At 61.4% G+C, this 46,746-nt stretch carries 35 protein-coding genes; 24 read left to right on the plus strand and 11 right to left on the minus strand.

All coding sequences use genetic code 11. The annotated features are described in order from the left end of the window. Positions 1 to 288, minus strand: a 288-nt coding sequence (locus QZ281_RS00935) for a hypothetical protein (RefSeq protein WP_292223568.1), incomplete at its 3' end; no start/stop codon positions are given. A gap of 48 nt (positions 289 to 336) precedes the next feature. On the opposite strand from QZ281_RS00935, the gene QZ281_RS00940 reads away from it, so the two are divergent. From QZ281_RS00940 to QZ281_RS00955, 3 genes are all read left to right on the plus strand, one after another. Continuing rightward, complete coding sequence (locus QZ281_RS00940) at positions 337 to 726, plus strand: hypothetical protein (RefSeq protein ID WP_292223571.1); 390 nt, start codon at positions 337 to 339, stop codon at positions 724 to 726. Positions 727 to 887: 161 nt separating this feature from the next. Next, positions 888 to 2,009: a mandelate racemase/muconate lactonizing enzyme family protein gene (locus QZ281_RS18180; RefSeq protein WP_363297150.1), complete on the plus strand. Its 1,122-nt coding sequence runs from the start codon at positions 888 to 890 to the stop codon at positions 2,007 to 2,009. Continuing rightward, the gene (locus QZ281_RS00955) at positions 2,006 to 3,325 is read left to right on the plus strand and encodes an MFS transporter (RefSeq protein WP_292223574.1); all 1,320 of its coding nucleotides are present in this window, start codon (positions 2,006 to 2,008) and stop codon (positions 3,323 to 3,325) included. Before QZ281_RS18180 ends, QZ281_RS00955 begins: the two co-directional genes overlap by 4 nt. Before the next feature lie 191 nt (positions 3,326 to 3,516). On the opposite strand, the gene QZ281_RS00960 is transcribed toward QZ281_RS00955, so the two are convergent. Continuing rightward, on the minus strand, positions 3,517 to 5,283 hold the full coding sequence (locus QZ281_RS00960) for a hypothetical protein (protein ID WP_292223577.1): 1,767 nt from the start codon (positions 5,281 to 5,283) through the stop codon (positions 3,517 to 3,519). A 449-nt stretch (positions 5,284 to 5,732) separates the two neighbouring features. On the opposite strand from QZ281_RS00960, the gene QZ281_RS00965 reads away from it, so the two are divergent. Both QZ281_RS00965 and QZ281_RS00970 read left to right on the plus strand, forming a co-directional pair. Next, a complete protein-coding gene (locus tag QZ281_RS00965; protein ID WP_292223579.1) occupies positions 5,733 to 8,741 on the plus strand; it encodes a TonB-dependent receptor in 3,009 nt (1,002 codons plus the stop codon). Positions 8,742 to 9,171: 430 nt separating this feature from the next. Then, complete coding sequence (locus QZ281_RS00970) at positions 9,172 to 11,805, plus strand: TonB-dependent receptor (protein ID WP_292223581.1); 2,634 nt, start codon at positions 9,172 to 9,174, stop codon at positions 11,803 to 11,805. Between the two features lie 1,132 nt (positions 11,806 to 12,937). Here QZ281_RS00970 and QZ281_RS00975 read toward each other — a convergent pair. After that, on the minus strand, positions 12,938 to 15,913 hold the full coding sequence (locus tag QZ281_RS00975; RefSeq protein WP_292223583.1) for a TonB-dependent receptor: 2,976 nt from the start codon (positions 15,911 to 15,913) through the stop codon (positions 12,938 to 12,940). Positions 15,914 to 16,010: 97 nt separating this feature from the next. Between QZ281_RS00975 and QZ281_RS00980 the strand changes: the two genes are divergently transcribed. From QZ281_RS00980 to QZ281_RS01030, 11 genes are all read left to right on the plus strand, one after another. Then, entirely contained in the window at positions 16,011 to 16,226 is a 216-nt protein-coding gene (locus tag QZ281_RS00980; protein WP_292223586.1) for a hypothetical protein, read from the plus strand. A 20-nt stretch (positions 16,227 to 16,246) separates the two neighbouring features. Continuing rightward, positions 16,247 to 16,927: a response regulator transcription factor gene (locus tag QZ281_RS00985; RefSeq protein ID WP_292223589.1), complete on the plus strand. Its 681-nt coding sequence runs from the start codon at positions 16,247 to 16,249 to the stop codon at positions 16,925 to 16,927. Beyond that, positions 16,908 to 18,314, plus strand: coding sequence for a sensor histidine kinase (locus tag QZ281_RS00990; protein ID WP_292223591.1), 1,407 nt, complete (start codon positions 16,908 to 16,910; stop codon positions 18,312 to 18,314). Before QZ281_RS00985 ends, QZ281_RS00990 begins: the two co-directional genes overlap by 20 nt. Further along, complete coding sequence (locus tag QZ281_RS00995) at positions 18,311 to 19,417, plus strand: ABC transporter substrate-binding protein (RefSeq protein ID WP_292223593.1); 1,107 nt, start codon at positions 18,311 to 18,313, stop codon at positions 19,415 to 19,417. The genes QZ281_RS00990 and QZ281_RS00995 overlap by 4 nt, the downstream gene beginning before the upstream one ends. Before the next feature lie 125 nt (positions 19,418 to 19,542). Then, entirely contained in the window at positions 19,543 to 20,919 is a 1,377-nt protein-coding gene (locus QZ281_RS01000) for a CitMHS family transporter (protein ID WP_292223596.1), read from the plus strand. Between the two features lie 64 nt (positions 20,920 to 20,983). Further along, positions 20,984 to 22,201 carry a serine hydrolase domain-containing protein gene (locus tag QZ281_RS01005; RefSeq protein ID WP_292223599.1) on the plus strand — a complete coding sequence of 406 codons (1,218 nt, stop codon included), beginning with the start codon at positions 20,984 to 20,986 and terminating at the stop codon, positions 22,199 to 22,201. A gap of 417 nt (positions 22,202 to 22,618) precedes the next feature. Then, on the plus strand, positions 22,619 to 25,009 hold the full coding sequence (locus QZ281_RS01010) for a TonB-dependent receptor (protein WP_292223601.1): 2,391 nt from the start codon (positions 22,619 to 22,621) through the stop codon (positions 25,007 to 25,009). Between the two features lie 10 nt (positions 25,010 to 25,019). Continuing rightward, positions 25,020 to 26,297 (plus strand): TlpA disulfide reductase family protein, encoded by a 1,278-nt coding sequence (locus QZ281_RS01015; RefSeq protein WP_292223603.1) that lies wholly within the window; start codon positions 25,020 to 25,022, stop codon positions 26,295 to 26,297. Between the two features lie 3 nt (positions 26,298 to 26,300). Continuing rightward, a complete protein-coding gene (locus tag QZ281_RS01020) occupies positions 26,301 to 27,305 on the plus strand; it encodes a cytochrome c peroxidase (RefSeq protein WP_292223607.1) in 1,005 nt (334 codons plus the stop codon). After that, positions 27,302 to 28,471: a hypothetical protein gene (locus QZ281_RS01025; protein ID WP_292223610.1), complete on the plus strand. Its 1,170-nt coding sequence runs from the start codon at positions 27,302 to 27,304 to the stop codon at positions 28,469 to 28,471. Before QZ281_RS01020 ends, QZ281_RS01025 begins: the two co-directional genes overlap by 4 nt. Before the next feature lie 23 nt (positions 28,472 to 28,494). Further along, positions 28,495 to 29,733, plus strand: a complete 1,239-nt coding sequence (locus QZ281_RS01030) for a M20/M25/M40 family metallo-hydrolase (protein WP_292223613.1) — start codon at positions 28,495 to 28,497, stop codon at positions 29,731 to 29,733. 644 nt (positions 29,734 to 30,377) lie between these two features. Here the strand turns inward: QZ281_RS01030 and QZ281_RS01035 are convergent. After that, a complete protein-coding gene (locus QZ281_RS01035; RefSeq protein ID WP_292223616.1) occupies positions 30,378 to 30,986 on the minus strand; it encodes a class GN sortase in 609 nt (202 codons plus the stop codon). Next, positions 30,983 to 33,142 (minus strand): marine proteobacterial sortase target protein, encoded by a 2,160-nt coding sequence (locus tag QZ281_RS01040; protein WP_292223619.1) that lies wholly within the window; start codon positions 33,140 to 33,142, stop codon positions 30,983 to 30,985. Before QZ281_RS01040 ends, QZ281_RS01035 begins: the two co-directional genes overlap by 4 nt. Before the next feature lie 170 nt (positions 33,143 to 33,312). Between QZ281_RS01040 and QZ281_RS01045 the strand changes: the two genes are divergently transcribed. Continuing rightward, entirely contained in the window at positions 33,313 to 34,044 is a 732-nt protein-coding gene (locus QZ281_RS01045; RefSeq protein WP_292223623.1) for a helix-turn-helix transcriptional regulator, read from the plus strand. Positions 34,045 to 34,063: 19 nt separating this feature from the next. Here QZ281_RS01045 and QZ281_RS01050 read toward each other — a convergent pair whose 3' ends face one another. Genes QZ281_RS01050 through QZ281_RS01065 form a run of 4 tightly spaced genes read right to left on the minus strand, consistent with a single transcriptional unit; the run spans position 34,064 to position 38,406 of the window. Further along, positions 34,064 to 35,521, minus strand: coding sequence for an indolepyruvate oxidoreductase subunit beta family protein (locus tag QZ281_RS01050; protein ID WP_292223626.1), 1,458 nt, complete (start codon positions 35,519 to 35,521; stop codon positions 34,064 to 34,066). After that, positions 35,521 to 36,231 (minus strand): thiamine pyrophosphate-dependent enzyme, encoded by a 711-nt coding sequence (locus QZ281_RS01055; RefSeq protein ID WP_292223630.1) that lies wholly within the window; start codon positions 36,229 to 36,231, stop codon positions 35,521 to 35,523. The genes QZ281_RS01050 and QZ281_RS01055 overlap by 1 nt, the downstream gene beginning before the upstream one ends. Then, positions 36,198 to 37,613, minus strand: coding sequence for a hypothetical protein (locus QZ281_RS01060; RefSeq protein WP_292223633.1), 1,416 nt, complete (start codon positions 37,611 to 37,613; stop codon positions 36,198 to 36,200). Before QZ281_RS01060 ends, QZ281_RS01055 begins: the two co-directional genes overlap by 34 nt. Before the next feature lie 4 nt (positions 37,614 to 37,617). Beyond that, positions 37,618 to 38,406, minus strand: a complete 789-nt coding sequence (locus QZ281_RS01065; RefSeq protein WP_292223636.1) for a cyclase family protein — start codon at positions 38,404 to 38,406, stop codon at positions 37,618 to 37,620. A gap of 97 nt (positions 38,407 to 38,503) precedes the next feature. Between QZ281_RS01065 and QZ281_RS01070 the strand changes: the two genes are divergently transcribed. The 4 genes from QZ281_RS01070 to QZ281_RS01085 all read left to right on the plus strand — a co-directional run bounded on the left by QZ281_RS01070 (position 38,504) and on the right by QZ281_RS01085 (position 42,242). Beyond that, positions 38,504 to 38,968, plus strand: coding sequence for a MarR family winged helix-turn-helix transcriptional regulator (locus QZ281_RS01070; protein ID WP_201101182.1), 465 nt, complete (start codon positions 38,504 to 38,506; stop codon positions 38,966 to 38,968). 66 nt (positions 38,969 to 39,034) lie between these two features. Beyond that, positions 39,035 to 41,335 carry a bifunctional salicylyl-CoA 5-hydroxylase/oxidoreductase gene (locus tag QZ281_RS01075; RefSeq protein ID WP_292223643.1) on the plus strand — a complete coding sequence of 767 codons (2,301 nt, stop codon included), beginning with the start codon at positions 39,035 to 39,037 and terminating at the stop codon, positions 41,333 to 41,335. Then, positions 41,335 to 41,838 carry a MarR family transcriptional regulator gene (locus QZ281_RS01080; protein ID WP_292223646.1) on the plus strand — a complete coding sequence of 168 codons (504 nt, stop codon included), beginning with the start codon at positions 41,335 to 41,337 and terminating at the stop codon, positions 41,836 to 41,838. The genes QZ281_RS01075 and QZ281_RS01080 overlap by 1 nt, the downstream gene beginning before the upstream one ends. Then, positions 41,835 to 42,242, plus strand: coding sequence for a thioesterase family protein (locus QZ281_RS01085; RefSeq protein ID WP_292223649.1), 408 nt, complete (start codon positions 41,835 to 41,837; stop codon positions 42,240 to 42,242). The genes QZ281_RS01080 and QZ281_RS01085 overlap by 4 nt, the downstream gene beginning before the upstream one ends. A gap of 60 nt (positions 42,243 to 42,302) precedes the next feature. Here QZ281_RS01085 and QZ281_RS01090 read toward each other — a convergent pair whose 3' ends face one another. Together QZ281_RS01090 and QZ281_RS01095 are read right to left on the minus strand one after the other, a co-directional pair. After that, positions 42,303 to 43,214 carry a fumarylacetoacetate hydrolase family protein gene (locus tag QZ281_RS01090; protein WP_292223651.1) on the minus strand — a complete coding sequence of 304 codons (912 nt, stop codon included), beginning with the start codon at positions 43,212 to 43,214 and terminating at the stop codon, positions 42,303 to 42,305. Between the two features lie 22 nt (positions 43,215 to 43,236). Beyond that, positions 43,237 to 44,367: a cupin domain-containing protein gene (locus tag QZ281_RS01095; RefSeq protein ID WP_292223654.1), complete on the minus strand. Its 1,131-nt coding sequence runs from the start codon at positions 44,365 to 44,367 to the stop codon at positions 43,237 to 43,239. Between the two features lie 104 nt (positions 44,368 to 44,471). Here QZ281_RS01095 and QZ281_RS01100 point away from each other — a divergent pair, with 104 nt between their 5' ends. The 3 genes from QZ281_RS01100 to QZ281_RS01110 form a co-directional block, all read left to right on the plus strand. Beyond that, the gene (locus QZ281_RS01100) at positions 44,472 to 45,413 is read left to right on the plus strand and encodes a carbon-nitrogen hydrolase family protein (protein WP_292223658.1); all 942 of its coding nucleotides are present in this window, start codon (positions 44,472 to 44,474) and stop codon (positions 45,411 to 45,413) included. Beyond that, positions 45,413 to 46,045, plus strand: coding sequence for a flavin reductase family protein (locus QZ281_RS01105; RefSeq protein ID WP_292223662.1), 633 nt, complete (start codon positions 45,413 to 45,415; stop codon positions 46,043 to 46,045). The genes QZ281_RS01100 and QZ281_RS01105 overlap by 1 nt, the downstream gene beginning before the upstream one ends. 157 nt (positions 46,046 to 46,202) lie before the next feature. After that, a partial coding sequence (locus QZ281_RS01110; RefSeq protein WP_292223665.1) for an amidohydrolase family protein occupies positions 46,203 to 46,746 on the plus strand: 544 nt, incomplete at its 3' end.

Raw genomic sequence — 46,746 nt, forward strand, 5'->3', positions numbered from 1 at the left:
GGCCAAAGGTAACACCGTTCGGCCGTCCGAGCTCGCGCGCGCGAGAAAGAAAGGCGCATCCGTCGTGTCAGTTGCTTCACCGCCGATGCGGGCGCTTTCGGCGGTGGAGAGTACCTCAATCTGCTGTTCCTCGGCGACAAGGCGCCTGAAGACCGTCGACGGATCGCTGCCGCGAAGCTTGAGGAATTCACCGGCATTAGCCGAGACTATTACCTGTCTCATGATCTGAAGATCACTAAACAGGAATACCGTTTCGCCCTCTTCCCCGGCCAGGTTCTGGGTGAGCACGACGCACGCTATGTCGGTCCTGTGGCCGGGGGCGATCCATTCAGGGTCGTGACCAGCGGTTATGCGCGGACCTTTAAGGAATACCTGGACAAGGATCTCCATGCCGCCCAGGTCGGTTCCTACATCAACATGGACCCGATCGGCTTCAACGACTGGGATTGGGGACCTAATCGCTCTCCCTTCGGCAACTGGGATTTCACCAAACTGATCACCGGCGTGTTCGAGGCCAATCCGCGTTTCCACCTCATGGTTGCGAACGGATATTATGATACGCAAACGACGGTCGGGGCCATGGACTATCTGGTCAATCAATCGCCGTGGCCAAGCGACCGGGTGACATCAGCCTCATATCAGGGCGGCCATATGGCCTACACTGTTGAAGGCTCTCTGGAACGTCTCAACAACGATATTCGTCGCTTGATCGAGAGAAGTCGCTGAGCGTTGTTGTCTGGCTTCAGTATTGGCGGACACGCTCTGCACGGAATCGGCCGGTTTCCGATGTTCTCGTCTTATTAGTCCGGGTTGACGGAATGCGCATTAAGAGTGTGGACGCCTTTGCCATCGATGGCGGGGTGAACAGCTATCACCTGCTGCGGATTATGACCGACGACGGATGTGCGGGCTGGTCCGAGTTCGGCGACGGGCGGCCGCTTCCGGGTGTCCTGTCGCCGCTGATCGGCATGATGTGTCAACGCATCATCGGCTCTGATCCCCGCAACTGGCGGAGAATGGTGTCTGATCTGTTCGCTGAAACCCGCTTTGCTCAGCCCGGCCTGATAGCGCAGGCCATCGGCGCGTTGGAGAACGCCTGCCTGGACGTGTGTGCGCGACAGGCAGGCGTCCCCGTGCACGGTCTGTTCGGGGGCGCTCTCCGCAATCAGATTCCCGTCTATTGGTCGCAGTGCGGGATGCGCCGGGTCGGGCGGCCTGACCTTGTCGCCCGCCTGGGTGTGGAGCCCTTGAGGTCGCTGAAAGATGTTGAAGCCCTGGGGGCTGAGGTTCGGGCGCAGGGTTTTTCGGCGTTGAAGACCAAGATCATAAGCTTCGACGGACGCGGGGGCGGCGTGGTGCATATGCCGGGATTCGCGCCCGTGGGCGGCGGCCCAGCGCTGAACCTGACGCCAGCCCTGACGCGAAATCTTACAGATCTTGTCGCTGCATTTCAGAGCGGCGCGGGACCTGACGTCGAGATCATGCTCGACGTGAATTTCAACTTCCGGCCAGACGGCGTGTTAGCGCTGGCGAGGGGGCTTGAACCGCTGGGGTTGCGATGGATTGAGGCGGATATAAGCGATCCCGTGGCCTTGGCCGCTGTCAGGCAGGGAACGCGGACGCCGATTGCGTCTCTGGAATCTGTTTTGGGGCGGCGCGCGCTGTTGCCGTTTCTTGAGCGGCGAGCGGTGGACGTTGCGATTATCGACGTGATGTGGAACGGCCTGGCGGAAAGCCTGATGATGGCGTCGCTCGCTGATGCTGCGGACGTTTCGGTGGCGTGTCACAACTACACGGGGCCGCTCGCAGCGTTGATGAGCGCGCATTTCGCGTCTCTGCTGCCGAACTTGACGATCATGGAATATGAGGTCGAAGGCGCGCCCTGGAGAGACGAAATTCTGACCTCGCCCGTGGTGGTCACGAACGGATTGCTGCAACTGCCCGACGGTCCGGGCTGGGGCGCTGAACCGGACATGTCCGCGCTGGCCCGCTTCAAGATTGCGGCATGAGAAAGATCATGAAGAAGAATGCTCTCCATTCCGTCGCTTACGGTCGCTACGCGATATTCATCCTCTTTCTCGTGAGCGTGATGAACTTCGTTGACCGCCAGATCATGACCATTCTGGCGCAACCGATCAAAGCGGACCTGGGCCTGTCAGATTCTCAACTGGGGGTGTTGACCGGGTTTGCATTCGGCCTTGTGTACTGCTCACTGGGTATTCCCGTGGCCCGCCTGGCGGACCGGACCAACAGGGTCTGGGTGGTCGGCGCCTCGCTGGCGGTCTGGAGCGCTTTTACAGTGCTTTGCGGACGAGCGATGAGCTACCCGGCTCTGGTTCTTGCGCGCATGGGCGTCGGTGTGGGGGAGGCGGGCTGCATGCCGCCCGGCATGGCCCTGGTCACGGACTACGCGGAGAAGGGTAAACGTGCGTCCGCTCTGGCGTTCTTCGCTATGGGGACGCCCATCGGTACGCTTTTGGGCCTCGCTCTGGGGGGGATCGTCGCCGATATCTATGGATGGCGTACCGCGTTCCTGATCGCAGGATTGCCTGGGCTTCTGCTGGCTATTCTGGTGTTCGCAACGCTGCGTGATCCCAAGGGCGCGCTTCAGGCCAAAGAAAAACCTGCACCACAGCCGCGACTGAAGGACGTGTTCTCGCATTTGCGGAGCAAACGCGCTTTTTGGCTGTTGGCTTTTGCCGCCGCAGCCAAGGCTTTTGTGGCCTTTGGCCAGCAGCCCTTTATTGCGGCCTTCTTCTTGCGGGTTCACGGCGATGAGGTCGCCCATTGGGGGCAGATGATCGGGTTGAAGCCGATTGGCACCGTGGGCCTGGCTCTGGGACTGTTGGCAGGTGTCTTTGGCGCCGCGTCGAACTGGATCGGAGGACGGCTAGCGGACCGGTACGGCGCTCAGGATATAGGCTTCTACGCTATCCTGCCGGCGATTGCGGCCTTGGCGGCGATACCGTTCTTTTGCATCGCGATGTTGGTTCCTTCCGCTGTGACGGCCTACCTGTTCCTGATTCCCGGGAGCCTCTTGGGCGGCCTATGGTTTGGTCCAGTGTTGGCTGCAGTTCAGGGGCTGTCCCCCCGTGAAATGCGATCAACCACCACGTCTCTTTTCCTGTTTATTCTCAACATGGTGGGGATGGGGTTAGGGGCGGTCGCCGTCGGCTGCCTGTCCGACATCTTCAATCATGGGTTCCACCTGGGCGATGCAGATGGCCTGCGTTGGGCGCTTGTCGTGTCATCCCTGTTCGCTGTCTCCGCTGCGGTGCTGTTCTGGATGGCGCAAAAGCCTCTGCGTGTCGAAGTCATCGACTAGCTGGTGAAACGTCCGACTGTTGCTCGTCGTGTGGCTAGTGTTTTTGGATGTCTTCCTGCTGGATGTAAGACCGAAGTGAGCCCGTTGCTTCTGTTTAGCGCGAGGACGTCGAGGTTCAGCTATAAATAAAAATGGCCCGCGCGGATGCGCGGGCCATGGTGCGTTGAAAGATGTTCTGTCGCTGCGGTTCTTTAGAAGGCGCAATCTGCGTCGCTTTTCCCAGGCGCGCGCTCCCACATGTAGCCGGATAGGATCTCCCCGCGTGGTTTGTAGACAATCTCCTGGGCTTCGCCGCCGTCCCTTGTGAAGCGCACGGTCATGGATCTGCTCTGGTCTTCTTGCAGGTCGGCGTAACTGGTCGCGGACAGAATGACGTCGCCGTTTCTCAGACCTGCGATCTCAGCGACGCCGCCGGGTTCGACTGAACGAGCGATCTTGTCGCCAGCCAACGCCCTGTAGTCGAACCCTGGATCGAAGATGCGATAATCGTGCGGCTTGATCTGCAGGCAGGATCCAAAAGCGCTCTCGGGCAGCATGATGTTTTCACCGGCCGCCATCGTGGCATAGCTGCTGCGGGCCTCCGGACCGATTTCGGCTTCAACGAGCTCCAGAAACTGGTCGATGCCAGCAGGTTGGTCTGCGCGGTTTTTCTCGAGCATCGCCAGAACAATGTCGTCCAGACTGCGTCGTCCGTGGGTTCGGGCGCGGATTTCCGCGTCAACCTGAACCAGATAGATGAAGCCTCGTCCGTAGGGCAGTGTCTGGGCTCGCGGATCCGTCCAGAAGCGCTCCCCGGCTTCTGTATTGCTGAGGTGGCGAAGGGTGTTTGTATAGTAGGCGGATGCGCGCGCGTTTATTTCCTTCAAGAACTGCTCTGGGTCGATGAGCCCGGCGCGGTACGACAGGACAATCGAGTAGAAATCGGCTGCGCCCTCGCTGTACCAAGCGGTCTCGCCATGCTCCCCGCTCATGCGCGGCCAGTTGTGCACCATCTCGTGCGCCAGAAGACCCGTTAGAGCCTTCAACGATGTTGGGGCGAAATCATTGTAGCCAAACATGAAGGACCGGTTTTGCGCGGTCCCTCCGCCGCTGCGGTAGGGGTTTTTGCGAATGAAAACGCGGTAAGAGCCCATGTCGTCGCGGAAGAAATGCGACATGTATGCGTAAAGCGTCTCAATGGTCTGGCCCACAGCATCTGTGTCGAAGTTGGGCGTGCTCAGCCAATACATGGCGAAATCGCTAGGCTGCTGCTCCGGGTATCGTTTGAGGGGGCCTGCAGCATAGTAGGTGCCAGACAGAACAGACGCGGGCCCGTGGGCTTTCACCGCGCCATCTCCCAGCGACCAGGCGGCGCTAGAACCAGGCACCATGGCGCTCAAATCCCATGTCAGGCTGATGTCGTAAACGGTCGTGGTGTCGGGCAAGGCAAGGAACGTCAGGCCCGACCCATTGATCCCGCCAGCTTCGCGCCGCAGGTCGAAGAGAGGGCCCGGGCGCGTATTGGGACCAACTTCTCTCGGCTTGGCCTGATAGACGAGGATGACATCTCCCTGGGTCGCACGTGTCGCTTTCCAGTTTCGATAAACGCCTGACGGGGTCGGATCTTCGTCATGGAGCGTCAGCGGCAGCGCGCCAGCGGCGTCGAAGGCTTGTAAGGCGTCGCCGTCATAACGCGCCGTGGGAATGGAGGCGACAATGAGCGGCAGACGCGCCACGACGCCGCCCGCGTCGATGTTCGGACTCGAGATGCGAAGACGGACATCGACATGATCGACTTGTCCGCTCTCAGCGACTGGTTTGAGCTGAAGATCAAGCGTGGGGGTGGCTTGTGAACCCGCTGCAACCGCCCACAAGGGTGTGCCGGCTCCCACGACAAGCGCGGCGACTGCCCCGGCGAATTTAAGCTTCGACATGTTTTCTGAATCCTCCCGTTCTTTATTGGAGCGGGCGTTCGGCAAGCCGCAGCCTTAGCGGCAAGGCGGACGATCGTCGGGCGCCAGCCCTGAAGCGACAGTAACGCATGCGGGATTCTCCATTTATGCGTTTCAGGGCGGAACCTGGGCGCATCCGACATGAGCAATGCAGATGAGGCGCCAAACGCGACTAGGCGCGCTGTCGCGACTGCAGCTCCGATATCTCAGTTCGGGAGCTCGTCTAAAGCTCGACGGATTAGATCGTACGCGCTGGGAGCAGAATATCGTCCGCATATATATCCCGAAATGATCCTGCCATCGGACTTGATGATGTCGGGCGGGGCGAAGACAGGGGAGAGAACGCAAGGATAAAGCGCGCAGCTCGTGCCTATCATTTCACCCAATCAAGCCTGCCTTGGAGCGGGTCTGCTGACGGCTTCGGAGCAAGTCGGTGGGCCGTCCGGGGACAGAATAAAAGCTAGTGAGGGGAAAGAATGATGGTTCAATCGAAACGTGCACGCCTGTTGTCGACCACGATGGTGGCGGGACTGACGATCGCTATCGGGGCGGGGGCATGGTCAGAGGCTGCAGCGCAGTCGACCGCAGATGCCAGCCCCCAGGCCGATGGCGCAGAATCTGGAACCACAATCGACGACGTGGTTGTGACCGGCTCCCGGATCAGGCGATCCGACGCTGCTTCAGCCGCACCTGTGACCTTCATCAATCCGGAGGTTTTTGAAGAGCGAGGGCTGGTTCAGGCCGGGGACGCCTTAAATCAAGTTACATCAGCTGTTCCGAGCTTTGGCCAGGCTGACGGCATCGGCCGACCGGCGGGATCGGGCCAACAGTTCCCAAACCTGTTCAATCTGGGCGCTGGACGCACCCTGACCCTGATCAATGGGCGTCGGACGGTGACGACATCCACGGGGTTGGGCGATCGCATCGTGGACACCAATATCGTGCCTGTGGGCCTCATCTCCCGCGTTGATATTATTCAGGCGGGTGGGGCGGCGGTCTATGGTTCGGACGCTATAGCGGGCGTTGTGAACTACGTCCTGAAGACGGATTACGAGGGGCTGGAGCTGGATGCCCAATATGGCGTCTCCTCGCGAGGGGATAATGAAAAGCCCAGCCTGCGCCTGACCTACGGCAAGAATTTTGCGGACGGACGCGGCAATATCGCACTCAACGGCGAATGGTCGCGCACCCATGCCCTTTTTGATCAGGATCGACCTCTGACGAACCTGGCCCGCATCACCTATACAAATCCAGCTGACGGTGGGCCCAACGACGGCGTGGCTGCGCTGATCTCTGGGAATAACGCTACGCTTTTTCCGTTCTCGCCCAACGGACTGATCTTCACTACGCCTGCACCTGTGCCGCAGTTCATCCTGTCGAAAAACGGGGTCTATCAGCAGTTCGACGCCCGCGGCGAGTTGACGAGCTTTGACACTGGCAAGGTCGTCAGCGTGCCATTCGCACTTGGCGGTGACGGTCTCTCATACCGGGAGTTGGCTGCACTACGGACCGGCGTTGAGCGGCGGAACTTTAATGCGATCGGTCGTTATGAGCTGACTGAACGCGTCAAAGCATCGGTCGAGCTGCTTTACTCCAACACCGTCGCCAGAGACCCGTATGGTGCAAACGGTCCGCAGGTCTCGAACACCATTCTCAACTCAGCCGATAGCGGCATCGGCCCAATTGTCTTCTTTGCCAACAATCCATTTCTCTCTGAAACGGCGCGTGCGGGCATCATTGCAGCGCGACCGGCGTTCGGCGCCGGCTCTCCGCTTTTCCTGTCCAAGTTCTGGCGTGACCTTCTGCCGACACGGGAAGTCAAATACACAACTGACACCTGGCGCGCTTTGGCAGCCATTGAAGGCGACTTCGACTATGGCGGGCGACAGTTCTACTGGAGCTTGTCGGCGTCTCGAGGGGAAACATCGGCCAAGAAAGCCGGGTGGGGCGTGGTCACGGACAATTTCAATCGCGCTGTGAACGCTGTCGCGGGACCAGGCGGAACGCCTGTCTGCGCCGTCAATGTCGACGCCGTGACCTCGAACGACGAGCCTGCATGCGTCGCGCTGAACATCTTCGGTCAAGGAAATGTCAGCGCGGAGGCCCGAGACTACGTAACAACCGCCAGCGGTCAGAATTATCATAACTCACAGGACGGCATTCTGGCGACGCTGGGGGGCGATCTCTTCGCTTTGCCGGCAGGCGCCGCCAAGTTCAGCCTAGCCTATGAGTACAGGAAGGAAACAGCGAGGTTTGATCCGTTCGCCGCCGACCAGGCGGGCATCCTCGGGTCCAAGGTTGCTGTCGTGGCCACGTCCGGCCGGTTCGAGACGAATGAGGTCTCAGCTGAAATCGCGCTGCCGCTGCTTGGCGGCGACTTTAGTCTGCCCGGTATCAAGCGGCTTGATTTCGACGGCTCCTACAGGATCGTCGATCATTCAATCACAGGCGTCGAAAGTGTCTGGGGCGCTGGCTTGCAATGGGAAATCGGGGCGGGGCTCGTAATCCGCGGCTCCAAGAGCCGGAACTTCAGATCGCCTACGCTGGACCAGCTTTTTGCACCGTCACGAACGGCGCTGGCCGCTATACTTGTTGATCCTTGCGATGCTGACCGCATCAATGCTGGTCCTTCGCCGTCCACGCGTCTGGCTAACTGTAAAGCGCTGTTTGACGCCAATCCCGGATATGGTCCGCTTGAGACGTTCCAAGACCCGTCCGAGAATTTCAACAATGCCATGGTGACGAGCCGGGGAAATCCGGATTTAAAGAACGAAGTCTCGAACACCACGACGTTCGGATTGGTCTATCAGCCGACCTTTGTTTCTGGCTTGAGCCTGATCGTTGACCACATCTCTATTGATCTGGAAAACGGCCTGTCCGCCTTTCAGCCCCTTGATTTCATGGCGACTTGCTATGATTCAGCGACAACGGCGGCGTCGGTGTGCGAGACCTTCACGAGAGACGATAAAGGTTACATCGAGACGGCTCTGTCGACTACCTATAATGCTGGCCAAGTGGCCTACCAAGGCGAGGTCTACAACCTCAATTATCGCTTCAGGCTCGACGACGTGCTGGATGGCGTGAATCTTGGACGGTTCGATCTTAGCATCGAGGCGACGCATAACCGTAAGTTCGAGACTTCTGTTACTGGATTCGACCACAATCGTCTCGACGGTAGTGAAGCCATGCCGAAATGGGTTGGACGATTTGACGCTCGTTGGTCGCGCGACAAGCTAAAGCTATTCTATTCTGTAAACTATATGCCCAGAACGAACGTAACGGGTTATTCAACTATCGAAAACTCGGCCGATCCTGTGCTCCGGGCCAATGTTCGTCATAGCATATCCGGAGCTTATGATTTTGGAGATGTCACCGTTCGTGCGGGCGTATCTGATCTTACCGATGAGATGACGTCATATCCCAGTCGTTCGTTTGGAGATATTGCGGGTAGACAGTACTTTATAGGTCTGAATGCAAAATTCTGATCTGTTGTGGTGCTAACAATGATTAGAGCCGGATTGACTTGTTGTCGTTAAATCGGTCGTCGGTGATATCGTAGTAGTGAGTTTTTAATGGAAGATCGCGGAGTGCGCCGACAAAACGTCGCTCTGCGGTCTCGCATGGACGTGTTTGTTCGTGCGCCAGATAACCATCAATATTGGGTCTGATGATTTTTCCAAATATGTCGATTTACATCGACATATTTGATGACTGTATTTGTACATTTGCGATGCTTTCTAATATTTGTTCGTAAATTTGAAATAAATAATAATCGCTCTGTGGGAGGTCTTGGTGAGGCGTATGAGTGTTGGTGGTAAGTTCTCGGCCGTTCTTTGGGCCGGAGTGTGTGTATCTGCGTTGTATGGTCCGAGCGCGAGTGCCCAAGAAGCGCACGCGTCCGATGAGGCCAGTACAGTGGACGAAATCGTCGTCACAGGGTCGCTTTTGGGGCGGACGGACGCGAGTGCTTCTCAACCTGTTTCGGTGGTGGGCGCGAAAGAACTTATGCAATCCGGCAAATTATCCGTGTTGGAGGTCTTGAGAACCGTGCCGGCGGTGGGGACGGCAAGCTCTGGCCAAACATTCGGCATCGGCGGCGCCGGGGTGCAGTCAGTCAACCTGCGCAACGCGGGAAGTCGGCGAACCTTGGTGTTGGTGAACGGGCGCCGGTTCCCGCTTTACTCCGACATCAATGGCCTCTCTTCGCAGGACGTCAGCGGCATCCCTACGGCGATGGTGGGGCGGATTGAGATCTTGAGAGATGGTGCGGCGAGCACCTATGGCGCGGATGCAGTCGCCGGTGTTGTAAACTTCCTGACCCGTGATCGGTTCGAGGGTCTGGAGGTCAGCGGATATGGCGGTCTGTCTTCTCGTGGTGACGGTCAGTCATATCGGTTTTCCGCGATCCTGGGCCATCAGTTCGATCGAGGTTCAATCGTTGTATCGGCTCAGCAGCAGAGGCAGGACGACATCGCTCAGATCGAGCGCCGTTGGGCACGCGACGTCTATTCTTCTCTCGGGGGAGCATCTGGGATCACGCGTTCTGACAGTACGCCGGGCGGGGCGGTGCGCGGTACGGATGGAGCGCTGGTTGCTTGCTATCCGATAACAGGCGGCCAAAACATCGCGCCTTCGTGTGAGCGGTATGATACGGGCGGTGAAACATCACTCGTGGCCGGCTTCACCATCCGCAGTTTCGGCGGTGCTGCGCGGTACGATATTAGCGACAATGTTCGGTTGAAGGCTGATGTTTTGCTGTCGCACCGCGATGGCTTCCAGAGCCTCTCCGGCTTTCAACTTAACACTGCCGGTTTTGTCGGTCCGTTCAAGAATCTGGTCGTGCCTTCTACCAGCCCGAATAATCCGTACGGGCGGGATGTCTCGCTGAACTGGCGCATGAGCGATTACGGCTCGCGGCCAACACGAACGAGTGTCGACATGACGTTTGTGAGCGCAGGTTTGGAAGGCCGACTGCTTGATCGGTTCAAGTGGGATGTTTCTCACAGCGTGGGCAGGAACAGCACGCTTAGCGTGACCGACAATGGCGTGAACGCAGTTGCGCTGCGTGGCCTTCTCAACCCGGACATTTGCGCAAATGACCAGCGTTGCGCCGGGATCGGGGCAATTTCGAATCTCGATGATCTGCTGTCGAAAAAAACACGGCTGACTGAGGCTCAGAAGAATTATCTATTCTACGACCAGACGGCCAAGCTCGAGTTCACCAGCGCGCAGTCTTTGGCGACGATCAGCGGTCCAGTATTCACGCTGCCGTCCGGTCCAGTCATGGTGGCTATCGGCCTAGAGCACAGGAAGGAAACCGGCGAAGTCATGCCGGACGCCTTTACACAGTCCGGTGATGCTGCGTCGAACACGATTTTGCCGACGGACGGACATTTCTCGACGAGGGAGCTATTTACCGAGGCGACAATCCCGTTGTTGTCAGAAGTGCAATTCGCCCAGAATCTTGATCTCAATCTTCAAGGTCGGCATTCGCGCTTCTCTAACTTTGGATCGGCCAACATATACAAGGTCGGTTTGAACTGGTCCGTCAGCGACGAACTGCGTATCCGAACCTCATACGGAACCTCCTTCAGGGCTCCTGACGTCATCGAAGTCTATGGAGGCGGTGTCGCTGATTACGGCGGATATAACGATCCTTGCCGTTCAGATACTTTCCGTCAGAGTAATCCTGCCGTTGACGCAAACTGCGTTGCTCTGGGCGTTCCAAGCACCTTTAATCCTGGGAACACGATCCCCCGCTTGACGGGAGGGAGTCCTTCTCTTCAGCCTGAGCGTGGAAAGTCTTTCAATCTGGGTCTGGTTTATAAGCCAGGCTTCTTCGCCGGTTTTACGGCCGTTGTGGACTACTACGATCTGAGGGTGACGGATGCGATAGGGTCGATTGTACAAGACAATCTGAATAGCTGCTATCTCGATCCAAACCTGCGCACTCGTGCGCAGGACCCAAATGATATTTGTTTCACGTTTGCTTCGCGCAACTCCGATGGCACTCTTGCACGTATCCAGGCGCGGCAAACAAATATCGGGACATTTTCAACGTCTGGCGTGGATTATACCTTCCAATATAAGGTCGCTGGTGTCTTGGGGGGCGACGTCGATGTCAGTCTTTCGGGCGCCTATCTGATCAATGCGGATTTCGGGCGCGGCAATCTTGCCGGTCGTTATAACGAAAGTCTCGCTGGTTCTGTCAGTAATCCTCGCGTGCGGGGAAGTTTGACAGTCAACTATGACGCTGATCGTTGGGGGGCTCAAACCAGGGTGAACTATGTCAGCGCCATGAAGGACGCCAATGTAGGTATTTCCATACCGGTTGACAACTTCAAGAACTACTCTGGAACGCCATTCTATACGAGTATGGATGTCTTGGTTCGCTACGATGTTTCGGATTCTGCTCAGCTGACAGTAGGTGTGAACAACCTCTTCGACAAGGATCCGCCTTACGCGTTTAACTTCTTGAAAAACGCCCTGATATCGACGTTCGATGTCATTGGCCGGTTCGGGTACGTCAGTTTTACTCAAAAATTCTGACAAATCATGTGCGGCTCTAGGTGGGGCGATCTATAGTTGTTTCCGCCCGAATCTGGCCGTCTGAGTGACGGCCGTCCGCACTCGTTGATCGGCTGTCTCACCTCTGCGGCCTAGCCGCGAGGCTGACTGCAACAGGCCGTCCCGCTGCGCGACTTGAAACTTGCGCGGGACGGCCTGTTGCTCACACTGCGCTGAGAAACGTGGCCAGTCTAAGGGCTGGTCGCCGCAATCACACTGAAACATTTATGTTTGAGTTGTACTATTTCGACCATCGCGCTCCCGCACCCAAAATATCCCCCCCGTGCACAAAAAGCCGGGGGCGTTCTGCTGTGTGGTAATGATGATTTGGCGGCCGTAGAAGAGGTTTCTGTGTTCATTCTCCCTAAGCTGTAGAATGGACGATTTTATTAACGGGCAGGCTTGAGCGCAGCAGCGTCGGCCGCCTGATACGTCTCCATTGACGCGCGTGAGTAATCACCGTTGGTTTCTCGCCCTGTCTGCTCCCTATAGGCGGTTCATGTAGCCTGTTTTGTTGTCCTGAATGCAGGATCTTGATGCTTGACCAGTTCCTGATCATGCGGGCGTCGCAATCCTTCCGCAAATAGCCGCGCAGGAAGGGGCCCCCTTCATGACGAGAGCAGACATCACCGACGATCTGCGGCACGAAGCGTAAAGGGCTGGATATGCTGGCCAATCTGTCCCAGCGCGCGTCCAGCTTCGTTGCGTTATTTTCAGCATCTACGTCTGTTTCCGGCTGATACGGTACGCATTGTCCCTGCGACAGTTGCGGTGTCCTGCAGAGGTCAATGGCGCGCGGTTTCTATGGTCTAAAGTCGACCTAGTTTTCAGGCGAACGCGTTGGGTAGGATTTATTTTTGCTGGCAGGTATGCTGTCACTGAAATCAACTGCGAATGTTTACAAGTGGCGGTTAAAGAGTAGTCTATACGTGGGCCCCCAGATCATTTATATATGGTCGTTCGCTTGCTCTGAAACAGCCGGATTAGTGATCGCGTTGGCTGAAATATTGTATTGAACCTGCCTTCTCGGCGTCGATCCTAAAAGGAACGTTCGCATTTGCGAATGGGCTTGAAGCGAAGGCAGGTCCAATAATTATTTGTTTTACCGAGTAGATCAGAATCGCATTCGGACGCCCGTTTTGAACATCCGGCCCACCACGTCGTACATGGGGGATGCGGTCAGGCCATAGTTGAAGGCGAAACCATAGGGCGGCGTCACATCGAACAGATTGTTGACGTTGAAGAATACCTCAGCGTCTGCGCCGTAGCTGTTGAACTTGTACCTCAGGTTCAGGTGCGTATAGAGGCGGGCGTCAACATGGTTGTTCTCGATGGCGTTCGGCACATAGCTGGGGTGACCCGGTTCGAACGCATTGTTGTAACGCCCTGACCCGACATATCGGTTGGTGATCGTCATCTGGTATGGGCCGGTTGAGGCGAACCACATGACCTGTCCGGTCCATTGGGGCTGCTGATCCACCATGCTGCCGGTCGTGTCATATTCGACGCCGATGCCGTCAATCGTGGCGAATTGATCGACGTAGTTCAGGAACAGACGCGCCCCGACCGTCATCGGACCGTTCTTGAAGGGACTGGCGATTTCGCGGACGTAGTTGGCCTCGATGTCAAAGCCGGAAGTCTTCAACGCCGCGACGTTCAGATTGTTGACGTAGATGGAAATGATGCTGCCAGCAGAGTCCCGCACGATCTGGGAACAGAGGGCGCTGTTGCCCTGATGGCAGCGATCCACCGTGTTCTGGGCGCTGATGGTGCTGATCGCGTCGGCGATCTCGATGTCATAATAGTCGATCGAGCCGGACAGGCCGGGGATCAGCGAAGACTTGTACACCAGGCCCAGGGCGACGGTGTCGGCGATCTCCGGCGTCAGCTTGGCGTTTCCGCCTGTGTAGGTCTGGATGTTCACCGTCGCATTGCCGGAGGCGAACGGGTCGATCACGGAGCCTCGGCTCTGGCTGAAGCCGGTGAACAGCTCCGACAGACTGGGCGCTCTGATGTCTCTGGAACTGGTCGCGCGCAGCTTGAGGTCTGACAGGACGCCTGGCAGCCGGTAGTTCAGGCCCGCCTTCCACGTCTCAACTTGACCGCTGGTGTCGTAGTCGGTGATCCGCCCGGCCAGATCCAGGTTCAAGTCTTCCAGAAGGGGAATGCTGATTTCGCCAAAGGTTTCGATCACGCGTTGCTCGCCCTGATAGGGTTTGCTGTTGGCGATGCCGAAGTTGCCCGCGAATGAGTTGGCGTCGACCTTGGCCTCAACCTCTTCAGAGCGATAGGACACGCCTGCCGCCACGCCGACGGGGCCTGCCCATGTCGAGAAGGGCTTGCCCTGAATGCTGGCCTCCGCATAGCGCTGCTCATAGGTGGTCGCCAGGAAGTGCTCGCCCATGATGTAGGCGATGGCTTCAGCCGAGGCGTTTCCTACGCCAAAGATGTTCAGCGGCTTGCAGCCATTGCCGGGGTCCGTCAGCGTCGACCGGCAGACGATGGTTCCGGCAGCGATGCCTGCCGCATTGCCCGCGGGTGCAGCCACGACATCGGCCGCCAGATTGACCCGTCCCAGAGACGTGACGCCATTGGACGAGGTCAGCAGATTGTTGGTTCCGGTGCCGAGGTAGTCGTTTTTGCCCCAAGCGTAATAGGCATCATAGGTCCAGCCACGTCCGATGTCGCCGCGCAGGCCGATGGTGAAGCGCGTTGTCTCGTTGGTATTGACCGGAACGGTCACGCCGCCCCAGTCATAGTTGAAACGCCCGACATTCAGATAGTGGGGACCAGCCGCGTTCCCGCCGCCCGGCCCGGACATCTGGGTCTTGATGGTCGGGTCCAGATAGGGGTTGTCTGCGGTTACGGACAGCCAGGTCGTTGAACTGGTGCCGAAACGATAGGGCGGCACATTGCCCGTCGGCCCGATCTGGGCCTTGGCCTGTATGATGTCGGCGAAGACAGTCAGCTTGTCGCTCACGTCGTATTCAGCGCGTCCATAGAAGGAGAGGCGTTCGGACGGGTGCGTGGCCATGACCCCGTCGTAGATGGCGGCATAATCAGGATTGGTGGAGCCGATCGGCACGACCATGTTGCCGGTCGGATTGACATAGTCGCCGTAAACAAAGGCATGAGGCTTGCCGTCAGGGCCGAACGCCGTGCCGCGCAGGGCGCAGTTCGCGATATTGGCGCCGCTGGCCGTGCGGCATCCGTTCACCAGTCCGCCCGTCGACATATAGGCGGCGACGATATTACCGTCCGTCGCGATGTTACGGTACTGGCCGTTGGCCTGGGTGTAGGCGGGGTTGTTGATGATGCCCCCGCGCGCCTTCAGAAAGTCGCGGCTCAACATCTTCATGCCGTCTGACCAGTAGTATTCCGCAGATCCCACGACGCGCAGGCGATCATTCAGGAAGGCTCGACCAAAGGCGAAGTTGGCGGAAATCTCCTCGTTGTCGCCGTGTTGCGAGGCGCCGGTCACGATATCCAGCTTGGCGCCCTTGAACTTGGTGTCGACGATGAAGTTCACCACCCCTGAAATCGCGTCGGAGCCATAGGCGGCCGAGGCGCCTCCCGTGACCACGTCCACACGTGAGATCAGACTGCTGGGCAGGATGTTGGTGTCGACGATGCCGTTTCCGGTGGAGGGAATTATGCGCTGTCCGTTCAGCAGAATCAGGTTGCGGTTGGCGCCCAGGCTACGCAGGTCAAGCGACCCTTGGCCGCCGTTCTGACTGTTGTTCGCTCCGGCTTGGGCACCTCTCTGGTTGCGGAACTGCGGCAGTGCGCGTGAAATATCGACGATGCTGGTGATGGCCTGGGCGTTCAGTTCCTCAGTGCCGATGATCGTCGAGGGCGTCGGCGCCTGTTCGCCATTGCGGACGATGCGGGAGCCGGTGACGACGATGGAATCCACCTCGGCGGCTTCCTCCTGAAGCGTCTCGTCACCAAGCGTGTGCGATTGGGCGATGGCTCCTCCTGCCGACAGAAGTGAGAGGGCGGAAGCACTTGCGCAAAGTCCTTGAACCAGCCGTCGCCGCCTGATGGCTGAAGAGCCGACGGTCATGATTTCTGTAGTCTGATTTCCCATTGATCCGATCATTGGGTTCCCTCCTCTTCCCTCGGGTTCAGGCGGGTTGTTCCCGCCTTGTGCTCTCTTGGAGGGAAGAGTAGCGATCAGGCCTGTCATGTTCCTGTCAAGCGAGCATTGGTCTGGCGATGAAGAGAAAATCGTCCAAAAACAAATAAATAAATCCTACCGTGGCTCGGCCAAGGTGCTGTTCCGCCTCACGAACGCTCCTGATGTGTCAAAAACAACGGTGGTTGACAGGCGGGTGGTCGCCGATCTTACCATGAGCGCAGAGGCTCACTGCGGCGCAGATCGCGGGGCCTTCAGTTCTTGATCGGTGGGGGAGGATCGCCGATGAGATTCCTGGTCGTCGAAGACGATCCTGACCTAGCTGACGCCATCCAGCGTCACCTGCAACGTGACGGGCACGCCGCCGATGTCGCGCCCGATGGCGACTACGCTTATGACTTGCTGCAGTATCAGGCCTATGAGTTAATCATTCTGGACATCGGTCTGCCGGGCAGGGATGGTTTTTCTGTTCTAAAAAGCCTGAGAGGGCAGGGAAATCGCACGCCGGTTCTGGTCCTGACCGCGCGCTCGGCGATTGAGGACAAGGTCGGTGCGCTGGACGTGGGCGCCGATGATTACCTGTCCAAGCCGTTCGATTTTCGTGAGCTTGACGCCCGTTGCCGCAGTCTGATGCGCCGCAACCATGGCGTCGCCAGCAGCGAAAGCCGGATCGGCGGCCTGACGTTTGATCGTTCCGCCAAGACCGTACGTCTGCATGGCGATCTGCTGCCCCTGCCGAATCGAGAATACCGGCTTCTGGAGATATTCCTGGGCAATCTCGGGCGGGTGCTCAGCAAGGAAAGGATCGCTTCGCAACTGTTCGATTTCAGTGACGAGGTCGGGGACAATGCGGTCGAGCTATATGTGGGACGGCTGCGCCGAAAACTGGGCGACGAGCATGTCCGCATCTCCACCCAGCGCGGTTTCGGATATGTCGCGGAGGCCAATGTTCACCTGGCCAGTTAGTCCGCTTTCATTGAAAATCCGGCTGTCGGCCATCATGGGGGCGGTCTTTCTGGTCGGCATGTTGGCGTTGTATGTGGCGGCGCGCACATCCGCTGAAGCTGCTGCGAACCGTTCCTTTGACCGGCTTCTGCTGGGATCGGCGCTGTCGATCACGGAAACGATCGCCGTGTCCGGCGGGCGTGTCCGTGTGGACCTGCCCTATGCCTCGCTCGACATGTTGTCTGCCGCGCCGGAAGATCGCGTCTTCTACAGCGTTACGGGGCCGAACGGTCAGTTGGTCACGGGTGCGGGCGACCTGCCTGCACCGCCGGTCGTGCATGATCTGGCGATTTCGGCGGTTCGGGTCGAGGCCAACGCGCCGATCTTTTTTGACGCCGTTTATAGTGGAGAGACGGTTCGTTTTGCCGTTCTGGGCCGTCAGGTCGCAGAGCCGGGCGCCACAGGCTGGCTGTTGGTGCAGGTCGGCCAGACCCGGCGGGCGCGTGATCAACTGAAGAACGAGTTGATCCTGAATGCTCTGGCGCCGATTACGGCCATGGGCGGTTTGGCGTTCGCAGTAGTCTGGCTGGGCATTGGCGGCGCCCTGATGCCACTGACCCGGATAGGGCGGGAATTGAAGGCACGCGATCCGTCAGATCTGCATCCCATTACGGCGCCTGTGCCGAAAGAGGTCGCACCGCTTGTGGAGTCTCTCAATGACTTCATGCGTCGGCTCGACGCCAATATTCAGGCCATGAAGGCCTTTATCGCCGAGGCGGCGCATCAGATGCGTACGCCTCTCGCCGTCATCCATGCTCAGGCTCAGGTCGCCTCGGGCGGTGATGATGAAGATCGGAGGCGCGGCTTGCTGGCCATTGAGCGCAGCAGCGCCAAGCTTTCGCGCCTGCTGCAGCAATTGCTTAGTGACGCCACGGTGGCGCATCGGGCCGATGTCCGCGCCTTTGAGGATTTCGATCTTCTGCGCGTGGTGCGGGCCGCCGTAAGGGACAGCACCCCCATGGCCCTGAACCGTGAGGCGAAGGTGCAGACCTCGCTCAAGTCTGCGCCCTTCCATGGCGATGCGCTTTTGTTGGGGGAGGCCGTGAAGAATCTGATCGACAATGCCTTCACTCATGGTCGGGGGGGAGAGAAAGGGGTCGAGGTTCAGGTCGAGGCCGAAGGCGGCGACTATGTCATCACGGTGTCTGATCGTGGCGACGGAGTCGATGCCGCGCTGGCGGGGCGGATTTTTGAGCGGTTCTCTGCGGGCGGCGCGCGGACGTCTGGCGCGGGGTTGGGCATGGCGATCGTGCGCAGGGCCATGGACACCCACGGCGGCGAGGTCACGCTGAACAATCGCGAGGGCGGTGGGTTGCAGGTGCGTCTGCATGCGCCGAGGCGGGTATGAAACGTGTCGTTGTCATGGCCTTCGCGGCGGCCTTGGTCGGCCTGGCGCTTTTGTTGTCGTGGAGTGTGAAACCGCCGCCAGTTGTTGAATCCAGACAGGCCCGCTCACGTGAACTGGTCATCGTCAGTACAACGGATACAGCTGTTTTTGCCCCGGTTATCGAGGATTTTCGGCGTTTGCACCCCGATATCCAGGTCCGGTACCGGCTGATGGACGCCGAGCCGCTGCATGCTCATTTTCTATCGCAGGCGCGCATCGGCAAAAGCGCAGGCGACCTGTTGCTCAGCACCTCGATGGACCTGCAGGTCAAGCTGGTGAACGACGGCTATGCAGCGCCGCACTTCTCTGAAAACGCCGCCGCGTCTCCGCAATGGGCGCAGTGGCGCAATGAAGCTTTCGGAATCACCTTTGAGCCGGTGGTGATGGTCTTCAATAGCGATCTCATGCGCGGGCGGCCCATTCCGGCGTCCCGTTCGGAACTGCTCGCCGACCTGCGGCGCGATCCGGGCTTCTGGCGAAAGAGGGTCGGCACCTATGATATTGCGCGCAGCGGTGTGGGCTATCTGGTGGCCTCCCAGGATGCGCGGCTGAACAGTGACGCCGCCGTGCTGGTGGATGCATTTGGCGATATCGGCGTGGTCGCCAATGAAAACACTTGGCCCTTGTTGGACATGATCGAGCAGGGAAAGCTGGTCATGGGCTATAATCTGTTGGGGTCGTATGCGCGAAAACGCGTTGAGGACGGCGCCCGACTGACCATCGTCTATCCGCAGGAATACACGCTGGCGATTTCACGCACCGCCATCATACCTCGCAGTGCCGCCAATCCCGTGGAGGCCCATCTTTTCATGGAATATCTGCTGTCCCTGCGGGGGCAGAAGGTTTTGACGGATCGAGGGCAACTGAATGCTGTCCGTACTGAGCTGGATGGCCCGTATCTCGATATGGGCGCGCGTGCGGCCCAGATCGGCCTGCTCAAACCTATAGCACTGGGGCCGGGACTTCTGGTTTATCAGGATCAGCGCAAACGTACGGAACTGCTTGAAAGCTGGAACACCTCGATAGGCCGGACAACCGCGAATTCGGTTGTCTCCGTTCAATGACAGGGTGCTGACAGCCTAGGCTGTCATTTTCCTCCCAACGAATGAGGCGCGGTTGTCTGCGCCCGAGAACGAAACAGGGGAGGGGTCGCACGGATCGCTTTTCTGGAAACGGGGAGGCGACGTGAGTGACCGATAGTAGTGTGATCCTGACCTTGCTGGGTTTCGGCATGGTGGCCACATTTATGGCCCTGATCATGATGCGACGTCTATCGCCTCTGGTCGCCTTGACGCTTGTTCCCATTGTCTTTGCGCTTCTGGCCGGTTTTGGCGGGCAAGAATTGGGCAAGATGATGCTGGAGGGGATCATCAAGCTGGCACCGACCGGGGTCATGCTGATGTTCGCGATTCTCTACTTCGGCTTGATGATCGATGCCGGTCTGTTTGATCCGGTCGTGCGTCAGATTCTGAAGCTTGTGGGAAATGATCCTCTGAAGATCGTTTTAGGGTCGGCCATTCTGGCCGCCTTCGTTTCGCTCGATGGTGATGGATCGACGACCTACATGATCTGTATCGCCTCCATGCTGCCGCTCTACAAACGGCTTGGCATGAATCCGCTCAAGTTGACCTGCGTGACTATACTGGCCAGCGGCGTCATGAACCTGACGCCGTGGGGAGGGCCTCTGGCGCGGGCGGCGAGCGCGCTTCACATCGACCCCGCTGAGGTTTTCGTCCCCATGATCCCGGCCATGACGATTGGGGTTTTGGGTGTTTTCGCCATTGCTCTCTGGCTGGGGCGGGCGGAGCGCCGCAGGCTGGGATATGTCCGACTGGCGCCTGCTCCACTCGGTTTCGATGCCCAGTTTCTGACGGGTGATAGTGCGGAAACGGTCGCTGCGGGCGGTGGTCTTGCGGCAGGCGCTGTGCAGACGTCCAATCTGCGCCGCCCGCGCCTGCTGTGGGTGAATGCTCTTCTGACGACAGTGCTGATGGTCTGTCTGATCCTGGGCGTCATGCCTTTGCCGGTGCTGTTCATGGCCGCCTTCTCCATCGCTCTACTCATCAACTATCCAAAGCTTGAGGAGCAACGGCAGCGCATTTCGGAGCACGCCAGGAATGTCATCGCCGTCGTTTCCCTGATTTTTGCGGCTGGCGTTTTCACAGGCATTCTTTCGGGAACCGGCATGGTGACCGCCATGTCCCAGAGCCTGATCGCCGTGATTCCGGCGCAGGCGGGGCCTTATCTTGCGCCCATCACAGCTCTGGTGAGCATGCCCTTCACCTTCTTCATGTCGAACGACGCCTTCTACTTTGGGGTGCTGCCGGTCGTATCGGAGGCGGCGGGCGCCTATGGCGTCACGCCCGTCGAAATGGCGCGCGCTTCGTTGATCGGGCAGCCTGTGCATCTGCTCAGCCCGCTCGTTCCTTCGACCTATCTTCTGGTGGGGCTCGCGGGCGTGGAGTTCGGAGAGCATCAGAAGTTCACCATGCTGTGGGCGGTGTTGATCTGCCTGCTGCTGATGACCGCCGCCCTGATGTTGGGCCTGTTCCCCTTCGCCGCCTGATCACCGCATAGTCGTAACCAGAGCCGCTAGCCTGAAACGGCGGCCAGCATAGAGAGAGAACGTCATGCCCGCCCTATATGCCCGTCGTAACCCAGCCGCATGGTTTGCTGCAGCCGCCCTGATCGGTCTGCCGGCTATCGCCACAGCTCAGGCCACCCAACCTCTGCCTCTCGCCCATGCAGGGCCTTATGGCACACATGTCGAGGCCACGGTTCCGGCCTATGGAGATGCGATCGTTGAAGGGCGGCGTCTTGTCGCCGAGTTCATGACCAAGCGTGGGGTTCCAGGCGCTTCTGTCTCCATGTCCGTCAATGGTCGTCTGATATGGTCTGAAGGGTTTGGCCTCGCTGATGTCGAGCAGGGCGTGGCGGTCACGCCGTCGACCCGTTTCCGTTCGGGCAGCACCGCCAAACCGATGAGCATGGCAGCCGCAGCTGTCCTGCATGATCAGGGCAAACTGAATTTCGATGCTGTTGTTCAGGATCTGGTGCCTGACTTCCCCGTTCACAGCCGCCCCATCACCTTCCGCATGTTGGCCGGCATGTTGGGTGGTTTGCGTCACTATCGCATCGGTACGGATGATTTCTTCAATCCGACCCAGTACGACAATGTTCTGCAGTATGTGGAGACGTTCAAGAACGATCCTCTCATCGCTGAGCCGGGCGCGACTTATTCCTACTCCAGCCCGGGCACCAACCTGCAGGGCGCCATGACACAGGCTGCGGGCGGTAAGCCTTTTCCGGTTTTGATGCAGGAATTGGTCTTTGGCCCGCTGGGGATGGTCTCGACCACTCCTGACTGGAATGACGCCATCATTCCTAACCGTACGCGCTATTATGAGCGGACCTCGGGACGTCCCACCTATCGTATCCGCGAAACCTCCTGGGGGCAGGGCGAGGGGGGGCGTGGCGTCCTTTTGAATGCTCCCTATGCGGACAACACCAACAAGTTCCCGTCGGGCGGTTATCTGACGACGCCAAACGATATGGTGACGTTCGGAAATGCAATGCTGGCGCCTGGCTTCTATTCGGCGGCGACCCTGAATGAGCTTGTGACCGAGCAGCATACGTCGGACGGAAAACCGACCGGCTACGGCATGAACTGGTCAGTCGGCGTAAAGAACGGTGAACGTACTTATTCCCATGGAGGTTCGTCCGTCGGCGGGAACTCCATGCTGATTGTCTATCCTGATCGTAAGGCGGTTTTCGCGATGCAGACCAATCTGACCGATTCCGACCTGGGTGAGCTCCCCGACCAACTGGCGCGTTTGTTCTTTAAGTAACTGCCATTTGTCGCTGGCGACCGTCCTGCCCGCCCCTGCGGGCGGGTCGGTTTTTTTGATAACGTGCAATGTTCAAATTTTTGGAATTATTTTATAATAAGGAAATTTCCATTATCAATTAATGTTGAAAATTTAACATTAAAGTTCAAAGTATAGAGTAATAATTTATTTGATATGTTGACTCCATCATCATGGATGCGTGAATGTTGTAGTTTGTTTATTTTGGTTTTGTGGTTCGTAGTTGAATGTTCAAGTCCCGTCAATTTGACCTCCCTTGAGGGGCTGGCGTTGGTGTATTTTGCGATTTTTCCTAAACAACAACGCTATCGAACTGCATGGATTGAGGGGCGGCTGACGCTCTACCCAAGATGAAGACGGCGCGACGGAACTGGGGCGCGCCGGTTTCCTGGGGGATCCATGAGCATTCATTTCAGCCGAACCTGGCGCATCGCCTGGTTGGCGGGCGTTGGCGCAGCCGCATTTTCTATAACCACGGGCGCACAGGCGCAGGAACAGAAGCCGACGACGCAGGGCGAAGTCGCCGGATTGGCGGACATCGTCGTCACCGCGCGCCGTCAGGAGGAGAGTCTGCTGCAGGTGCCGCTGGCCGTCACCGCCTTCAGTCAGCAGGAGATCAAGGGCTTCGGCATCACCTCGCTGGACGCCATCGCCCAGCAGACGCCAGGGCTGACCTTCGCCAACTACTCCGGCGGCTTTCTGCCCACGCCGGTGGTGCGGGGCATATCTCAGGTTAATCTGACCGACAGCGAACCTAATACGGCGATCTTTGTGGATGGCGTTCTGGTGCCCGCCCGCCGCGCACTGGGCTTTAATCAACTGGATGTCGAACGTATCGAGGTTGTGAAGGGGCCGCAGAGCGCCCTCTACGGCGGCAACAGCTTCAGCGGTGCGATCAACATCGTCACCATCAAGCCTACGGATGATTTCCGCGCCAATGCCGAGGTGACCGTCGGCGACAACAATCGTTTCGCCTCCACTCTGGCCGTATCAGGTCCGCTGGTCCCGAACCTTCTGTCAGGACGGCTGGCCGTCAATCAGAGCGACTGGGACGGTTCGTACCGGAATGTGAACCCCAGCGGCGGCGGCGATGTCGGCGGCCATAACTACAAGAGCGTGTCTGGCGCGCTTCGTCTGCGGCCGTCAGACAATCTGGATGTCATCGCCTCGGCCGATTATTCGCGCGATGCGCTGGACGAGAGGCCGCAACAGGCGATCCTGGCCGACACCGAGTTTGACGCCAACGGCAAGCCGCTGAACTGGCGCGGAGAACTGCCCTCGCTGAGCGGGCGTGACCGACGTGTGCTGTCCGGCGCCATAGGCGACCGCCGCGAACTGAAGCGCGCGCAACTGAATGTCACATGGGATACGGATTACGGGACGCTGACAGCCCTGACCGGCTATTCGTGGGTCAGCCACTATGCGGTGCAGGATCTTGCGCGCAACGGCGGGGACGCTTCGACGCCCTTCGTCTATCAGACGGCGTCTGGTCCGGCGACCTTCTACACCGGCCTGCTGCAGCCCAATGCGCCCAAGGAGACGGAGGACTTCAGCCAAGAGTTCCGCTTCACCACCCCCGTTGATCGTCCCTTGCGGGGTTCGGTCGGCCTTTATTACGGCCGTGCGCATCAGAAGGCGGGCGGGGGCGGAGTGAAGGCGGTCAGTCCGCTGCCAGCCAACAGTTTGGGTCTTTATCCGCGCGTGCCGGGCGTGCCCTTCTTCATCTCCATCGGCAACGGCATCTTCGGGACCTGGTTCGGTCCCGGCGATGGCCTCAATCCGAACGAATACTCCATCGACCGTTCACAGAGCCTGGCCCTGTTCGGTCATGTCGAAGGCGACCTGGGGCATCGTCTGACAGGGCGCGTTGAGCTGCGCTACACCCATGAAAAACGCTCGTTCTTTGACAATCTGGATGGCAACCGGGGCAAGGGCGACTGGGAGTTCGTGACTCCGCGCTTTAGCCTAGACTACCGCGCATCCGACAATCTGCTAGTCTATGCCTCAGCAGCGAAGGGCGTAAAGAGCGGCGGCTTCTCCAGCAGCACCAATACGGGCTCTTTTGTCTATCGGCCCTATGACCCGGAAACGAACTGGAGCTACGAACTGGGCCTGAAGGGCCTGTTCGCTAACGGGCGGGTCGCGGCTGATGTGTCGGCCTTCTACATCGACTGGACCGACATCGTCCTGCCCCAGACCGATGTGTCCTTCACTCCGCCCATAGTGCTGAAGGTCAATGCTGGCGACGCGGTTTCGAAGGGGGTCGAAGGTTCTGTCCGTGTCTCGTTGCTCGAAGGTCTGACGGCGCTTGTCGGCGGCTCCTATACGGATGCGCGGTTCGGCGACGCCCAGATGGATGGATTCAAGAACTTCGCCGCGTTCAAACCAAACGGAAACATCTCTGGCCAACGGCTGCCACGCCAGTCGGAATGGCAGTTCAACGCCCGCCTGAACTGGCAGCGCCATGCTTTCGGCGATGTTGAATATTTCGTCCGGCCTGACGTCTCGTATCAGAGCAAACAATATATCGGTCCTGACAACGACAGCTGGATCCCGGAACGCACTCTGGTCAATCTCAGGACAGGGCTGGAGGCCGGGCGCTACACGCTTGAGCTCTGGGCGACCAATCTGCTCAACGACCGCAAGCCGGTGGCAGCCTATCGGGAGGTGGCGTTCAACAACACCATCAACGGCACGACATCGACGACCAGCACGATCTTCCCGTGGCGCTACACCGTCAGCTACGGCGACCTTCGCAGTGTCGGCGCAACCCTGCGCGTCCGGTTCTAGGGAGGGGATGATGCACTTCAAGTTCGCATCGGGTCTGGCCCTGGCCGCCGCTCTGATCTCCACTGGCTTCGCCGCCGCGCAGACGCCGCCCGACGGCTCGTGGCGCGGAGAACTGCGGATCAACGAAGATCCTGTTCCGTTCAATTTCGAGATCGCAGGCAAGGGAGCCAGGCGCACCCTGACCCTGGTAAACGGCGACCGCCACGACGATTATGAACTGACCCAGCGGCCGAACGGCGAATGGGGGGCTGTGCTGGGCACCTTCAGTTCCGAACTGGTGCTGCGGCCCGGTGCGGACAGTGAGAACTGGACCGGATCGTTCCGCAATCTGGCCTCGAACCGGCAGGCGTTCGACCTGCCGTTCACCGCCGGTCATGGGCGGACCGACCGGTTCGCCGTCTCGACCGCCCGCGCTCCGGTCAACGTCAACGGCGCCTGGCGTATTGATGTCGTCTCCAAACGCCCTGCGCCGCATCAGGTCGCGGAATTGCGTCAGGATGGCGACCGGGTGACCGGCGTCCTGCTAACCGTCGTCGGGGATTCACGGCGCCTACAGGGCAATATCGTCGGGGACGAGCTGTTCCTGTCAACCTTCACCGGTCCTGCGCCGGTCTACCTGCGGGCCAAGGTCAAGCCCGACGGAACGCTGGATGGATCGCTGTCGTTCGGCGCCTTTGTCACGCTGAAGTTCACCGGCGCGAAGGATGACGCCATCGCTCTGCCTGATCCCTTCACCGTGACGGAGATCCGAGACAGCGCAACGCCGCTAGATCTGATTCTGCCGGATGTGACGGGACGCCAGACCGCCCTTTCCGACCCGCGTTTCCGTGGCAAGGTGGTGGTGCTGCAGATACTCGGCAGTTGGTGCCCGAACTCGATCGACGAAAGCCGCTTCTTGACCGACTGGCGCGGGAAGAACCTGGGGCGCGGCGTCGAGGTGGTTTCGGCTGCGTTCGAGGTCGCCAGCGAACTGGACGCCGCACGACCTGCGCTGGAAGCCTATCGGCGCGAGCTGGACGTGGAGCACACGCTGCTTTACGGCGGCGGTCAGGACAAGGTGGCGGCTGGCGCGCATTTCCCGCAGCTCAGCGCCGTGAACGCCTATCCGACCCTGCTGTTTCTGGACCGTCAGGGCCGCGTCAGGGCCATTCATTCGGGTTTCTCCAGCCCCGATACAGGCGTCCATTATGAGGCGTTCGTGGCCCGCTTCAACGCCACGGTCGACGCCCTGCTGAATGAACCCGTCAGTGTAGCCCAGGCTGGGGTTCCATCTGGGCCACAGGGCTGAGGCGTGAGCAAGCTTCTGGTTTTGCTGGCGACCGCACTGGCGGGCGTGGCGGTTTTCTCTGTAATGAACCCGGAGCCCCTGACGGCGGCGGAGCGTCCGCCCGCTGATCAGGCGGCCCTTGGCGCACGCCTGTTTCATGATCCGATCCTGTCTCGTGATCGCAGGATTAGCTGCGCGGGCTGTCACAAGCCGCAGCACGCCTATGCCGATACGGTCGCCTTCAGCCCCGGCATCGACGGTCATCTGACCCACCGCAACGTGCCGTCGGTGATGAATGTCCGTGGCCGTGTCGGCGGCTTCTTTTGGGATGGTCGGGCGGCGACGCTGGAAGAACAGGCGCTGCAACCGATCATCAATCCCGAAGAGATGAACCTGTCGATTGATGAGGCCGTGCGGCGTCTGACGGCGCATCCTGACTATTCGGTCTGGTTCCGGTCCATCTTCGGACGTGCGCCGGATGCGGCGGCGCTAGCCGAGGCGCTGGCTGCGTTCCAGCGTAGGCTGGAGACTGCCGATTCCGCCTATGACCGATATCTGGGCGGTGATCGCACAACTCTGTCGCCTGCCGCCATGCGAGGCCGCGACCTGTTTCGTGGCAAGGCCTTATGCCTCAGCTGCCATCATGGTGAAGACTTCAACTCACCCCGTGCGCGCAATATCGGCCTGTATGACGGCGGGCGCCTGAACGATCACGGGCGGGAAGCCGTTACCGGCGATCCGGCGGATCGTGGGCTGTTCGTCGTGCCGGGCCTTCGCAACGTCGCCGTTACAGCGCCCTACATGCACAACGGCATGTTCGCGACCCTGCGCGAAGTCATCGACTACTATGACGATCCTTCGCAGTTCGGCATCGCCAGCATTAATCGCGACCCACTGCTCGATGCCCGCCTGAACCTGACCGAACAGGAAAAGCAGGACCTGGAAGCCTTCCTGCACGCCCTGACCGACAGGCGCTTCCTGCCGCCTACGGGCGTGCCTTCATCCCAGAACGGATCAAAACCCTCATGAAGTTCTCAACCGTTTCCTCGCTCGCGGTGCTGATGGCGGCGGCGCTGGCCGCCAGTTGCAGTGTCGCTCCGGCTCCGTTCGAACCTGCGGCCGCGCTGCACAGAACTATCGTGTTGGAATGGAATGACGGCGTAGAGGGTGAACTGCCGACCCGGCGTATTCCCAACATCCCGTTTGCAGCTGAGGCCTATTATGGTCCCGACAGTTTCCACATCATCGCCCAGACGCAGGACCCGATCGCCGGCCGCACGTCGCGCGGTCTGGGTTCGCTGACCTACACCTTCACAGACGAGGGCACGGACGTGCGCCGGATCAATGATCGCGGTCAGGACGCCTGCTCCTTCTTCTTCCCGGACGGCAAGCGTCTGATCTGGACCTCGACGCGGGACCGGACGGATCTGCCTGCAGGCGACTGGTCCAATGAGAAGGACTATCCGCGTGGGGCTGAAATCTACATCTCTGATCTGACAGGCGGAAACGTGCGTCGGATCACGAACAACGAGTATTATGACGCTGAGGTTTCGGTCGCGCCAGACGGCAAGACGGTCCTGTTCGCGCGTCAGATCGACGGCAAAGTCGACCTGTGGACGGCGAATTCAGAAGGCGGCGACCAGCGCCAGATCACCTTCACGAACGAATGGCAGGAGGGCGGCGCCTTCTTCCTTCCGGACAGCGACCGCATTCTGCTTCGGGCCTGGAAGAAAAGCGAGTTCGGTCAGGTGCGCCCCACTCCTATGACCCTGTTCACAATCCGCAAGGATGGCACGGACCTGCGTCGTCACACCAGCGGCGACGGCATGCACTGGGCGCCGTTCCCCGCGCCGGATGGTCGTCACTATGTCTATGTTCAGGCGCTTGATGCCCAGAACTGGGCTATCTATCTGGGGGATTTCGCTGGGGGTGTGCCGCGTCGTCTGACCTTTGCTCCGGGCTTCAATGGCTTCCCGTCGATATCTCCTGACGGGACCAAGCTTCTGTTCGCCCGCTTCGCCGTGGACAAGGACGGCCAGCGTGGGTTGGCGACCTTTGTGCAGGATGTGTCGTCGCTGAACATCGGACCGCGTAGTCGACAGGCTTTTGGCGCGGACTGGGGGGCCAAGGTCGTCGGCGATCCTGACCAACTGGACCGTCGTCAGCCGGTCCAACGCGCCTCCGCCGGGCGCTGACGGCGATGAGGTGGCGGGGGGCAATGGCGGCTGCAGCCGTGCTGGTCATGGCGGTCATAGTTCCCAGTGGCCGGGCGCAGGCGCAGGTCGGAGCGGCAGAGCGTCTTCTGGAGCAGGTGCGCTGGTTGTCGGATGAAGCCCGCGCAGGTCGCTTGCCCGGCGAGACCGGACACGATCAGGTGCGCGATCACCTGATCGACGCCTTTCACGCCCTGCGTCTTCAGACCAGCGGCGCCGATGGCGACTATGCTCAGCCATTGACCGTGCCCCTGGGGCAGAGGCGGACTGCCGTCGCCGCCAATGTCATCGGCGTGCTGGCAGGCCGCTCGTCCCAACTGAAGGACGAGATCGTGGTGGTTTCCGCCCATTACGATCATCTCGGTCTGGGCGAGCATTCGCGTCTGGCGGCGGATCGCGGCAGTGTTCATCCAGGTGCGGATGACAACGCCAGCGGCGTGGCGGTTCTGTTGGGTGTGGCTGCGGCTCTAGCTGACACCGCTCTGCCGCGCACCGTGGTTTTCGCGGCTTTCACGGGGGAGGAGCAGGGGGCGGTCGGCTCCCGTTTCTATGTGGCGGATGCTCAGGGCGCGATCCCGGGACGGATCGTCGCCAACATCAATCTGGATATGGTCGGCAGACTGAACGGCAAGCCTGTGCAGGTTCTCAGCACAGCGACCTCTCCGGACTGGCCGCTGGTGATCGAGGCTGCATCGCGCGACAGCGAGGTTCCCGCCCGGGCGCTCGCGGGCGGTGGAGGCGGTTCAGACCAGCAGAGCTTTATTGCCCGGTCCATCCCCGCCGTTCAGGTGTTCACCGGCGGGCATGATGACTACCATCGACCGAGCGACACTGTGGATCGTATCGACGCCGAAGGTCTGGCGGCCATAGAGCGGTTCGTGGTCGCCCTGACACGGGAGTTGGCCGCGCGGGATGAAACCTTGCGCCCCGGCGTGTTCGAGCAGGCGGCGCCGCCTTCTGACCCTGGCAGTCCCCGACGCAGTTCGTTCGGCGTCATGCCGGACTTCAACCATGTCGGTCCCGGCGTTCGCATTGAAGCCATCACATCACCCGATGTCCCAGCCGCGCACGCCGGCCTCCACCCCGGCGACATCATCATGACCATCGCCGGGCGCTCCGTCATGGACTTGAGGGACTACGCTCAGATCCTGCGCGAGCTGACGCCGGACAACCCCGTCTCGGTCTGCCTGACGCGCGGCAATCAGACGCTGGAAGTCACGCTCTCTCCGAAACGGACTGAATAGAGACCATCCCGTTCCCTGGACCGTCTATCTTCGCCTCACGGTGACACTCAGGCGTTATCAGATCCCGTTAATGGTTGGCGTTCAGTGAGGTGTGAGGCGTGGCCTAAGAAGGCAAGGGGGCGTTGATAAAGGACTGGTCGCTGGTGCTTGGCTTCGTGCGTCGGCTGGCACGACGGCGTCTTGTTCGTGCTGATCAGCGCTTAACCTGCCACTGATCGTGTGGTCGAAGGGCGTAAGGCCGTTGAGACTCTGAAGAAGGCCTTGCAGAATATGCCGCGTCTGCGCCGCGAGATCATTATTCGCTGACGCATGCCGCCAGAGCTGTGCGGTGATCGCCGCTGAACTGGGCTCAGCATCAAGGCAGTGAAGAAACATGTCACGCGCAAGTTATAGATTTGAACGCCGCATTTTACCGCAGCGGTCATGAATGGGGAAGATGCACTGATGTGGGCAAGAAGCATCATGGCGGATTCGCTCATCATATTCACTTGGCATAGGATGATTGTTCGATTTTTGCCTCTCATCACTTCAGAAAACTGTTCTCGTGCTGAAAATATCAAGCGCGGTGTTAGGTGCCGATTAAAATCTGCTTCCGCATATTATGGAAGACAAAATGACTCCGGCATGTGCAGTGTAACCAAGGTTCAGGCTATGCTGTTGGCTATCACGACGTAGCGCCATGGGCCGCGCGTTTGGGCGTTGAAGGGCCAGCAGGTGCTGAGGGCGAGGGTTGGCGTGGGGGCGTTGGCGGGGATGCCGAAACGGTCGTTGCGGACGACATAGCCGCCCTGAACACGAAACGAACTGCGACGCCCGTCGATGGTCTCGACGGTCACCACGTCACCGGGCCGAAGCTGTTGCAGGAAACGGAAATGGGTGTCGCGGTGTGCCGCGATCACGGCCGTGCCGGGTTGGCCAGGCTGCATGCCGCCCGGCATCAGCGTCGGACCAAACGCAAGCGCCTCGCCGGAACCGCTGGACAGCACCACTTCGGAGACCTTCAGGCGCGGGACGGTAATCCGCGCGACCGGGGTGTGGTCGGCCCAGGGCCAGGCCTTGACCTGTTCATGGGTCGAGCGCGACGTTTCAAACGCGCGATCCAGCAGTACCTGGGCCAGGGCGGCCTTGGCTGGAATGATGGCGCCGTGCGCTGCCAGTCCAACACCCGCAACGGCGATTGAGAGGAAGGCGAGCGTCGGGAGGGCGCGCCAGCGGCGCCCTCCTTTTGCTCTGGCGGGAGCGGGTCCACTCATGCGGGCGTCCGCCGACGACGCTGCAGGATCAGGCCAAGTCCGCCGATCAAGGAGAGGCCCAGTCCGGCCCATAGCGACAGTTTCCACGTCGTTGCTGTCTGGGGCAGGTCGAAGGGAACACTGGGGTCATCCGCAGAGGCTTCGGCCGGTTGGTCCCCGTCGGCAGTCGGGGCGCCGAAGATCCGATCGAAATCCCAGCCCGCAGGCAGGTTTAGCGGCAGCTCTTCCTCGGTCAGTCGCGCGCCCTTGGGGCGGCTGGGTGTGTGGTCAACGGCGACCAGACTGGTCTCACGGGTCACAATCGAGAAGTCGAGCCCCAGTTGGGCAATGGTGCGGCTGGCGGCCTCGTCGGTAATCTGGCGCAGGCGCTGGGCGATCTCGACATCGGTGATGCGGCGCTTGGCCCATAGCTTGGCGACGTCCGTCCCTTCGACCGCCTGATTGAGATTGATGCGGCGGCTCCAGGGGCGTCCGTCCAGCATGCCGGAGACGGTGATCGCGCCGCGCAGTTGCGAGGTGCGGGCCAACAGAACCAGCGGCTCGCCTTCATAGAGGTCGGGCAGATCAGCGGGGGCGAACTGGGCGTCGACGCCGTGGCTGACAATGCGCAGGTCGGTCAGGACGGGGCGGGTCAGGCGGTCCAGCAGGTCCGTCATATGGGTGATGACTTCGCTGGTGTTACCGATGTGAGTGTAGGCGCCGCGTCCGACCTCGGCCATGCGGTTCATCAGAAAGCTGTTGGGCGCGCTGCCGATGCCGACCATGAAGACGCGGCTGCGGCCACGGCTTGAGCCAAGGGCGGCGAGCATCTGGTCTTCATTCTCGATAGAGCCGTCAGTCAGGAAGATCACCTGACGCACCCGCTGGGTGTCGCCGGGGGTGTCGTCGACCAGCGCGGCTCTGAGCGCGGGCAACATTTCGGTGCCGCCGCGGGCTTCGAGCGTATCAGCATAGCGCAGGGCAAGCGCGATCTGTTCACGCGTGGCGAAGACCGGCTTGTCAAACAGTTCGGTCAGGGTGTCGTCAAAGCGGATGACGTTGAAACGGTCGGTCGGCGCGAGACTGCGCAGGGCCAGTTTCAGACTCTCCTTGGCCTGACGCATCGAGTCGCCCGACATCGAGCCGCTGTTGTCGATGACGAAGATCAGTTCACGGGCGGGCGGGGTGCGGTGGCGGTTGGCGACTGGCGGCGAGATCAGCGCCATCAGATAGTCGTCGGCCCGCAGGCGCTGACGGAACAGTTCCACGCTGGGCACGGTGTCAGCCGAGCGCCAGCGCAACTCGAAATCGCGGTTGGCGGGTACGGCGCCGTCCCGCAGGGTGATGGTGCGCGTCGATCCGGCGCCATTGGCGATCTGGATCGGGTGATAGGGGCTGGTGATGCCGGTCGCGGCGAACCCGGGGTTCAGATGCACCGTGATGGAGACGGGATTAATGTCGGCATGGCGGCGCGGGTTCAGCACGGGCGCGGTTGTAGCGGTGACGTCGGCGGCAGAGGCGCCGGGCGGCGCATAGCGAGGGCCGACGACCAGAGGCAGACGGAAGCCGTATTCGCCAGCGGTCCGGCGCACGGGCGCCTGATATTCGATCTCGATCAGCACGGTCTCGCCGGGGCCGATATTGGCGACGCGGTTGGTGAACATATTGGGGCGCTGCTGCTCGACCAGACCTGCGGCCAGGCCATCGGCCTTGGCCTGTTCATAGATCTGGCGTGCGGCGTCGCGGCGGTTGATCTGGCCGATGATGACCCTCTGGCCCACCACCATCTTCAGGCTGTCGACGGCGCCGTCTTCGGGCAGGGGATAGAGATAGGTCGCCTCGACCCAGTCGCGGCTGGTGTTGCGAAACGCCTGGACCACCTTCACGCGCGCGGTCTGGCCGGTGATGGTGACATCCATGTCGGTGCCCAGTTGAACGGCGGAAGGCGACGCACCGTTGCGGGTTTTCAGGACCAGGGTTCCCGAGGTGACCTCATCTTCCGGCGCCAGCTGGCGGGCGTTGGCGTGCGGCGCCAGAGCGAACATCATCACCGCCAGAATGAGAACCGACAGGGCTGCGATTAGCGGCGATCGCGCGCGATGATGGGGGAACGGGTCGTCAGCAGGGGAGGCGGCTCGAAAGCCGGAACGTGGTCTGCGGGCAGGTGGCGGGATCATGGCGATGCTCCTTGGTGGAGCCTGTTCACTAGGCAGTCACCGGTGCGCACAGCCACGCGAAATCGAGGCACATCTTCGCCAATGTCCGCACGGAGTGCGGGCTTCTGTCCCTGAATTGACGCCATGTGCGGAAATGTGCGTAGTTCAGCATCAATCTGGGTGGTGCGCGTATGGATGATGCTGAAGCGGAGATGATCGCCCGCCGTGTTCGCGAAGAACTGGCGCGGCGTCGGCTGTCGCGTCAGGCCCTGGCGGATATGGCGCGGGTCAGTATTTCCACACTGGAGAAGGCCCTGTCCGGCCGACGCGCCTTTACCCTGGCCACGGTGATCCGGTTGGAGCAGGCACTGGGGGTGCCGCTGCAGAAGACGCAAGCGGTCACTTCGCCTGATCCCCTGGCCGCCTCGCCCGAAAGTCTGGGCGCCTATTCCCAGAATGCGGTCCGCTGGCTGGAGGGGCGTTACCTGACCTTGCGGCCGTCGTTCGGTACGCCGGGCGATATCTATGCCTATGCAACCCTGATCCAGTGGGACGCCGAGCAGGGCTGCCTGATCTTTTCCGAGTCCGAACGCATGGACAGTTCGTTCTCGCAAACCGGCAAGGTGTCACTGCCCCACCTGTCGGGCCATATCTATCTGGTGACCAATGTCGAGGGGCAATACCGGCTGGCCGTCCTGGGCCGCCCCACGATCCAGGGCGCTCTTTACGGCCTGTTGACGACCTTGATGATCGGCCATGGTTCACAACTGATCCCCGCCGCCGCGCCGTTTGTTCTGCTGCGCCTGAAGACCGAAACCGACAACCTGTTCGGCCGCATCAGACCCGACCACCCCGACTACGCCCGCTACCGCGCCGAACTGGACCGGGTCACGACCGAAGGTTTCGCGTGCTTCCCGAGGTGACGGGCGTGACGGCGACGTCTTAGCCCAAGGCGGCGGTCAGGGCGTCGCCCTGGTCGTCGCTTAGCGCCAGGTCGCGCAGGGTGCGCAGTTGTTGGGCGGTGGCGTCGGGACGGGCGCTGACGGCCATGATGCGGTTGTAGCTGCTCAGGCCGCGTTCGAAGGTGTCACCGTATCCCTTGATCAGACGCTGGCACAGGGTGATCTCCAGGGCGAGGTCGTGATCGGTCGACGCGGCGCGTTCGATGCATTCCAGCCAATCCTCGATCCGGGCCTGTTCTTCCACATAGCGCAGGGAGCGGGGGCGAATGGGGCGCAGGCTGGCGAGGGTGCGCAGGACCAGGAACCAGGGCAGGCTGCTGGTCTTCACATAGCGGCCTTCACGGAAGAAGGGCTCCAGAATGCGGCGCGCTGTTGCATTCTTCAGGACCGTGCGGCCCAGCCCGGCGGGCAGGGTTTCGCAGACTTCCTGAAGGCGCGGGTGCATGAACTCGGTCACTCCCAGCAGCTGACTGTCGCCGACCTTCACCTCGGTGCGGACGCGGTCGATACGGCTGGCGCGGGTCTTCAGGTCGGCGACGCGGATGGTGTCTTCATAGGCCATCCACAGCGCCAGGTGACGGGCGGTTTCCACGATCAGGGCCTCAGGTCCGTCCAGTCTCGCGATCCGTTCCAGCCGGTCGAGATAGAGGGTTCCGTATTGCGGACCCTGATAGTCGAGCAGTTTATGCAGGCCGTGCAGGGTATTGCGATGCGCCGGGCGGGGAAGGGTCTTCTGTACGCGCGCGTACAGGGCGCGTCCGGCGTCGGTGGAGGGCGTCGGGGTGTCGTGGTCGACCTGTTCGGGCAGGGCGACCGGGGCCTGCGCAGCGCGATAGCCTTCGTCGAACCCCTTGAGATTGCTCTCCACGGCGATCTTGCTGTGGCGGATCGCGGCCTCAAAGGTTTCGCGCGCGAAGGGCAGGGCGCGGCTGCCCGCCAGAGCGCCGAACATGATTGAGCTGATGACGCTGCCGGAGCGATCGGTTGCGGCCTCCATGTCGAAGCCGATGAAGCGTTGGGCGCGTTTGTGCGCCGCCTCGATGATCTTGTCGCCGTCGCCGCGACCATCGCCCATCGCCGACTTTTCCGAGATGGCGTAGATACGGTGCGTCGATCCGATCAGGGTCGTTCGGTCCGAGCTGGCGAAGCCGCGGACCAGGGCGCGACCGACCTCCATCAGTTCTGAGGCGATGACGATGTCGACGTCGCCGGGGGCAGGCATCTGGGCCATGATCGGCGCGCGTTCTTCGGTCTGGCGCGCCAGTTCGACATAATAGACGGTCGAGCCGGTCCGCTGGGCCACGCCCGGCACCGAGGTGCCCTGGGCCAGCCAGCCCTCTGCGCGGGCGACCTCTTGAATCCAGTCTGCGAGCACGCCGCCGCCCTGACCGCCCAGGGCCAGGATCGCGATGCCGATACGTTGTCTTTGGTCGGTCATCAGAAAGCTCTGGCCGCGCGGGCGCGGTTGTCCTGGGTTTGAAGAAAGCCGATCACGGCCTGACGGATGCGCGATGTGAACCGCTCCCATGCGCCGGGATTGGAGACGATGTCAGCGCGATAAAAGCTGGGGCACAGGACGGCGGCGTGGCTGACCTCGCCGCACAGACCGCAGCCGACGCAGCTGTTGTCGACATGGGCGATGGGGTCCTGACGCAGCGGGTCGGGGTTCGGCTTGATCGACAGCGAAGGACAGCCCGACAGGCGGATGCAGCTGTGGTCGCCGGTGCAGGTGTCGGGGTCGATGCCGAAGCGTTCGCGCACCACACGACGGCCCTGTTTGATAGCGGCGCGCACCAGCGGCTTTTCACGCCGCTGCTTGTTCAGCATGCATTCGGACTGGGCGATGATGACCTTCGGCCCGGTCTCCTTGGTGGTCAGGGCCTCTTTCAACGCGTCGCGCATCTTGCGCAGGTCATAGGTGCGGTTGATCGAGCGAACCCAGTCGACGCCAATGCCGCGCACGGCTTTCTCGATGGGGTTGCGGGTGCTGCGGACGCGATTGTCGGCGCGGGACGATAGAATGTCCTGACCTCCGGTCGCGGCGGAATAGCCATTGTCCACGATCAGGGTGACGGAATCGTCCTTATTGAAGACGGCGTTGCCGATCCCCGAGGTCAGGCCGTTGTGCCAGAAGCCGCCGTCGCCCATGACGGCGATGGCCCGGCGGTCCTTGGGTATCCCATCGTGGTGTTGCCGATGTTGAACGGCGGCAGGATCGAGAACAGGTGGCAGCCGATGTCCGCCGAGACGTGGGTCGGGCCGATCTCACGTTCGACCATCTTCATGGCGGTGAAGATCGGACGCTCGGGGCAGCCCGTGCAGAAGCCTGCAGGCCGTGCCGGAATCTGGGATGCGGTCGTGGGGTCAAGCGGCGCCTGTTCGCCCTGGGGCAGGGCGCGGGATGGCCGCCATTCCTCCAGAAACTTCTTCAGGCCCTTGCGGATGACGTCGCTGGTGTATTCGCCTGCACGGGGCATGACGCCTTTGCCGACGATGCGGGTCTGCAGATCGCCGCGCCGCACCAGGGTGTTCAGTTCGTGTTCGATGAACTCTGGCTGGCCTTCTTCGAGCACCAGAACCGCCTTCTTGCCGCGACAGAAGGTGACGACCTCTTCCGGGATCAGCGGATAGGCGACGTTCAGGCAGTAGATCGGCAGTTCGCTGTCGCCATAGGCGTTGGACAGGCCCAGCAGCTCCTGCGCGCGGTTCAGGTTGTTGTAGAGGCCGCCCTGAACGATGACGCCGATGTCGCCCTCTTCTGGGCCGAACAGTTCGTTCAGATGGTTGTCGCGGACGAAGGCGATGCCTGCCGGCCAACGTTTCTCGATCTTCTCGACTTCATGCAGGAAGTTGGCGGGCGGCAGGACGATGCGGTTCAGATCGCGCGTCGGGGCCGCCGCCGCCTCGGACACGGTCAGGGGCGGACGGCGATTATCGCGGGCGGTGAACTCTCCCGTCATGTGGCAGGAACGGACCCGCAGCTCCAGCATGACGGGGGTGTTGGAGGCCTCCGACAGCTCGAAACCCTTCTCCACCATGTCGACGATGCTGGGCAGGTTGGGGCGCGGGTCCAGAAGCCACATCTGCGACTTCATGGCGAAGGCGTGGGTGCGCTCCTGCATGATCGAAGAGCCTTCGCCATAGTCTTCGCCGACGATGATCAGGGCGCCCCCTTTCACCCCGCCGGACGCGACGTTGGACAGGGCGTCAGAGGCGACATTGGTGCCGACGACCGACTTCCAGGCCACGGCGCCGCGCAGGGGATAGTTCACCGAGGCGGCCAGCATGGCGGCGGCGGTGGCCTCCGACGCGCTGGCCTCAAAGTGGACGCCCAGGCTTTCGAGCAGATCGTTTGCGTCGGCGAAGACGTCCATCAGGTGGCTGATGGGCGAGCCCTGATAGCCGCCGACATAGGCCACGCCGGATTGCAGCAGGGCCTTGGTGACGGCCAGGATGCCTTCGCCCCTGAAGGTTTCCCCTTCAGAGGCGGTCAGCTTCAGGACCTCGGACTTGAACGAACGCTCGGCCATGAACTCAGGCTCCGACGAGCGCCAGAACGCGCAAAGGACTGCCTGATCCGTCGCGGATCTTCAGCGGCGGGGCGATGATGACGGCGCCTGTCGGCGGCAGCAGGTCCAGGTTCTCCAGGCATTGCAGGCCATAGCGGCCCGCCGCGTGGAACAGGGTGTGCGCCGGATAGGGCGGCGTCAGCAGGTGGGCCTGGCCGGCGTCCGTGCCGATGGTTTCGACGCCGAAACCAAGAGCGTCTCGGTCTTCGACCAGGAAGCGCACGGCGTCAGGGGAGGGGCCGGGCGTGTGGGCGCCGTCTTCGCGGCGGTTGGTGTAGGCCTCGCCGGTGCGCTTGGACCAGTCGGTGCGGAACAGAATCCAGCTTCTGGCCGGGATGCGGCCATGCTCGGCTTCCCAGGCCGTGATGTGGTCGACCGTCAACAGGAAGTCGGCGTCGGCGGCGCACGCTTTCGAGCAGTCGATGACGACCGCAGGGGCGATCAGGTCCTGGGGCGGCAGGGTGTCGACCGTATTGTCCGCCAGGTCCTTGCCGCTGACCCAGTGGATCGGCGCGTCGAAGTGGGTGCCGGTGTGTTCGCCGACGGTGAAATTGCTCCAGTACCAGGCGACGCCACGCTCGTCGTAACGCGAGATTTCGGTACGGCTGAACGGCGCGCACTGGCCGAACTCGGGCGGCAACACTAGCGTCGGCGTGTCTTCCGAAAGGGTCTGGGTCAGGTCGATGACCCGGATGTCGCCGGTGGCGATTGCTGCGGCGAATTGATTTAGGGTTTGGCTCGTTGGGGTAGACATCTTGCCCTCCTCTATCCCAGTGAGACCTCAAGCCTTGTCCAATAAACTTGCAAACGCAACAAAAATTCGACGGCCATCATGACGGGAGCAGTTTGACATGGCGGATGATCCCAGGGCGCTGGGCGATCCGGGTTCGGAATCTTTTCGTGTGGATTCATACCCCTTCTACCTGCTGAACCGAGCTGTCAGCCGGTACAATGTGATCATCGAGGCGCAGCTTCGGGCCATCGAAATCGACATCCCGACATGGCGCGTCCTGATGGTTCTGGGCGAGGAATCGCCGCGCTCGATCGGCCAGTTGTCCAAGACGGCGGTCATCCATTTGTCGACGATGATGCGCATCATCGAGCGGATGATGAAGGCGGGTCTGGTCGAGCGTGCGCCGGATGCGCAGGACGGCCGTGTCACCAATGTGATCCTGACCGATCTGGGGCGCGAGAAGCTGGCGGCGGCGCGAAAATTGACGGCGCCCCTGTATCGCCAGGTGATCTCGGGCTTCTCGCAGAACGAGTTCACACGCCTGCTGGAAATGCTGAACCGTCTGCACGCCAATCTGGGCTGAGCGCGGCGACAGGCTTGCCTCCTGCGAAAAACTATTTTAGGCCTAAACTAACTTGAGGGCCTGAAAATGCGTGTTGCCTGTCTCGGCGGTGGACCTGCCGGCATCTATTTTGCGATTTCGATGAAGTTGCGGGACCCCTCGCACGAGGTCCATGTGTTCGAGCGGAACCGCGCGGGCGACACCTTCGGCTGGGGGGTGGTGTTCTCGGACCAGACGCTGGGCAATCTGACGCGGAACGACCCCGTCAGCGCCGAGACCATCATGTCCAGCTTTGCGCACTGGGACGATATCGAGGTGGCCATCGACGGCGCCTCCGAGCGGTCGTCCGGGCACGGCTTCATCGGCATCGGGCGCTTGAAGCTGCTGCAGATCCTGCAGGCGCGGGCGCGTGAGCTGGGCGTCATCATGCATTTCGAGCATGAGTTCAGCGCCGATCTGAAGGCCTTCGCCGACTATGACCTGATCGTCGCCGCCGACGGCGTGAACAGCCGCATCCGCACGCAGTATGAAGACCGGTTCGACGTCGACATCCAGACGCGGGCCAACAAGTTCATCTGGCTGGGCACGACCAAACAGTTCGACGCCTTCACCTTCGCCTTTGAACAGACCGAGGCGGGATGGATCTGGGCGCACGCCTATCGGTTCGACGAAACCCATTCGACCTTCATCGTCGAGTGCTCGCCCCAGACCTGGGAGACGCTGGGGCTGGAGCATCTGGATCAGGCAGAGACCATCGCCCTGTGCGAGCGCATCTTCGCCCGTCATCTGGATGGACATGCCCTGCTGACGAACGCCTCGCACCTGCGTGGTTCGGCGGCCTGGATCAACTTCCGGCGTGTGATCTGCGGGCGGTGGTCGTTCGACAATGTCGTCCTGCTGGGCGATGCGGCGCACACGGCGCACTTCTCGATCGGCTCGGGCACCAAGCTGGCGCTGGAGGATGCGATCAAACTGGCCGAGGTGCTGAGCCGGAAGGGGCTGGAGGGCCGAGACGACCTGACCAGAGCGCTGGCGGAGTATCAGGACGAACGTCAGGTCGAGGTTCTGAAAATCCAGAACAGCGCCCGCAACTCGACCGAATGGTTCGAGACGTTGGAACGGTACGCCGGGTTTGACCCGCGTCAGTTCGCCTATTCGCTGCTGACTCGCAGCCAGCGTGTCAGCCACGAGAACCTGCGACAGCGGGATGAGGCCTGGCTGTCCAAGATCGAGCAATGGTTCGCCGACGACCCCGACAATGGCGATGTCGTCCCGCCGCTTCTGACACCGTTCACGGTCGGCGGCCTGACCCTGAGCAACCGTGTCGTGGTGCCGCCCATGCTGGTCTATGCGGCGCAGGATGACGGCGCGGCCACAGACTTCCACCTGACCCACTATGGAGCGCGCGTGCTGGGCGGGGCGGGGCTGGTCATGACGGAGACGCTGGCGGTGTCGCCCGAGGGGCGGATGACCCCGGCCTGCCCCGGTCTGTATGATGACACCCAGATCGATGTCTGGTCGCGGATCAATGCTCTGGCCCGCAGCTATGACGGCGCTGCAACCTGCGCCCAGATCGGTCACGCCGGACCGCGCGGTTCGTGCCAGCCGCCCGATGCGCGCGGTCGGATCGATGTTCCTCTGGCCCAGCCGTGGCCGGTGGTCGCGGCATCCGACCGCCCGTGGCGTGAGGGTGGTTTGACGCCTCAGTCGCTGGATGAGGCGGGCATGGCGCGGATCACGGCTGACTTCGTGGCTGCGGCGCAGCGAGCGGATGCGGCGGGTTTCGACATGCTTGAGGTCCACGCCGGCCATGGCGGGCTCTTGTCCAGCTTCATCACGCCGTTGTTGAACCATCGCACAGACGCCCACGGCGGCGACCTGGATAACCGTCTGCGTTTCCCGTTGGCGGTGGTCGCGGCGGTTCGTGCGGTCTGGCCGATGGCCAAGCCTCTGGCCGTGCGTCTGTCGGCGACGGACTGGGCGGGCGAGGCGGGCGTCACCATCACCGAGGCGGTCGAGATCGCCCGACGCCTGAAGACGGCTGGGGCTGACCTGATCGACGTGTCAGCGGGCGAAACCGATCCGAAGGCGCGCCCGGTCTATGGCCGCATGTTCCAGACGCCGATGGCCGATCAGATCCGCAATGAGGTCGGCGTGCCGGTGATCGCCGTGGGCAATATCACCGAGGCGGATCAGGCCAACTCCATTCTGGCGGCGGGCCGCGCCGATCTGGTGGCGCTGGGGCGTCCGCATCTGGCCGACCCGGTCTGGACCCTGCGGGCGGCGGCTCAGGCCGGGCGCGCGATCAGCACGCCTGCAGCGTATCGCTCGGGTCAGGATCAGCTTATTCGCCAGTTCCAGAAACAGGCGGAAATGGCGCGTGGGTGATGGACGAACAGACTAGACCGACCTCGGTCTCCATGCCGGAGAAGCTGGACGGCGGGGCCAGCGGGCCGATGGACGTGCGGGTGTGGCTGCGGATGCTCAGCTGCTCCATGACCATCGAGAAGATGCTGCGGCGCAATTTTCAGGATCAGTTCAATACGACCCTGCCGCGCTTTGATGTCATGGCCTCGCTGAACCGTCACCCTGAAGGTCAGACCATGGGCCAACTGTCGCGCGCCCTTTTGGTGTCCAACGGCAATGTGACGGCCATCGTCCGCCAGCTTCAGGAACAGGGTCTGGTTGAGGCGCGGGCTGATCCCGAGGACAGGCGCTCGTCCATCGTGGAGCTGAGCGCTGCGGGCAAGGCCCAGTTCGACCTGCTGGCGGCGGCGCACCATCGCTGGATCGCCGAGGTGTTCGCCGATGTCGGCGTCGAGGATCAGGCGCAGCTCTACGGGCTGCTGGCGACACTAAAGGCGTCCATCGCCGGAAAAGGACAAGGATGAGTTTCGAGACCCGACTGAAGGTGCGTTTCGCCGACGTCGATCCCGCGGGGATCGTCTTCTATCCGCGCTACTTCGAGATGCTGAATGCGGTGCTGGAGGACTGGTTTGCCGACATGGGCGCCGACTTCGCCACCATGCATCTGAAGCGTCGCATCGGCGTGCCGACGGTCAAGCTGGAGTGCGAGTTCATGGCGCCGGGCCTGTTGGGCGATGAACTGTCGGTGACGGTTCGTCCGACCCGCATCGGACGCAGCAGCTGCAATATCGAATATGGGATCACCGGCGGCGGCGTGGACCGCATCCGGGCGTCCGCCGTTCTGGTCTGCATGGACCTGGATCGTCAGAAGGCCGTCGAATGGCCTCAGGACATCCGGGAGCGGATTGAAGCCTTGCTGGCGAACTGAACGTCGAAGCGGACCATGCAAAAGAAGAAAGGGGAGGACGGGTGTCCTCCCCTTTTTTTGTCAGGCGGCGATGACGGCGTGACGCAGGCGGCCGATGCCCTGCACCTCGGCCTCGATGGTGTCGCCGGGCCACAGCCATTCCTGCGGATCAAGACCGGCGCCGACGCCTGCGGGCGTGCCTGTGGCGATGATGTCGCCCGGCTCCAGGGTGATGCCCTGGCTGATGTCGGCGATCAGTTCATCGACCTTGAACAGCATATAGGCGGTGTTGCTGGACTGCTTCTGCACGCCGTTGACCGACAGGCTGAGGTCCAGGGTCTGCGGGTCCGGGATTTCGTCGGCGGTGACGATGCACGGCCCCATGGGGGCGAAGGTGTCTTGGCCCTTGGAATAGATCCACTGACCCGCGCGGCGGCAGTCGCGGGCGCTCATGTCGATCAGCACCGTATAGCCGAAGACGTGGGTCAGGGCGTCTTCACGCGCCACGCCCTTGGCGGCGACGCCGATGACCGCGGCCAACTCGACTTCCCAGTCCAGTTGCTGGGTGATCTTGGCGTTGTGGACGATGGGATCACCGGGGCCGACGACCGTGGTCGGGGGTTTGGAGAAGATGACCGGCTGGCGCGGCAGGTCCGCGGACGTGTCCAGCGAACGGGCGGATTCCGCCACATGCTCGGTATAGTTCAGGCCGATGCCGAAGATGTTCTTGCGCGGGCGGGGGATGGGGGCCAGCAGCTTCACATTGGCCAGAGGCGTCGCCACGCCAACGGGGAAGAGGTCATTGGCCGCTGCGATCAGGTTGCTGGCGACCGTCACGGCGTTGGGGCCCAGGTCGATGAACTCCAGCATGGTGGACGGCAGCGGCGTGTTGGTCGCCGCGCCCAGTCGCTGAAGGTCCACCACCAGGGAGCCGCTGATGGCGCCCAGTCGGGCTTCGGCCTCTACGGACGCGCGGTAGGTTACAAGGCGCATGATCTGGTCTTTCTGGAAGGAGCTAGCGAGAGAGAATGGGTTGACGGCCGTCGTTCTCGCCCAGGGCTTCCTCACGATAGAGGCCCAGGGCGCGGATGGACGGCAGGTCGTTGAAGGAGAACAGGCAGGCGTCTTCGCGATCTGACGCATTGGCATGCTCGTGATAGGCCCAGGACGGGACCACGAAGATGTCCCGTTCCTTCCAGTCGAAGCGGCGGCCGTTGATGACCGAATATCCGGCCCCCTTGGCGCACTGATAGACAATACTGCCCGTGTGGCGGTGCGCGCGCGTGTGTTCGCTGGGGCGCAGCATCTGCATCGCCGCCCCTATGGTCTGCATGACGGGACCGCCGGTGTGCGGGTTCACATATTCCATGTGGACGCCGTCGTAGGGCGAGCCGTCAGTGACGCGGGCGAACTTCTCCAGCGCCTCATAGGTCGGCGCCCATTCGTATTTCAGCAGGGGCGAATAGCGGCGCGTCCAGCCGTGTTCGGCCGGACGCAGGCCTGCGCCCGCCCAGGTCGCCGTACTGTCGTCGATAGGATAGGCGATAGCCTGGTTCAGGTCCGGGTGGACCTCATAGAAGTTGGCCTCCAGCGCATTCATCAGCGGGATGTCCAGCCCGTCCTGCCAGATGCAGACCGTGCCGGATTCATCAACGCCGTGTTCGTGCCATGTGCCGTTGGGCGTCAGGACGAAGTCGTTGGCGCCGAGGGTCATCTTGTGCCCGTCGACATTTGTGAAGGCGCCGCTGCCCTCCATGATGAACCGCAAGGCCGAGGCGCTGTGACGATGGCTGGATGCGCATTCGCCCGGCTTCATCACCTGCAGGCCGGAATAGAGCCAGCCGACGGCGGCGACCACGTCCGCGCGGCCTTCGTTCTCCAGATAGATGACGCGGCGTCCCGCCTGTTCCGGCGTCACCAGCTCCAGCGCCTTCAGCACATGGTCGCGCAGGTCGTCATAGCGCCACAGCATGGGCTTTGACGTCGAGACCGGCTCCCACGGTTCGATCTTGTTGGCGACGGTCCACAGGGCGCCGACGCCCAGGCCGGAAAGCTGTTTGTAATAGTCGACCAGTGCGGGCGTATCGGCGACATTGGCGCGGCCAATGACGTCCTCCCGGTACTGATCATATCCGCCAACGGACATGGACGCCTCCCTTCGGTCAATATATTATAGGTCTAAAATATCTTCCATTTACTGTCAAATGCAACTAATCTGCACAGTGTCAGTCGAGGTATCGGAGAGTCCGCATGAGCCCGTCCTACAAGGCCGCCGTCGTCCAGGCCGCATCTTCGCCCCATGATCCTCAAGCTTCAGCAGACAAGGCGGCGGGTCTGATCCGCGAGGCGGCCTCTGCGGGCGCGAAGCTGATCGTATTTCCGGAGGCCTTCCTGGGCGGTTATCCCAAGGGGGCGTCGTTCGGCACGCCTGTGGGCATGCGCAAGCCGGAAGGGCGCGCGGACTATCAGCGCTATTACGAAGGGGCGGTCGATCTGGACGGTCCCGAGGTCGGCGCGGTGGTTGAGGCGGTCGCTGAAACCGAGGCCTTCGTGGTCATGGGAGTGATCGAGCGCGACGGCGGCACCCTGTACTGCACGGCCCTGTTCTTCGACGGCGGGCGGGGTCTGATCGCCAAGCACCGCAAGCTGATGCCCACGGGCGCAGAGCGTCTGATCTGGGGCTTCGGCGACGGCTCGACCCTGCCGGTGATCGAAACCAGCCTAGGCCGGATCGGCGCCGTGATCTGCTGGGAGAACTATATGCCGATGCTGCGCATGGCGATGTATGATCAGGGGATCAGCATCTATTGCGCGCCGACGGCGGACGACCGCGACGGCTGGGCCGCGACGATGCAGCATGTCGCGCTGGAGGGGCGGTGCTTCGTCCTGTCGGCCTGTCAGCATATTCGTCGGGGCGCCTACGCCGCCGACTATGACTGTGCGCTTGGCGATGACCCGGATACGATCCTGATGCGCGGCGGCAGCATGATCGTCGCGCCGCTGGGTGAGGTTCTGGCCGGGCCTGACTATTCGGGCGAGACCATCCTTTATGCCGACATCGATCTGTCGGCGGTGACGCGCGGCAAATATGATTTCGACGTGGCGGGCCATTATTCGCGGCCGGATGTGTTCCAGCTCAGCGTCAACGCCGCGCCGCAGGCGCCGGTCGCCTGGAAGGGCGGCAAGGGCTGATGCAGTTCGACTTCAGTCGTCTGGCCGCCGCTGATCGTTACAAGCTGATGAGCGCATCGATCACGCCCCGGCCCATCGCCTGGGTGACCAGCCTGTCGAAGGCCGGCGTCAGGAACGCGGCGCCCTACAGTTTCTTCAACATGATGTCGGCGGAGCCGCCTTTGGTGGCTCTGGGGCTGATGCGGCGGCCTGACGGCGCCTATAAGGACACCTGCGCCAATATTCTGGAGACGGGCGAGTTCGTCGTGAACCTGGTGGCCGAGGCCGATCTGGATGCGATGAACTTCACCTGCATCGACGCCCCGCCCGGTATTGATGAACTGCACGTGGGGGCCATCGAGACCGTGGCGTCAGTCGATGTCGCGCCGCCGCGCATCGTCTCGGCGCCGGTCAGCATGGAGTGCCGTTTGAAGCATCGGATCGACGTCAGCGACGCCTCGACCGTGGTGCTGGGCGAGGTGACGGTCTTCCATATCGACAACCGTTTCGTTGACGGCGAGCGCCTGCATGTCGATGCCGCCGCAATGGGATTGGTGGCGCGGATGCATGGCGCGGGTTGGTACGCGCGTCGGCCCGACATGGTGCGGCGTGACCGGCCTGCCTGGGCGGATTTCTGCGAACAGACGGGCTGACGGTCGCTGCGGCCTGATCAGGTGCGCCGGAAAGCCGCGCCTCGTATGTTGCGAAAAACGCAACTTCATGAGGCTTGTTGTTGCATTGTTACTTACGAACGGACTTTTAAAGTGATCCTGCGGGTCGCGTAAAGACGGTCTGTTTTCGGAGGGGAAAATGAGCAAATCGATCCTAAATCGCTGGTTGCGAAGCTGCGCCGTCGTGGTGGCTTTCGCCGCATCGACAGCGGTCGCCGCGCCTGCCGATAAGCGCGTGGCTCTGGTGGGCGGTTCGGTGGTGTCCGTTGAAAACGGGACAACGCTGAATGACGCGGTGGTCCTGATCGAGGGTGAGCGTATCGTCCAGATCGGCCCGCGCGCCTCGGTCGTCGTGCCCCAGGACGCCGAGGTCGTGCCGATGGACGGCCGCTGGCTGATCCCCGGCCTGATGAACATGCACGTCCATTTCGGGCTCAAGCTGCCGGGTGCGGCGGGCGCCGAACTGCAGAATGAAACCGACGCCCAGCAGGCGCTGCGGATGGCGGCGAACGCGCGCCGGTCCCTGCATGCTGGCGTGACCACGGTGCGTCTGGTCGCCGAGAGCCACGGCAATGATTTCGCCCTGCGCCGCGCCATTGAGCGTGGTGAGGCGGTCGGCCCACGGATCGAAACGGCGGGCGAGCTGATTGTGCCGACGGGCGGTCATGGCTTCCTGGAAGTGG

Origin of the sequence: Brevundimonas sp. (assembly GCF_018608325.1) — a bacterium.
In the GTDB taxonomy this organism is placed as follows: Bacteria; Pseudomonadota; Alphaproteobacteria; order Caulobacterales; family Caulobacteraceae; genus Brevundimonas.

Coding starts and splice junctions, on each gene's coding strand:
- QZ281_RS01090 (WP_292223651.1), bottom strand. CDS start 43,214: ATGCGCCTTGTAACCTACCGCGCGTCCGTAGAGGCCGAAGCCCGACTG.
- QZ281_RS01055 (WP_292223630.1), bottom strand. CDS start 36,231: ATGGGCGACGGCGGCTTCTGGCACAACGGCCTGACCTCGGGGATCGGC.
- QZ281_RS01010 (WP_292223601.1), top strand. CDS start 22,619: ATGAGCATTCATTTCAGCCGAACCTGGCGCATCGCCTGGTTGGCGGGC.
- QZ281_RS01005 (WP_292223599.1), top strand. CDS start 20,984: ATGCCCGCCCTATATGCCCGTCGTAACCCAGCCGCATGGTTTGCTGCA.
- QZ281_RS01065 (WP_292223636.1), bottom strand. CDS start 38,406: ATGTCTACCCCAACGAGCCAAACCCTAAATCAATTCGCCGCAGCAATC.
- QZ281_RS01030 (WP_292223613.1), top strand. CDS start 28,495: ATGGCGGCTGCAGCCGTGCTGGTCATGGCGGTCATAGTTCCCAGTGGC.
- QZ281_RS01085 (WP_292223649.1), top strand. CDS start 41,835: ATGAGTTTCGAGACCCGACTGAAGGTGCGTTTCGCCGACGTCGATCCC.
- QZ281_RS01060 (WP_292223633.1), bottom strand. CDS start 37,613: ATGGCCGAGCGTTCGTTCAAGTCCGAGGTCCTGAAGCTGACCGCCTCT.
- QZ281_RS00975 (WP_292223583.1), bottom strand. CDS start 15,913: ATGGGAAATCAGACTACAGAAATCATGACCGTCGGCTCTTCAGCCATC.
- QZ281_RS00985 (WP_292223589.1), top strand. CDS start 16,247: ATGAGATTCCTGGTCGTCGAAGACGATCCTGACCTAGCTGACGCCATC.
- QZ281_RS01025 (WP_292223610.1), top strand. CDS start 27,302: ATGAAGTTCTCAACCGTTTCCTCGCTCGCGGTGCTGATGGCGGCGGCG.
- QZ281_RS01035 (WP_292223616.1), bottom strand. CDS start 30,986: ATGAGTGGACCCGCTCCCGCCAGAGCAAAAGGAGGGCGCCGCTGGCGC.
- QZ281_RS00980 (WP_292223586.1), top strand. CDS start 16,011: ATGTTCCTGTCAAGCGAGCATTGGTCTGGCGATGAAGAGAAAATCGTC.
- QZ281_RS18180 (WP_363297150.1), top strand. CDS start 888: ATGACCGACGACGGATGTGCGGGCTGGTCCGAGTTCGGCGACGGGCGG.
- QZ281_RS01075 (WP_292223643.1), top strand. CDS start 39,035: ATGCGTGTTGCCTGTCTCGGCGGTGGACCTGCCGGCATCTATTTTGCG.
- QZ281_RS01095 (WP_292223654.1), bottom strand. CDS start 44,367: ATGTCCGTTGGCGGATATGATCAGTACCGGGAGGACGTCATTGGCCGC.
- QZ281_RS00990 (WP_292223591.1), top strand. CDS start 16,908: ATGTTCACCTGGCCAGTTAGTCCGCTTTCATTGAAAATCCGGCTGTCG.
- QZ281_RS00955 (WP_292223574.1), top strand. CDS start 2,006: ATGAGAAAGATCATGAAGAAGAATGCTCTCCATTCCGTCGCTTACGGT.
- QZ281_RS01105 (WP_292223662.1), top strand. CDS start 45,413: ATGCAGTTCGACTTCAGTCGTCTGGCCGCCGCTGATCGTTACAAGCTG.
- QZ281_RS01045 (WP_292223623.1), top strand. CDS start 33,313: ATGGATGATGCTGAAGCGGAGATGATCGCCCGCCGTGTTCGCGAAGAA.
- QZ281_RS01080 (WP_292223646.1), top strand. CDS start 41,335: ATGGACGAACAGACTAGACCGACCTCGGTCTCCATGCCGGAGAAGCTG.
- QZ281_RS01050 (WP_292223626.1), bottom strand. CDS start 35,521: ATGACCGACCAAAGACAACGTATCGGCATCGCGATCCTGGCCCTGGGC.
- QZ281_RS01070 (WP_201101182.1), top strand. CDS start 38,504: ATGGCGGATGATCCCAGGGCGCTGGGCGATCCGGGTTCGGAATCTTTT.
- QZ281_RS00995 (WP_292223593.1), top strand. CDS start 18,311: ATGAAACGTGTCGTTGTCATGGCCTTCGCGGCGGCCTTGGTCGGCCTG.
- QZ281_RS01100 (WP_292223658.1), top strand. CDS start 44,472: ATGAGCCCGTCCTACAAGGCCGCCGTCGTCCAGGCCGCATCTTCGCCC.
- QZ281_RS00965 (WP_292223579.1), top strand. CDS start 5,733: ATGATGGTTCAATCGAAACGTGCACGCCTGTTGTCGACCACGATGGTG.
- QZ281_RS01040 (WP_292223619.1), bottom strand. CDS start 33,142: ATGATCCCGCCACCTGCCCGCAGACCACGTTCCGGCTTTCGAGCCGCC.
- QZ281_RS01015 (WP_292223603.1), top strand. CDS start 25,020: ATGCACTTCAAGTTCGCATCGGGTCTGGCCCTGGCCGCCGCTCTGATC.